Source organism: Mumia flava (genome assembly GCF_002797495.1).
Lineage (GTDB): Bacteria > Actinomycetota > Actinomycetes > Propionibacteriales > Nocardioidaceae > Mumia > Mumia flava.
Map to the genome: position 1 here is coordinate 565791 of NZ_PGEZ01000002.1, position 57671 is coordinate 623461.

Annotated in this window: 44 protein-coding genes (2 of these 44 cut by a window edge); 12 read left to right on the forward strand and 32 right to left on the reverse strand. The window is 72.1% G+C overall.

What is annotated here, in order from left to right:
* Positions 1 to 1923, reverse strand: the 5' portion of a protein-coding gene (locus tag CLV56_RS16785) for an Ig-like domain repeat protein (RefSeq protein WP_157805203.1). 1170 nt of this gene lie to the left of the window's left edge; 1923 of the gene's 3093 nt are visible here — the first part of the coding sequence; it begins with the start codon at positions 1921 to 1923; its stop codon lies off the left edge, out of view.
* A gap of 132 nt (positions 1924 to 2055) precedes the next feature.
* Positions 2056 to 3768 (reverse strand): 2-isopropylmalate synthase, encoded by a 1713-nt coding sequence (gene leuA / locus CLV56_RS16790; protein WP_039359512.1) that lies wholly within the window; start codon positions 3766 to 3768, stop codon positions 2056 to 2058.
* Positions 3769 to 3969: 201 nt separating this feature from the next.
* Here leuA and CLV56_RS16795 point away from each other — a divergent pair, with 201 nt between their 5' ends.
* From CLV56_RS16795 to CLV56_RS16805, 3 genes are all read left to right on the forward strand, one after another.
* Complete coding sequence (locus CLV56_RS16795; RefSeq protein ID WP_039359515.1) at positions 3970 to 4455, forward strand: flavodoxin family protein; 486 nt, start codon at positions 3970 to 3972, stop codon at positions 4453 to 4455.
* 82 nt (positions 4456 to 4537) lie between these two features.
* The gene (locus CLV56_RS16800; RefSeq protein WP_039359518.1) at positions 4538 to 5431 is read left to right on the forward strand and encodes a septum formation family protein; all 894 of its coding nucleotides are present in this window, start codon (positions 4538 to 4540) and stop codon (positions 5429 to 5431) included.
* 51 nt (positions 5432 to 5482) lie between these two features.
* Entirely contained in the window at positions 5483 to 6403 is a 921-nt protein-coding gene (locus CLV56_RS16805) for a septum formation family protein (RefSeq protein ID WP_100415319.1), read from the forward strand.
* A 126-nt stretch (positions 6404 to 6529) separates the two neighbouring features.
* On the opposite strand, the gene era is transcribed toward CLV56_RS16805, so the two are convergent.
* The 7 genes from era to hrcA all read right to left on the reverse strand — a co-directional run bounded on the left by era (position 6530) and on the right by hrcA (position 12949).
* Positions 6530 to 7447, reverse strand: coding sequence for a GTPase Era (gene era / locus CLV56_RS16810; protein ID WP_039359524.1), 918 nt, complete (start codon positions 7445 to 7447; stop codon positions 6530 to 6532).
* Positions 7444 to 7806 carry a cytidine deaminase gene (locus CLV56_RS16815; protein WP_039359527.1) on the reverse strand — a complete coding sequence of 121 codons (363 nt, stop codon included), beginning with the start codon at positions 7804 to 7806 and terminating at the stop codon, positions 7444 to 7446. The genes era and CLV56_RS16815 overlap by 4 nt, the downstream gene beginning before the upstream one ends.
* A 19-nt stretch (positions 7807 to 7825) precedes the next feature.
* Positions 7826 to 9133: a hemolysin family protein gene (locus CLV56_RS16820; protein ID WP_039359530.1), complete on the reverse strand. Its 1308-nt coding sequence runs from the start codon at positions 9131 to 9133 to the stop codon at positions 7826 to 7828.
* The gene (gene ybeY, locus CLV56_RS16825; RefSeq protein ID WP_039359740.1) at positions 9130 to 9612 is read right to left on the reverse strand and encodes an rRNA maturation RNase YbeY; all 483 of its coding nucleotides are present in this window, start codon (positions 9610 to 9612) and stop codon (positions 9130 to 9132) included. Before ybeY ends, CLV56_RS16820 begins: the two co-directional genes overlap by 4 nt.
* Positions 9590 to 10579, reverse strand: a complete 990-nt coding sequence (locus CLV56_RS16830; RefSeq protein ID WP_039359533.1) for a PhoH family protein — start codon at positions 10577 to 10579, stop codon at positions 9590 to 9592. The genes ybeY and CLV56_RS16830 overlap by 23 nt, the downstream gene beginning before the upstream one ends.
* Before the next feature lie 165 nt (positions 10580 to 10744).
* Positions 10745 to 11890: a molecular chaperone DnaJ gene (dnaJ, locus tag CLV56_RS16835; RefSeq protein WP_039359536.1), complete on the reverse strand. Its 1146-nt coding sequence runs from the start codon at positions 11888 to 11890 to the stop codon at positions 10745 to 10747.
* A gap of 39 nt (positions 11891 to 11929) precedes the next feature.
* A complete protein-coding gene (gene hrcA, locus CLV56_RS16840; protein WP_039359742.1) occupies positions 11930 to 12949 on the reverse strand; it encodes a heat-inducible transcriptional repressor HrcA in 1020 nt (339 codons plus the stop codon).
* A gap of 218 nt (positions 12950 to 13167) precedes the next feature.
* Here hrcA and CLV56_RS16845 point away from each other — a divergent pair, with 218 nt between their 5' ends.
* Entirely contained in the window at positions 13168 to 14010 is an 843-nt protein-coding gene (locus CLV56_RS16845) for a DUF3097 domain-containing protein (protein ID WP_039359745.1), read from the forward strand.
* On the opposite strand, the gene CLV56_RS16850 is transcribed toward CLV56_RS16845, so the two are convergent.
* The 3 genes from CLV56_RS16850 to CLV56_RS16860 all read right to left on the reverse strand — a co-directional run bounded on the left by CLV56_RS16850 (position 14000) and on the right by CLV56_RS16860 (position 23006).
* On the reverse strand, positions 14000 to 18760 hold the full coding sequence (locus CLV56_RS16850) for a hypothetical protein (protein WP_039359539.1): 4761 nt from the start codon (positions 18758 to 18760) through the stop codon (positions 14000 to 14002). The two genes, CLV56_RS16845 and CLV56_RS16850, sit on opposite strands and share 11 nt — an antisense overlap.
* A 32-nt stretch (positions 18761 to 18792) precedes the next feature.
* Positions 18793 to 20025, reverse strand: coding sequence for an NHL repeat-containing protein (locus tag CLV56_RS16855; RefSeq protein ID WP_039359542.1), 1233 nt, complete (start codon positions 20023 to 20025; stop codon positions 18793 to 18795).
* A 122-nt stretch (positions 20026 to 20147) separates the two neighbouring features.
* Positions 20148 to 23006, reverse strand: a complete 2859-nt coding sequence (locus CLV56_RS16860; RefSeq protein ID WP_100415320.1) for an ATP-binding protein — start codon at positions 23004 to 23006, stop codon at positions 20148 to 20150.
* Between CLV56_RS16860 and hemW the strand changes: the two genes are divergently transcribed.
* Positions 23005 to 24225 (forward strand): radical SAM family heme chaperone HemW, encoded by a 1221-nt coding sequence (hemW, locus tag CLV56_RS16865; RefSeq protein WP_039359747.1) that lies wholly within the window; start codon positions 23005 to 23007, stop codon positions 24223 to 24225. The two genes, CLV56_RS16860 and hemW, sit on opposite strands and share 2 nt — an antisense overlap.
* A 69-nt stretch (positions 24226 to 24294) precedes the next feature.
* Here the strand turns inward: hemW and CLV56_RS16870 are convergent, their stop codons facing one another.
* The 3 genes from CLV56_RS16870 to CLV56_RS16880 all read right to left on the reverse strand — a co-directional run bounded on the left by CLV56_RS16870 (position 24295) and on the right by CLV56_RS16880 (position 29525).
* A complete protein-coding gene (locus CLV56_RS16870; protein WP_039359548.1) occupies positions 24295 to 26127 on the reverse strand; it encodes an AMP-dependent synthetase/ligase in 1833 nt (610 codons plus the stop codon).
* 123 nt (positions 26128 to 26250) lie between these two features.
* Positions 26251 to 28386, reverse strand: coding sequence for an alpha/beta hydrolase (locus CLV56_RS16875; RefSeq protein WP_100415321.1), 2136 nt, complete (start codon positions 28384 to 28386; stop codon positions 26251 to 26253).
* Between the two features lie 59 nt (positions 28387 to 28445).
* Positions 28446 to 29525, reverse strand: coding sequence for a class I SAM-dependent methyltransferase (locus CLV56_RS16880; RefSeq protein WP_039359552.1), 1080 nt, complete (start codon positions 29523 to 29525; stop codon positions 28446 to 28448).
* A 179-nt stretch (positions 29526 to 29704) separates the two neighbouring features.
* Here CLV56_RS16880 and CLV56_RS16885 point away from each other — a divergent pair, with 179 nt between their 5' ends.
* Positions 29705 to 32428, forward strand: a complete 2724-nt coding sequence (locus CLV56_RS16885; RefSeq protein ID WP_039359553.1) for an AAA family ATPase — start codon at positions 29705 to 29707, stop codon at positions 32426 to 32428.
* 39 nt (positions 32429 to 32467) lie between these two features.
* Here the strand turns inward: CLV56_RS16885 and CLV56_RS16890 are convergent, their stop codons facing one another.
* The 3 genes from CLV56_RS16890 to CLV56_RS16900 all read right to left on the reverse strand — a co-directional run bounded on the left by CLV56_RS16890 (position 32468) and on the right by CLV56_RS16900 (position 34806).
* Positions 32468 to 33100 carry an MOSC domain-containing protein gene (locus CLV56_RS16890; protein ID WP_039359556.1) on the reverse strand — a complete coding sequence of 211 codons (633 nt, stop codon included), beginning with the start codon at positions 33098 to 33100 and terminating at the stop codon, positions 32468 to 32470.
* A gap of 102 nt (positions 33101 to 33202) precedes the next feature.
* Positions 33203 to 34132 (reverse strand): TIGR01777 family oxidoreductase, encoded by a 930-nt coding sequence (locus tag CLV56_RS16895; RefSeq protein ID WP_039359559.1) that lies wholly within the window; start codon positions 34130 to 34132, stop codon positions 33203 to 33205.
* Positions 34129 to 34806, reverse strand: a complete 678-nt coding sequence (locus CLV56_RS16900; RefSeq protein ID WP_100415516.1) for a TetR/AcrR family transcriptional regulator — start codon at positions 34804 to 34806, stop codon at positions 34129 to 34131. The genes CLV56_RS16895 and CLV56_RS16900 overlap by 4 nt, the downstream gene beginning before the upstream one ends.
* A gap of 54 nt (positions 34807 to 34860) precedes the next feature.
* Here CLV56_RS16900 and CLV56_RS16905 point away from each other — a divergent pair, with 54 nt between their 5' ends.
* A complete protein-coding gene (locus tag CLV56_RS16905) occupies positions 34861 to 35214 on the forward strand; it encodes a hypothetical protein (protein ID WP_039359562.1) in 354 nt (117 codons plus the stop codon).
* A gap of 164 nt (positions 35215 to 35378) precedes the next feature.
* On the opposite strand, the gene lepA is transcribed toward CLV56_RS16905, so the two are convergent.
* On the reverse strand, positions 35379 to 37244 hold the full coding sequence (gene lepA, locus CLV56_RS16910; protein WP_039359565.1) for a translation elongation factor 4: 1866 nt from the start codon (positions 37242 to 37244) through the stop codon (positions 35379 to 35381).
* A 60-nt stretch (positions 37245 to 37304) separates the two neighbouring features.
* On the opposite strand from lepA, the gene CLV56_RS16915 reads away from it, so the two are divergent.
* Positions 37305 to 37682: a YccF domain-containing protein gene (locus CLV56_RS16915; RefSeq protein WP_039359568.1), complete on the forward strand. Its 378-nt coding sequence runs from the start codon at positions 37305 to 37307 to the stop codon at positions 37680 to 37682.
* A 6-nt stretch (positions 37683 to 37688) separates the two neighbouring features.
* Here CLV56_RS16915 and CLV56_RS16920 read toward each other — a convergent pair whose 3' ends face one another.
* Genes CLV56_RS16920 through CLV56_RS16940 form a run of 5 tightly spaced genes read right to left on the reverse strand, consistent with a single transcriptional unit; the run spans position 37689 to position 43840 of the window.
* Complete coding sequence (locus CLV56_RS16920; protein WP_100415322.1) at positions 37689 to 39725, reverse strand: permuted SH3 domain-containing protein; 2037 nt, start codon at positions 39723 to 39725, stop codon at positions 37689 to 37691.
* Positions 39722 to 40651, reverse strand: a complete 930-nt coding sequence (locus tag CLV56_RS16925) for a hypothetical protein (RefSeq protein WP_100415323.1) — start codon at positions 40649 to 40651, stop codon at positions 39722 to 39724. The genes CLV56_RS16920 and CLV56_RS16925 overlap by 4 nt, the downstream gene beginning before the upstream one ends.
* 26 nt (positions 40652 to 40677) lie before the next feature.
* Positions 40678 to 41904 (reverse strand): ABC transporter permease, encoded by a 1227-nt coding sequence (locus tag CLV56_RS16930; protein WP_039359570.1) that lies wholly within the window; start codon positions 41902 to 41904, stop codon positions 40678 to 40680.
* On the reverse strand, positions 41901 to 42620 hold the full coding sequence (locus tag CLV56_RS16935; RefSeq protein ID WP_100415324.1) for an ABC transporter ATP-binding protein: 720 nt from the start codon (positions 42618 to 42620) through the stop codon (positions 41901 to 41903). Before CLV56_RS16935 ends, CLV56_RS16930 begins: the two co-directional genes overlap by 4 nt.
* Positions 42617 to 43840 (reverse strand): efflux RND transporter periplasmic adaptor subunit, encoded by a 1224-nt coding sequence (locus CLV56_RS16940; protein WP_039359761.1) that lies wholly within the window; start codon positions 43838 to 43840, stop codon positions 42617 to 42619. The genes CLV56_RS16935 and CLV56_RS16940 overlap by 4 nt, the downstream gene beginning before the upstream one ends.
* 265 nt (positions 43841 to 44105) lie before the next feature.
* Between CLV56_RS16940 and rpsT the strand changes: the two genes are divergently transcribed.
* Positions 44106 to 44366, forward strand: coding sequence for a 30S ribosomal protein S20 (gene rpsT / locus CLV56_RS16945; protein WP_039359573.1), 261 nt, complete (start codon positions 44106 to 44108; stop codon positions 44364 to 44366).
* A 106-nt stretch (positions 44367 to 44472) separates the two neighbouring features.
* On the opposite strand, the gene holA is transcribed toward rpsT, so the two are convergent.
* The 5 genes from holA to CLV56_RS16970 all read right to left on the reverse strand — a co-directional run bounded on the left by holA (position 44473) and on the right by CLV56_RS16970 (position 50266).
* The gene (holA, locus tag CLV56_RS16950; protein ID WP_039359576.1) at positions 44473 to 45453 is read right to left on the reverse strand and encodes a DNA polymerase III subunit delta; all 981 of its coding nucleotides are present in this window, start codon (positions 45451 to 45453) and stop codon (positions 44473 to 44475) included.
* A 6-nt stretch (positions 45454 to 45459) separates the two neighbouring features.
* Positions 45460 to 47793 (reverse strand): ComEC/Rec2 family competence protein, encoded by a 2334-nt coding sequence (locus CLV56_RS16955; protein WP_039359577.1) that lies wholly within the window; start codon positions 47791 to 47793, stop codon positions 45460 to 45462.
* A 1-nt stretch (position 47794) separates the two neighbouring features.
* Positions 47795 to 48703 carry a ComEA family DNA-binding protein gene (locus CLV56_RS21270; protein ID WP_245857972.1) on the reverse strand — a complete coding sequence of 303 codons (909 nt, stop codon included), beginning with the start codon at positions 48701 to 48703 and terminating at the stop codon, positions 47795 to 47797.
* 64 nt (positions 48704 to 48767) lie between these two features.
* Positions 48768 to 49616 (reverse strand): DegV family protein, encoded by an 849-nt coding sequence (locus CLV56_RS16965; RefSeq protein ID WP_039359579.1) that lies wholly within the window; start codon positions 49614 to 49616, stop codon positions 48768 to 48770.
* Positions 49613 to 50266, reverse strand: a complete 654-nt coding sequence (locus CLV56_RS16970) for a MerR family transcriptional regulator (protein ID WP_039359582.1) — start codon at positions 50264 to 50266, stop codon at positions 49613 to 49615. The genes CLV56_RS16965 and CLV56_RS16970 overlap by 4 nt, the downstream gene beginning before the upstream one ends.
* 85 nt (positions 50267 to 50351) lie before the next feature.
* Here CLV56_RS16970 and CLV56_RS16975 point away from each other — a divergent pair, with 85 nt between their 5' ends.
* Positions 50352 to 50765, forward strand: coding sequence for a hypothetical protein (locus CLV56_RS16975; protein WP_039359585.1), 414 nt, complete (start codon positions 50352 to 50354; stop codon positions 50763 to 50765).
* A 99-nt stretch (positions 50766 to 50864) separates the two neighbouring features.
* Here CLV56_RS16975 and leuS read toward each other — a convergent pair whose 3' ends face one another.
* The 3 genes from leuS to CLV56_RS16990 form a co-directional block, all read right to left on the reverse strand.
* Positions 50865 to 53357 (reverse strand): leucine--tRNA ligase, encoded by a 2493-nt coding sequence (leuS, locus tag CLV56_RS16980; RefSeq protein WP_039359588.1) that lies wholly within the window; start codon positions 53355 to 53357, stop codon positions 50865 to 50867.
* Between the two features lie 181 nt (positions 53358 to 53538).
* Complete coding sequence (locus tag CLV56_RS16985) at positions 53539 to 53820, reverse strand: hypothetical protein (RefSeq protein ID WP_039359591.1); 282 nt, start codon at positions 53818 to 53820, stop codon at positions 53539 to 53541.
* Positions 53821 to 53830: 10 nt separating this feature from the next.
* The gene (locus tag CLV56_RS16990) at positions 53831 to 55552 is read right to left on the reverse strand and encodes a sodium:solute symporter family protein (protein WP_039359766.1); all 1722 of its coding nucleotides are present in this window, start codon (positions 55550 to 55552) and stop codon (positions 53831 to 53833) included.
* Between the two features lie 199 nt (positions 55553 to 55751).
* Between CLV56_RS16990 and CLV56_RS16995 the strand changes: the two genes are divergently transcribed.
* Both CLV56_RS16995 and galE read left to right on the forward strand, forming a co-directional pair.
* On the forward strand, positions 55752 to 56918 hold the full coding sequence (locus CLV56_RS16995; RefSeq protein ID WP_039359594.1) for a PQQ-dependent sugar dehydrogenase: 1167 nt from the start codon (positions 55752 to 55754) through the stop codon (positions 56916 to 56918).
* 42 nt (positions 56919 to 56960) lie between these two features.
* Positions 56961 to 57671, forward strand: the 5' portion of a protein-coding gene (galE, locus tag CLV56_RS17000; protein WP_039359597.1) for a UDP-glucose 4-epimerase GalE. 267 nt of this gene lie beyond the right edge of the window; the window shows 711 of its 978 coding nt (coding positions 1-711); it begins with the start codon at positions 56961 to 56963; its stop codon lies beyond the right edge, outside the window.

Genomic DNA, 57671 nt, shown 5'->3' on the forward strand with positions numbered 1-57671 from the left:
CTCCGCCCGCCGCACGGTCGTGCGCACCCGCGTGCTGACCGCGGCGCCCGCGCTGCCGTCACCCAGGTACGTTCCCGCCAGCTCGTGCATCCCGGGGGCCAGGCGGACCCACGCCCTCCCCGTGCCGTCGGCACCCAGCGTGGCGTCGGTGAGCGGCCCGTTGACGTCGTAGATCGTCACCGTCCCCGTCGGGATCGTGGACGCGCTGTCGGTGGTCGCCTCGACGGCGATCTCGGTGTCCTCGGTCGCTGCCGCGCCGGGGTTCTCGACCGTGATCCGCAGCGTCGTCGGCTTCGGTCCTGTGCTGACCGGTCTGCGCTCGGTCCGGGTCGCGTCGGTCGCGACGGCGAACGACTCGAGGCTGTCGAACCGGTTCGCGGTCGCCACGTCGGTCACCCCGACGTACAGGTGGTACGGGCCGACCCACTCGAGGATCTCGTCGTCGGTGATGTCGTCGCCGGTCACGGTGTAGTTCTTCTTCGTCGCACCGGGGATCGCGGTCGGCGCCTCACTGCCCCGCTGGCGGTACCACTGGTAGATCAGGTTCACGCCTGGTGCCGGCGTCCCCGCCGACCGAGGCTCCTCCCACCACGACGGATCCGCGTTCGCGGTGAGGACGTCACCGGGGATCGGTCCGCCCGTCGGCGCCGTCGTGTTCGTCACCGAGACCTGCTTGCCGTCGCCGAGCACCGCCGACGGGTCCGCGTCGCACGCCTTCTGCCCCCAGCTGTTCTGCACCGCCAGCGTCGTGTCGGGCGCGGAGGCCGCCGAGCTGAACGCGTACGGGATCGCCAGATCGACGACGTCGCGCGTCTCCCAGGGATGGGACGAGCCCAGGTTGAACCGCCAGGACCCGGATCCTTGGATCGCGGCGGTCGAGAGGGTGGCGGTGGCGAACCGCCGCGGGGGGATCGTCCACTGCACGTCCTGCTCGACCGTCTTGCTCTCGGTCCAGGTTCGGCCGTAGGACGCGGTCGCGGTGACCTTCAGCTCGTACTTGAAGAAGGCCGAGTCCTTCCCGAAGCTGAAGCTGTTCTCGACCGAGAGGCTCGTGCTGACCGAGTGGCTGTACTCGTTGGTGGCACTGGCCCCGATCGTCGTCGACATGGGCTCGGTCCCGCCGTTGTAGATCGACTGCGGACCCCCGCCGCTGGCGCAGCCGGCTGCTCGGACCACCGGGTTCGGCCGAGCGTCGATGGTGACCTGGTCGATGCGGTCCCAGTCCGAGAGAACGGTCCCGTTCGTGCGGTCGCGGAGCTGGGTCGCGCAGAGAGCCGTGTTCCCGCGGCAACGGTCGAGCGCGAACTCCATCGCGGATCCGATCACCCGTGCCGTGACCTCGGCCCGCTCGAGCCCCTCGAACCGCAGCTTCAGCTCAGGAGCATCACCGCAGTCAACGCCGATGGCGAGGATGCCGGTGGAGAGGAAGACGCAGCTCTCAGGCCCCACCGCCGGACGAAGGTGGAAGTACGCAGACCCGGCGTTCGACGTCCACGGTGACCACGACTCCGTGTCGATGACGTCAGTTCCTGTCCACGCGTTCCCCGACACCGGCTCGAAGGCGAACGCCTGCGTGATGTCGTTCGCCTCGCACGACCGGATGAAGTTGACCGGATCGACGCTCATGCAGTAGGTCTCGCCGGACTCTTCGCGAAGCCTGAGCTGGAACGTCCCCTCCCACGGCTGATCCCCGGCGCGACTGGGCTCACTGCGCACCGGGACCAGATCCACGGGATAGTCGCCGAGCAAGACCTCACCCTTGCCGTTCACCAGATCGATGCACTCGAAGTCACCGACGCAGTTCTCGGACGGCGCCGCCGACGCCGGTGGCGGGGACACCCCGACGAGGGCCGCAGCCGCCATCGCGGCCCCCACCACCAACCTGACGAACCGTCCACGAGGTCCTCGTGCCCGCACAGCCATGACGTCCCCTCTCGCCTGTGTGGCAGACCTCTGCCACGGCGAGCCGAACGTAACGACGCTGCGTTCTGTCAGCGTTCTGTCTGCACGACGCCGGCAGGACCCCGTCCCGGCCCGGGTACGGCGGGGTGGTCGTCAGCGCGACGCGGACGCGCGGTTCGCGGCGGAGACGACGGCCTTGAGCGAGGCGGTCACGATGTTCGCGTCCACCCCGACGCCCCAGACGATCCGGTCGCCGAGCTCGCACTCGACGTACGCCGCGGCGACCGCGTCGCCGCCGGCCGACAGCGCGTGCTCGGCGTAGTCGAGGACGCGGATGTCGCCGTTGACCGAGCGGATCGCATCCACGAACGCCGCCACCGGACCGTTGCCCTCACCCTTGAGCGAGTGCACCTGGTCGTCGACCCGGACGTCGACGACGAGCTCGTCGAGCCCGTCGTGCAGCGTCGAGGACCGGAACGCCTCCAGCGCGTACGGCGTGGTCCGCTCGAGGTACTCCGCGGAGAAGGCCGCCCAGATCTGCTCCGGAGACAGCTCCCCCGCCTCGCCCTCGGTCATCGTCTGGACGACACGGCTGAACTCGATCTGGAGCCGGCGCGGCAGGTCCATCTGGTGCTCGGACTTCATGATGTACGCGACGCCGCCCTTGCCGGACTGGCTGTTCACGCGGATCACGGCCTCGTACGAGCGGCCCACGTCGTGCGGGTCGATCGGCAGGTACGGAGCCTCCCAGTCGATCGCGGAGACGTCGATGCCCTGCTCGGCGGCGCGGCGGTCGAGGTCCTCCAGGCCCTTCTTGATCGCGTCCTGGTGCGAGCCGGAGAACGCCGTGTAGACCAGGTCCCCGGCGTACGGGTGACGCGGATGGACCGGCAGGTTCGTGCAGTACTCCACGGTCCGGCGGATCTCGTCGATGTCGGAGAAGTCGATCTGCGGGTCGATCCCCTGGCTGAACAGGTTCATGCCCAGCGTCACCAGGTCGACGTTGCCGGTGCGCTCCCCGTGCCCGAACAAGCACCCCTCGACCCGGTCGGCGCCGGCCATCATCGCCAGCTCGGTCGCGGCCACCGCGGTGCCGCGGTCGTTGTGCGGGTGCAGCGAGATCGCGACGTGCTCGCGGCGGGTGATCGCGCGGGAGAACCACTCGATCTGGTCGGCGTAGACGTTCGGCGTCGCCATCTCGACGGTCGCCGGCAGGTTGAGGATGATCTCGCGATCGGGTCCCGGCTGCCACACGTCCATCACCGCCTCGCAGACGTCGACGGAGAAGTCGAGCTCGGCGCCGGTGAAGATCTCCGGCGAGTACTGGTAGCCGAAGTCGGTGCCGGGGAGGTGCTGCTCGGCGAACTTCATCACCATCTCGGTCCCGCGGACCGCGATGGTGCGGCACTCGGCCCGGTCGACGCCGAAGACGACCCGGCGGAACAGCGGAGCGACTGCGTTGTAGAGGTGGATGTTGGCCCGGTCCGCACCGACCAGCGACTGCGCGGTGCGCTCGATCAGATCCTCGCGGGCCTGGGTGAGAACCGAGATCGTCACGTCGTCGGGAATCAGGTCGTCCTCGATCAGGTGCCGCACGAACGCGAAGTCGGTCTCGCTCGCGCTCGGGAACCCGACCTCGATCTCCTTGTAGCCCATCCGTACGAGCGTGTCGAACATCCGGCGCTTGCGTGCGGGCGTCATTGGGTCGATCAGCGCCTGGTTCCCGTCGCGGAGATCGGTCGACAACCAGCGCGGGGCCTCCGTCACCGTCCTGGTGGGCCAGGTACGGTCCGGGATGTCGATCGGCTCGAACGCGCGGTAGCGCTGGTGCGGCATGCCGCTGGGCTGCTGGGGAGAGATGGCCATGAGAATCCTCGTCTCACTCGGAGTGGCGCGCCGCTGTGGTGCGGCTGGCGGCCGGCCAGGACAAACTCCGCGACGAGGGGGTCCGACCTAGAGCGAACCCTCGCCGCGGCACCGAAGGAGGAGGCGCACGCGATCCATGGCGCATCCACGATAGCCCACGCTCGCCGGTACGCGCGAGGGCGGGCCGTTAGCCTCGGGCCCATGAGCACCTTGCTGGTCGTCCACCACGCACCGACCCCGGCCGTACGGGAGCTCGCGGAGGCTGCCGTCGACGGCGCACGGCACCCCGACGTCAGCGGCGTCGACGTCGTCGTCCGGCCCGCGCTCGAGGCGGACGCCTCCGATGTGCTCGGCGCGGACGGCTACCTGCTCGGGACGACCGCGAACTTCGGCTACATGAGTGGTGCCCTCAAGCACTTCTTCGACACGATCTTCCTCCAGGCCGGCGGTCAGCTGGCCGACGACGGCTCCGCCGGCACCGCGGAGACGCCGAAGAAGCCGTTCGGCCTGTGGGTGCACGGCCGCTACGACACCACCGGCGCGGTCCGCTCGGTCGAGTCGATCGTCGGCGCCCTCGGCTGGCGGCAGAGCGCCGAGGTCCTGTCGGTCCTGGGCGCCGTCGGCGAGGAGCAGCGCGCCGCGGCGTACGAGCTCGGGGCGACGCTGGCCGCGACGCTGATGGACTGAGCCCGCCGACGTCGTGGCGCCCGCCGACGTGCGGGGCGCCCGCCGACGTGCGGGGCTGGGCCGCGCTCCTACGCTGGCTGGCATGAGGCATCACCGGCAGCACCGCGCGGTCCGTGGGGCGTTCGCGGCGACGGCGACGCTCGCGCTGCTCGCCCTCGGCGCCTGCACCGGGTCGGACGACGAGCCGGGCGCAGAGACCTCCGCGGACGCGACGTCCGAGGAGGCGGACCCGGACGACGGCGGCACTGCGTCCGAGCAAGCCACGGCCTCCGCGACCCCCACCGTCGCCCCGCCCCCGGCGGACGCCGCGTGCTACCGGGTCACGTTCGCCGAGACCCAGGAGGCCCAGAACGACGCGGCCGGCGTCGCGTGCGGGCAGCGCCACAACGCGCAGACGTTCCACGTCGGCCGGCTCAGCGCCACGGCGCCACCGGCCGCCGTGGTCTCGGAGGCGCGCGACACCTGTCGCCGGCAGCTCCGGCGGCACGTCGGTGCGACGACCGAGCGGCTCGCTCTCTCCCGGGTCGAGTCGACCTTCTACGTCCCGTCCGACGAGGATCTCGCCGCGGGAGCCCGGTGGCTGCGGTGCGACGTGGTGGTCAAGCGCACCGCCGACACCCTCGCGCGGCTGCCGCGCCGATCGGCCGGGATGCTGAGCGACGACGAGGCGCTCGACCGCTGGGGAGCCTGCGCGAAGACGGGGGAATCGGGCCTGAACGAAGGCCGTGGCCAGCGGATCTGTGATCTCGACCACACGTGGCGGGCGATCGACGCGCAGCGGCTCGGCAGCGGCGACGACCCGTACCCGGGGCGGTCGGAGGTCCGCGGCGACGTCCTGGAGCGGTGCGAGGACCCCGCCCGCGCCTGGACCGGCAACGAGACCGGCGACATCGCCGTCGGCTGGCGTCCACCGACGCGTGCTGCGTGGGCGGCCGGGGAGCGGTTCGGGCTGTGCTGGACCCGGACCGACCAATAGGGTCACCCGTACACTGGCACGCGTCGAACCGCCGACCCCCGGAGGAGCCCCGTGCCGGACCCCGTCCAGGACCCGACCCGCCCGCGCCGACGCGTGCTCGCTGCCATGGCCGCCGCCGGCGCCCTGCTGCTGTCAGCGTGCGGATCGGCCGGCGACACCGTGGACTCGGCCGACCCGACCAGCGACCCGTCGGCCAGCACTCCGCCGGTCCGGACCCTCCCACCGACCGAGGGATCGGAGCCGACCGAGTCGGCCACACCCGAGCAGGCCGCCGCACCCCGCCCTTCGGTCGGTGAGTGCCACAAGCCGCAACCCACCGACGTGGCGCTCCAGGTGTCCGACGACGACACCGCGGCCGTCGCGTGCAAGGGCGCGACCGCGCAGACCTACCTGGTCCGCCCGATGCCCAAGCAGGTGCGCGCGGCCGTGACCGACTACGACACCTCCGAGATCCTGCGCACGGCGCGCAAGCGTTGCGAGCCGGCGCTGGCCGACTGGCTCGGCGTCAACGTCGCGGCGCTCAAGACCTCGCAGTTCGGGTTCGTCGTCGGGGTGCCCAGCGCGGCGCAGTCCGCCGACGGCGCGTCGTGGATGCGCTGCGACGTCACGCTCGACGCCGGCAACCGCCTGACCGCGCTCCCGAAGAAGACCAAGAACGCCCTGGACGGCTCGAAGAAGGCGAAGAAGTACGGTTCGTGCGTCCGCGGCGACATCCGGACGGCGGCAGGGACGGTGCTGTGCACGAAGAAGCACCGGTGGCGTGCGGTGGACGCGATCAAGCTCGGCTCCGGCAAGGCGAAGTTCCCCGGGCGCAAGGACATCCAAGGCACCATGCGCGACAAGTGCGGCGGCGCCGTACGGTCGTGGCTCGGCACCCGCGAGGCGTTCGAGTACGGCTACGTCTCCCCCAGCAAGTACTCCTGGGGCAAGGGCGAGCGCTGGGGCACGTGCTTCGCGAAGACGAAGGACTGACGCCCTTCCGTTGGTCGAGGCGAGGGTGAGGAACGAACCCTCGATCGAGACCCGCACCACCAGGCCCCCCGGGGGGTCTCGATCACTCGCTGCGCTCGCGCCTCGACCAGCGGGAGCCGCGTACGCCTAGAAGCCCAGGCGGCGCAGCTGCTTGGGGTCGCGCTGCCAGTCCTTGGCCACCTTGACGTGCAGATCCAGATAGACCGGGGTCCCGAGGATCCGCTCGATCTGGGACCGTGAGTCGCTGCCGATCTGGCGCAACCGGGCACCCTTGCGGCCGATCACGATGCCCTTCTGGCTCTCCCGCTCGACGAAGATGTTGGCGCGCACATCGACCAGGGGCCGGTCCTCGGGACGATCCTCACGAGCGACCATCTCCTCGATGACCACCGCGATCGAGTGCGGAAGCTCGTCGCGCACCCCTTCGAGCGCGGCCTCCCGGATCACCTCGGCGACCAGCGTCTCCTCGGGCTCGTCGGTCAGCTGGCCCTCCGGGTACAGCGGCATCCCCTCGGGCAGCTCGGCGACGAGCAGGTCCCGGAGGTGCTCGACCTGGTATCCGGACACGGCCGAGACCGGCACCACGTGGCGCCACGTCACCCCGAGCTCGTCGGCGAGCGCACCGATGGCCGCGAGGTGCTCGAGCAGGCGGTCCGGCGACACGGTGTCGGACTTGGTGGCGATCGCCACCATGGGCGTACGGCGGACCTTCGCCAGCTGCCCGACGATGTAGCGGTCCCCCGGACCGATCCGCTGGTCGGCCGGCAGGCACACTCCGATCGCGTCGACCTCCGCCCACGTGGTGCGCACGAGGTCGTTGAGCCGCTCACCCAGCAGGGTGCGCGGCCGGTGCAGCCCAGGGGTGTCGACGAGGATCAGCTGTGCGTCGGCCGTCGTGACCAGTCCGCGGATCACGTGACGGGTGGTCTGCGGCCGCGACGAGGTGATCGCGACCTTCTCCCCCACCAGGGCATTCGTCAGCGTCGACTTCCCGGCGTTCGGGCGGCCGACGAAGCACGCGAATCCGGACCGGAAGGCGGTCACGACCGCGCGACCTCGTGGACCGCGCCGTGCGGGTCGGCCCGCAGCACAGCGATCCCGTCGCCGGCGAGGTCGCGGACCGCCGTGAGGTCGTCGGCGTCGACGCGGTCCGAGCCCGTGCTCACTGCTGCGGCCTCGAGACTCTTCGCTCCGGAGCTGACCGCCATCGCGACGGCCAGGCGCAGCGCCGAGACCTGCAGCGACGGGAGCGCGACGGTCGCGGCGGCGTACGTGCGACCGTCGGAGTCGCGGACCGCGGCCCCCTCGGCCGCGCCGGTGCGGGCACGCGACGCGCGTGCGAGCGTGACGATCTTGCGGTCCTCGGGGTCGTCGACGGCGAGGGGCTCGGACGGGTCAGCCATGGCGGACACGATAGACGCCTCAGCCGGACGCGACCGAGCCGAGTGACGTCTCGCGCTCGGTCTGCTCGGTGACGCGGCTGACGACGACGGTGCCGATCCGGTTGCGGCGGCCCGTCGGGCCCTCGGCCACGAAACGCAGACCCTCCATCTCGATCTCGCTGCCGGCGATCGGCACCTTGCCGAGGTGCTTGGCCATGAGACCACCGACGGAGTCGACGTCGTCGTCGTCGATCGGCACCCCGAACAGATCCCCCAGGTCGTCGACGTCGTAGCGGGAGCTGATCCGGATCGAGCCGTTCGAGAGGTGCTCGACGTCGTCCGGCGGCGCGTCGTACTCGTCGGTGATCTCCCCGACGATCTCCTCGAGGATGTCCTCGATGGTGACCATCCCCGCCGTGCCGCCGTACTCGTCGATCACGATCGCGACATGGGTGCGCTGCGCCTGCATCTCGCGGAGCAGGTCGGCCGCGGGCTTGGAGTCCGGGACGTAGGTGCACTCCCGCATCACCGACTCCACCCGTTCGGTGGTCTCGGCCTCGCGGCTGTCGAAGACGCGCTTGGTGATGTCCTTGAGGTAGGCCATCCCGACGACGTCGTCCAGGCTCTCACCGGTCACCGGGATCCGCGAGTAGCCGGACCGCAGCGCGAGCGACATCGCCTGGCGCAGCTTCTTGGACCGCTCGATGAACACCACGTCGGTCCGCGGCACCATCACCTCGCGGACGACCGTGTCGCCGAGCTCGAAGACCGAGTGGATCATCTGGCGCTCCCCCGACTCGATCAGGGCGCTCTGCTCGGCCAGGTCCACCATCTCGCGCAGCTCGGCCTCCGAGGAGAACGGTCCCTCGCGGAAGCCCTTGCCGGGCGTCAGCGCGTTGCCGATCACGATCAGCAACCGCGGAACGGGGCCGAGGATCCGGGTGACGAGCGCGAGCGGGCCCGCGGACAGCAGCGCGACGCGCTCCGACTTCTGCCGGCCGAGCGTGCGCGGCCCCACGCCGATCGCCACGAACGACACCGCCGAGAGCGCCAGCGCGGTCAGCAGGACCGGGAGCCAGCCGTCGTCGGTGGCGTGCACGACGACGACCGCGACCAGCACGACGGCGGCCGTCTCGGCGATGATCCGCAGCAGCAGGGCGGTGTTGATGAAGGGGGCGGGGTCGTGGACGATCCGGCGGAGGGCCGCGGCGCCCGAGCGTCCTTCCTCGGCCAGCTCGTCGGCGCGAGCGCGCGAGAACGTCGACAGCGCGGCGTCGATGCTGGCCAGCAGCCCCGCCATCAGCACGAGGGCGATCGCCGTGCCCAGGGCCCACCAGTCGGCGTTCATGCGTCCTCCCGATCGCCGTCACGCCACAGCGCGAGCAGCCGGTCCTGCAGACCGAACATCTCACGGTGCTCGTCCGGCTCGGCATGGTCGTAGCCCAGCAGGTGCAGCACCCCGTGAACGGTCAGCAGCTCGAGGTGGGACCCGAGCTCCAGCCCCTCCGCCGCAGCGTCCTTCGCTGCGACCTCCGGGCAGAGCAGCATGTCCCCGAGGTAGCCCTCCTCGGCCTCGATGTCGTCGCTGCCGGGACGCAGCTCGTCGATCGGGAAGGACAGCACGTCGGTGGGCCCGTCCTTGTGCATCCACTTCTCGTTGTACTGCGTCATGGTGTCGGGGTCCACGACGATCATCGTCACCTCGGTGCCGGGCGCGAGCCGCATCCGGCTCATCGTGAAGCGGACCAGCCTGGTCAGCGTGTCGACGTCGACCGGATCCCCGTCGGCGTCGCGCCAGCTCGACTCATCGAGAACGTCGACGTTCACCGGCCGCACCCTCGTACTCGTCGTAGGCCGCGACGATCCGCCCGACCAGCTTGTGCCGGACGACGTCGGCCCCGGTGAGACGCGGGAACGCGACGTCGCGCACCCCGCTGAGGATCTCCTGGACCACCCGCAGCCCGCTGCGCTGGCCGGTCGGCAGGTCGATCTGCGTGACGTCGCCCGTGACCACCATCCTGGAGCCGAAGCCGAGGCGCGTCAGGAACATCTTCATCTGCTCGGGCGAGGTGTTCTGGGCCTCGTCGAGGATGATGAAGGCGTCGTTGAGCGTCCGGCCGCGCATGTAGGCCAACGGTGCGACCTCGATCGTCCCCGCGGCCATGAGCTTCGGGATCGACTCGGGGTCGAGCATGTCGTGCAGCGCGTCGTAGAGCGGCCGCAGGTACGGGTCGATCTTCTCGCTCAGGGTGCCCGGAAGGTAGCCGAGGTTCTCGCCCGCCTCCACCGCCGGTCGCGTCAGGATGATCCGGTTGACCTCCTTGGCCTGGAGCGCCTGCACGGCCTTGGCCATCGCGAGGTAGGTCTTGCCGGTGCCCGCCGGCCCGATCCCGAAGACGACCGTGTGCTTGTCGATCGCGTCGACGTAGCGCTTCTGGTTCAGGGTCTTCGGGCGGATCGTGCGCCCACGGTTGGACAGGATGTTGAGGCTGAGGACGTCGGCCGGACGCTCCTCGGTCTCGGTGCGCAGGATCGCGATGCTGCGCTCGATCGTCTCGCGGGTCAGGCCCTGGCCGGTCCGGATCATCGTGACCAGCTCGCCGAGCAGCCGCTCGATCAGCGCCGACTCGGCGGCGGTCCCCCGGATCGCGATCTCGTTGCCACGCACGTGCACGTCGGCATCGAAGGAGGCCTCGATCAGCCGCAGGAACTCGTCGGCGGGTCCGAGCAGGGCCACCATCGGGATGCTCGCGGGGATCGTGACCGTGTGCTGGAGAGGCTCAGGCGTAGTCATCGGCGCCCCCTCGGGGGCAGAACTCCTTCATCGACCGGACGGGACCCCTCCATGGTAGGCGGCGCCTCCGACGTTGCGCGAGCACGATTCGGACGCTCCGCTCCCGGCGCCGCACCTCGGCCGTCCACGTGACGAGGGCGTACGTACGAACGCACCGGGCCGAGATCAGCGGAACGCGTCGCGCAGGCGCGTGAACACGCCGCGGTGCGGCGCCGCGAACTCGGCCTCGACCCGCTCCTCCCCGCGCGCCTGGGCGAGCTGGGTCAGCAGGTCGCGCTGCGCCTCGTCGAGCTTCGTCGGCGTCTCGACCACCACCCGCACGACCAGGTCGCCGCGACCCACGCCGCGCAGGTGCGGGACACCGCGGCCCCGCAGCGTGATCGACTCCCCCGACTGGGTGCCGGCCGCGATGTCGAACGTGAGCGAGGCGTCGTCGCCCTCGACGCCGGTGTCCGCCTCGAGGGTCGGCAGCACGACCTGGGTCCCGAGCGCCGCAGCCGTCATCGGCACCCGGACGTCGCAGTGCAGATCGTCCTTGCGCCGCGTGAAGACCTGGTGCGGCTCGACCTCGACCTCGACGTAGAGGTCGGCGGCCGGCCCGCCGCCGGGTCCGACCTCGCCCTCACCCGCCAGCTGGATCCGGGTGCCGCTGTCGACGCCGTGCGGGACCTTGATGGTCAGGGTCCGGCGCGAACGGACCCGTCCGTCACCGCCGCACTCCTCGCACGGGTTCGTGATCACCGTGCCGTAGCCCGCGCAGGTGGGGCACGGCCGTGCCGTGCGGATGTCGCCGAGGAACGAGCGCTGGACGTGCTGGACCTCACCGCTGCCGCGGCACGTGTGGCACGCGACCGGCTCGGCGCCGTCGGCCGACCCCTGCCCGTGGCAGCGCTCGCAGACCACGGCGGTGTCGACCTTGAGCTCGCGGGTCGTCCCGAACGCGGCCTCGGCGAGGTCGACGGAGATCCGGATCAACGCGTCGTTGCCGCGCCGCGCACGCCCGCGCGGACCGCGCTGGGTGCCCTGTCCGCCGAAGAACGCGTCCATGATGTCGCTGAACGTGAACCCCGAGCCGAACCCGCCACCGCCGGCGTGGCCCATCGGGTCGCCGCCGCGGTCGTACAGCGAACGCTTCTCGGGGTCGGACAGCACCTCGTAGGCCACCGTCACGCTCTTGAAGCGCTCCTGCGCGTCCGGGTCGGGATTGACGTCGGGGTGCAGGCTGCGCGCCAGCTTGCGGTAGGCCTTCTTGATCTCCTCCGGCGTCGCCTGGCGGCTCACCCCGAGGGTCTCGTAGTAGTCCTGGCTCATCGTGTCCTAGTCGTCGTCTCGTCCGGTGCCCTGCGGGCCTCAGTCGCTCAAGGTCTGGCCGACGTAGCGCGCCACCGCGCGTACCGCCGCCATCGTGCCTGGGTAGTCCATCCGGGTCGGGCCGACCACGCCGAGGGTGGCGAGCGGCTCGATCTCCGTGCCGTAGGTGGTCGCGACCACCGAGGTCGTCGCGAGCTCCTCGTAGGGACCCTCCGCGCCGATGCGGACGGTCAGGGTGCTCGGCGACGTCGCCTCGCCGAGCAGCTTCAGCAGCACCACGTGCTCCTCCAGCGCCTCCAGCACCGGCTTCACCGACGTCTCGAAGTCCGTGCCGAAGCGCGCGAGGTTGGCCGCGCCCCCGACCGCGACCCGCTCGTCGGCGCGCTCGTCGGAGAACGCACGCGTCAAGGTCGTGACGATCGCCGTGACCAGCGGCCGCTCGGACGGGCGGAAGGTCTCGATCAGGTCGGCCACCGACGTCGAGGCGTCGGAGAGCCGCTGGCCGAGCGCGGCGCCGAGGAGCCGGGCACGCAGGTCGGTGAGCAGCTCCTCCCCCAGGACCTCGGGAAGCTCGACGATCCGCTGGTCGACCCGGCCGGAGCTGGTGATCAGCACCACGAGCACGCGGGTCCCGTCGAGCGGGACGACCTCGACGTGCCGCACGGTCGAGCGGGTGAGCGTCGGGTACTGGACGAGCGCCACCTGATGGGTCAGCTGCGCGAGCAGCCGCACGCTCCGCTGGACCACGTCGTCGACGTCGACGGCGCCCTCGAGGAACGACTCGATCGCCCGGCGCTCCGGGCCGCTGAGCCGCTGCACGGTCGCGAGCCGGTCGACGAACAGCCGGTATCCCTTGTCGGTCGGGATGCGCCCGGCGCTGGTGTGCGGCTGGGCGATGAAGCCCTCCTCCTCCAGCACGGCCATGTCGTTGCGCACGGTCGCCGGCGATACGCCCAGACCGTGCCGGTCGACCAGCGCGCGGGAACCCACCGGCTCCTGCGTCGCGACGTAGTCCTCCACGATCGCGCGGAGGACAGCGAGCTTGCGCTCGTCCAGCACGGTGCTCACCACCCTCCGGTCGTCCTGCTGATTCTCGTACGGCACGGGCCGCACGGCTGGTCGCCGCGCGGCGCGGTCCCGCGGCGCTCGTGCGGCGCGGGCCGTACCGCTTGGCACTCTCGCATCCTGAGTGCCAGTCTAGCGAGCCGGACCAGCACTCGGGCACACCCCGTGTGTCGCGGCCCGGTACGGCCGACGCGCTCGGCTACGGTGCCCGGGTGAGTCACGACCGCTACGGATCCGACGTCCTCTCCGGCGACTGGCGCAAGCCCCCGCGCGGACGCTCGGTCGACGCGGTCGCCGAGGTCGGCCTGGTGGTCGAGGAGGTCCAGACCGACTTCTGCGGCGCCGTGGTCCGGACCGACCGCGACCTGCACACCGTGGAGCTGGAGGACCGGCACGGCCGGCGGCGCACCTTCCCGCTCGGACCGGGATTCCTGCTCGAGGGCCGCCCGGTCGTCCTGAGCGCGCCGGCCCGCACGGCCCCGCAGCGCGCCACCCGGACAGCCTCGGGCTCGACCGTCGTCCGTGACGCCCGGGCCCGGGTCGCCCGCGAGAGCCGGATCTACGTCGAGGGCCGGCACGACGCCGAGCTGGTCGAGAAGGTCTGGGGCGACGACCTGCGGGTCGAGGGCGTCGCGGTCGAGTATCTCGAGGGCGTCGACGACCTCCCCAGCGTCGTCGCGGACTTCCGGCCCGGCCCCGGACGCAGCCTCGGCGTGCTCGTCGACCACCTCGTCCCCGGGTCGAAGGAGGCGCGAATCGCGTCCACGGTGACCCGCGGCCCGCACCGCGAGCACGTGCTCGTCGTCGGGCACCCGTACGTCGACGTCTGGCAGGCGGTCAAGCCCGAGCGGCTCGGGCTCGAGGCCTGGCCCACCGTCCCGCGCTCGATCCCGTGGAAGCACGGGATCTGCCAGAGCCTCGGCTGGCCGCACCGCAACCACGCCGACATCGCGCAGGCGTGGAAACGGATCCTCGGCTCCGTACGCAGCTACACCGACCTCGACCCGGCCCTGCTCGGCCGGGTCGAGGAGCTGATCGACTTCGTCACCCGCTGACCCGAGCGGACGAGGACAGGTCCTGCGGCTCGACCTGGATCTCCACGTCGTCGAGGAGCAGCAGGCTGTAGAAGCCCTGCGGGTGGGCCGTCCCGGCATCGACGTCGACACGGCCCTGCTCGTTGTCGAACGACACCGCCAGCGCGGGGAACTGGGACCGCCGGCCCCGCACCGCGAGCTCCCAGCCCGGCGTCCCGGTGCTGCGGTACGACAGCTCGGCCGCGAGCGAGAGCGTGCTCTCGACCCGGATCTCGCCGACCACCAGCGTCTGCGGAAGGAAGATCAGGCTCATCAGGTCGAAGCCCACGGTCGCCATCAGGGTCTGCAGATCGAGCACGCCGCTGACGACGAACTCGACGAGATCGACGAGCCACCCGTCGCCCACGAGGTCCTTGACCGCCTCGCCGAGCGCCTCGGTCGCCGCCTCGCTGCGTGCCTCCATGTGGTCGACGATCCGCTGTCGTGCGTACGCCCTCATCGCCGACAGCAGCGAGCTCGGGTCGATCATCACGCTCTGCGTGCTCTCGATGTCGATGACAACCCGGTCGGAGAAGTCCAGCAGCACCCAGGTGAAGTCGCTGGCAGGCTTCTCCTCCGACCAGACCTGCACGGCGCCGCGCAGGTCCTCCGCGGCCCACGACGGAGGGTTCGGCTCGACGTTGACGACGTCTCCGCCCAGCAGGTAGGACGTGGTGCAGTACGGGTACTGGGTGCGTCGGACGACCGTGGGAGCCTCGCCGCGCCGCTTGCGGACGTCGAACTCCACCTGCGTCCAGGTCCCCCGCTCGCCGCCCAGCTCGAACCCGACGTGCGGGAACGCCAGCGTGTGCACCAGGTCGTAGAGCAGCACGAGGATGTCCTCGAGCAGCGAGACCGTCGCGTCGGACGTCGCGAGGTCGGCGATCAGTCCCACGACGGTGCCGGCGCCCGCCCCCTTCGCCTTCGAGAGCACCGCGGCCGCGGCGGCGGCCTTCTCGTCGTCCGACGCGTCCTCGTCGACCACCAGGTCCCGGATCGTCTCGTACAGGTCCCGAACGTCCTCGCCGACCGAGTCCGGGATCGCATCCTCGACGACCTGGAGGACGTCGGCACGCGCGAACGCGTAGGGCGACGGGAGCGCGGACGTGATCCGCAGGGTGCCGTCGAGCAGCTCCGGATCGCCGTCACCACCGTCACCCGCGCCCCCGCCGTCAGTCCCGTCGCCGTCGCCGTCACCACCACCGCCGGTCCCGTCACCACCGTCGGTCCCGTCACCACCGCCGGTCCCACCGCCGCCGCCGTCGGTGTGGTCGCCGCAGTCCAGCGGCGTGCCCATCGCGTCCCCCTTCGCCGAGTCGACCGTCGAGACCGGACCCTCCGGGGTCGGCCGTGCCCCGATGGCGTCGAGCTCGTTGAGCGCCGCGGCCTTCTGGGTCGGCGTCTCCGGAGGCGATGCGAGGTGGTCGTCGAGTGCACCGCCGGTCAGCGAGGCGACCTGCTGGCCGAGCGCGACTGCGGCGTCGAGCGCGTCCGCGGCCGCCTGACCGGACAGCTGGCCGGCCAGCTGGGCCGTCTGGCTCGCGACCTGCGACAGGTTCCCGAGCACCGAGGTGAGCTGGTCCTGCCCTGACAGGTTGGCGAACATCGAGCCGTCGCGAACTGCGTCGAGCGCGGACGTGAGCCCGGTCGGCATCGGGAACAGCAGCGGCCTCGCCACCTCGAGGGTGCTCTCGGGCATCGTCGGATCCAGGTCGCCGGCGACCTCGCCGGCACGGTCGACGTTGAGGTCGACCGGCAGGATCTGCGGCGCCTGGTGCGGGATCGGCGAGTCCTGCCAGTGGTAGAAGCGACGCGGGTCGACGTACTCCGAGGCGTTCGAGCGGCCGAGGATCGCCTCGGCGAAGACTCCGGCCGTCGGCAGGTGGACCACCTGCTTCCGCGGGTTCTCGCGCACCCGGGACTCGAGCGCGTCGATCTGCTCGAGATACTGGCCGACCTCCTGATCGAGGCCGAGGTCGGGGACCGGCTCGAGGTCGCGATCGACCACGACGACGAGGTCGTCCAGCACGTCGCGGTCGTCCAGGCTCGCGGTGCGCACCTGCAGCTCCAGGCGGGCCGCATCGGGCGACGCCGCGGTCCCCGCCAGGTCGCGCTGCACCGTCGTCACCCGGCGACCGACGGTCTCCTGCGTGGTGAGCCGCCCCGTGACAGGGAACCGTCCGTCGGCGAGCGGGGTCAACCCGACCTCTACCTCGAGCCCGACCTCGGCTCCCAGGTCCAGCGTGGCACCGGCCGCACGTTGTCCGCTCAGCGAGTGCAGCTGGACCGTACGCCCGCCCCGCACCGACTCACGGCTGCTGCCGCTTCCTCGGACCTCGAAGACGGGCAGGTCGTCGCCCGACCGGCCGACGAGGATGCTGTGGTTGAACACGCTCTCGGCCAGCCCCCGAGAACTCTCGATCGGCTCCAGAAGTCGGAAGATCAGCTGGTTGTCGACCATCGCGAGGGGGCTCGGGTCGATCAGCTGCGTCAGCGGCTGGGACGACGCGCCGCTCTGGACCCGCAGGTGCTCGACCACGTCGATGAGCTGTTCCTTCTCCAGCGAGGCGAGCAGGAACTTGGTGTAGCCGTACTTGTAGAACCGGAAGTGCTCCTCGATGTCCTCGATCTCGGCGAACGGGTTGACGTCCGCGATCGTCGCCAGATCGGTCATGATCGCCTCGGAGACGTCGAGGAGCGTCCGGTCGATCTCGCCCTCGAGCTGCGAGAACGTCAGCGTGGTGGTCACCGAGCGCCGGACGACCTGCTCGTTGCCGTGCTGGTCGGAGACGACGAACTCGATCTCGAGCTCCAGGTCGACACCTTCGTTCGGGTTGAGCAGGCGGTACTGACCGGCATCGACGTCCCGCTTGATCTTCGTCCGGTTGCTGCCGGCGCCGATCTCGTCGAACTCGAGGCCGTCCACCTCGACGGTGACCCGGTTCGCGCGGTCGATCGCGGACTTCAGCGCGTCCCGGAAGCGCTCCCGCATCTGCGGCGTGACGATCCGCAGCGCGACGTCCTCGTCCAACGGGACCGAGGAGACCGAGCCGAAGGCGCTGGCGCTCTGGTGGGACTGCAGCAGCACCGGGTACGACAGGTAGGTCAGCCGTCCGTCGAGCTCGAGGTCGACCATCGGCTCGAGGTCGACCATCGGCACGGTGAACTTCACGTCCGGGTTCGTCTCGGTCATCTCGACCTCGATCCGCCCGTCCACCCGGTCGACGGCATCGATCGTCACCTGGTCGATGCTCAGCTCGCCCGTGAGGTCGAAGGCCGCATCGGTCGGCGAGAAGCTCTTCACGACGTCGTCCCACTGCGCGAATCGCGCCGGCGCCGTCTCCCGAACCCCTCGGCGCAGCAGAGGCCAGTACTCGGCGACCACGTCGATCGTGAAGTCGAGCGGTCGGAAGGGCAGGTACAGGACCGGGGTCAGGCGGGTCGCCCGGGTGTCGACCAGGTAGCGCTGCAGAACCTCGAAGTAGTGCACGGTCAGCGCGTGCGAGTGGTTGTAGTTGGTGACGTTGCGCGTACGGGCGCGCTGTCGGCCGCGCTGGTCGTCCTCGACGACCACGGTCGACATCAGCGATCTGACGTTCGACGAGTTCTGCGCCGTGGCGTCGGAGATGTTCTGCACGAGGTCGCCGAGCACCTCGCGCTCACCGCGGGTCTCCGACTGGATCACGCCCTGGACGGTCCCCTGCGCGTGTACGAGGCTGCCGCCCAGCGCGTGGGCCGATGACAGCACGTTGCCCCCTGCCGCGGAACCCGAGGCGCCCAGCGGAAGGCCGAACGAGGAGAGGTCGGCAGCGATCCCGCCTGCGGCCGTCCCCGACCGTGCAGCCCCGCCACCCGTACCCCCGGTCAGACCCTGGCCGCTGACCCTGGTGGTCGCGTCGATCTCCGTCGAGCCGACCAGATGCTCCTGCGCCGTCGCTCGGACGACCTCGCTGATCGCACGCGTCTGCAGGATCTCGCTCTCGAGCCGCTCCTCTGCAGTGGTGGTCTCGTCACGGCGGCTGGTCTGCCTCTGGAACCAGTCCACGAACGCGATGTTGCGCGACTCCCCAGGAGCCAGCGCGAGACTGTGCAGCACGTCGCCGAGGTGGGTGCCCGCGGTGAGCCAGCGCTGCTTCAGCAGGGCCAGGTAGCCGAAGCTGACCTCGAGGCGGGCTCGCACGAACGCGTCGAGCAGCTGCTCGGGGGGCATCGGCTCGTCCGGGTCGGCGCGGTAGACGAGCTCGTGGTCGGCGAACTCGCGCCGGACCTCGCGCACGTAGTTGCTCAGCCGGATCGCCGTGTGCGTGCTCCCGGCCGGCTGCGGGATCAGCCCCGGCGGAGCGGACGGTCGTTCGAAGAAGACCGCCTCGGACGTCGGTGCGGGATCGGTGGTCACGGCGACGAACGGAGGCCAGGCGGCGAGCTCAGCCACCGTCGTCAGCCCGAACGCGTCGGCGAGCACCTCGGCGGTGCCCGCCGAGACGGCACGCAGCGCACGCGCCGGCATGCTGCCCAGGCCGTCCGCGGGCACGGTCGCATCGGCTCGCACGTAGCACCGCAGCACCCCCGGGTCCAGCGCGTCCTGGGACTCCGCCGCCATCAGGGTGGTGGCGTGCCGGGCTGGCGGGTACGCCGCCAGGTCGGCCAGGGTGCAGATCCCCAGCCGGCGCAGCGCGGCACGTTGCTCCGGCGGCACCGCGTCCGGCAGCCCTTCGGCGAGCTCGATGGTCATGTCTGGTCCCCCCGTTTCGTCAGCGACCGTCGTCAGCGGCGCTGGACGCGGAACGTCTTGGTCGTGGCGGGCCCCCAGCCCTTGATGTTGCGTGCCTGCACGGTCACCTTGTAGCGACCGAGGCGCAGTCGTCCGCCTCGGCGGAGCTCCCCGCGGGTCAGGCGGGCCGCCGAGGTGCGCCGAGTCTCCTTGTGCACGGTCAGGCCACGCTTCCTGACCACGACCGAGTAGCGGTCGATGCGGGCGTGGCCGGTCCTGGACGGCTTCGTCCAGTCGACCTTCCACTTCCTGGCCCGCGGCGAGCCCTTGACCTTGAGCCTGCCGACCTTGCCCGGTCGGGCGGCTCTGCGAAAGAGCGGCGGGAACGTCGCGACGTGGTTCCCCACGAAGCTGCCGACGACCACCCGGTTGTGCGGGTCGACGAGGAGGCCGTGGGGTCCGTCGAGCTGAGTCGCGGGCCCGCGCAGACGAGCCAGAGGCCGCGCATTGCCGCTGCTCCGGGGGTCGAAGACGGCGACGGTGTCGTGGGAGTAGTTCGCGACGTAGAGCCGGTGCTGGTCATCGGTCGCGAGACCCTTCGGCGCGTCGATGGTGGTGCGGCTGCCGCGGAGCCTGCGAGTCGGAGCGACGTTGCCGTCGTCGCTCTTGCCGTACTGGTTGATCGAGTCGTTGCCCGTGTTGGAGACGTAGAGGCGTTCACGGGCGAGCAGGATTCCCGACGGGTAGTCCATGCGGGTCCGTCCGCCGGCGATGCGACGCGCCGGCCGCGCGTTTCCGTCGGCGCCCGCGCGGTACACCGTCACCGAGTCGTCGAGCGAGTTCACCACGTAGATCCAGCCGGACGGACCCACCGCGACTGCAACGGGGCGGTCGAGGAGCGTGTCGGGGCCGGAGATCGTGCGGACCGGCGTCGGGTTGTTGCCGCCGCCGGGCGCGTACACCCGGACCTCGTTACTGCCGGCGACGTAGAGGTACCCGTCGGCGTCGAAGGCCACGCCCGCGCCCCAGCCGGCGATCGTCCGCACCGGCGCGACGTCACCGGACACATGAGGTGGAAAGACCGCGGTGCGGCCGATGGTGCCGACGAACAGGCGACCCGCCGTGTCGCGGGCGATCCCCTCGGGGTTGTACACCAGCGTGCTGGGGCCGCTGATCGTGCGCAGCGGTGGTCGGTTGACGTCGGCGGCGGTGGCAGGGGCTGCGACGACGAGGGTCGTGGCGAGCAGTCCTGCGGTGGCGGTGAGGATGGGCAGAGCGTTGCGCACGGTGATGCATCCGTTCGTGTGTGGACGGTGGTCGCGGATCAGGGGCGCTCGACGCGACGTCCCTGCTGCGGTCGGTCGTCTCAACCTAGGAACGGCGGGCCGGGCGAACCAGAGGGTTTTCCCTAGACCTTCCCCGCCGCGCCGTCCTCGGGAACGGGCTCGACCTCGACCTCGCCGTCCGCGACCAGGCGGGTCAGCTCGCTGCGTGACCGGATCTGCAGCTTGCGATACATCCGCGTGAGGTGCGCCTCGACGGTCGCCACGCTCACGAACATCGCCTCGGCGATCTCCCGGTTACGACGTCCCTCGGCGACGAGCCGTCCCACCGCCCGCTCGGTCGCGGTGAGCTCGCCGCGCCGGCGGCCCGGTGCGACCCGTTCGAGCTCGGCGGCCGCCCGGGCCGCCCACCGCACTGCACCGAGCTCCGTGAAGCGCTGCTCGGCGCTGGCCAGGACCTCGGCGGCCGCGGTCCGGCGGCCCCGTCGCAGCAGCGCACAGCCTTCGCCGAGCAGCGCTCGGGTCGCGTCGGGACGGTATCCGAGCTCGTCCAGCGTGCAGGCGGCGCCACTCATCGCCTCCGCGGCCGCATCCGGGTCTCCGTCGGCCAGCAGGACCCAGCCCTCGGCGCGCCGGCCCACAGCGCGGACCCACGGGTTGTCGAGCCCGGCGCCCTGGTCGGCGAGCGTCTGCAACGCCGAACGTGCACGGTCGAGGTCGCCGGTCACCGCACGGGCCTCGACCAGGTCCGGCAGGATCCCGTACACGCCAGGGTGGGCGGCGCCCATCTCCTCCAGGCAGTCGGCCGCACGGGACAGGTGCACGGCTGACGTCACCGCGTCGGACTCGACGAGCGCGACGATCCCGAGCACGCCGAGCGCCCGCGTCATCGCCGGACGGTGGCGCCCCTCCTCAGCGCGCGCCAGCATGCGTTCAGCCGACTCACGCGCGCCGTCCTCGTGTCCGGTCCAGGCGTCGACGAGCGCGCGGGGGTGCAGGAGCACCCGCGCGGCCCACGAGTTCTGCGCGTCGTCCGCCGCCTGCCGACCCTGCTCGACCAGCTCGTCAGCGCGCGCGAACTCACCGGCCGCGCACTCCAGCAGCGCGAGGTCGTGCAGCCGGTACGCACGCTGGAGCTCGAGATCACCCCGCCGCGCCGCGAGGCACTGGGCCTCGGCCAGCCTTCGCGCCGTCGTCAGATCGCCTGACCAGGCAACCTGACGGGCGACGAGCGTGGTGGGGCCGGCGCGGAGCACAGGGACGCCCTCCGCCGGCTCGGTCTCCAACGCCTCGGTCGCGCGCAGGTCCGGCCGCGGCCGGCCGCGCATGGTCTCGACGTGCACCAGCCTCGCCGCCGCGTCCTCGCGCACGTCGTCCGCGCCCGCCTCCCCTGCGAGGTCGCACGCCTCGCGCAGTCGATCCGCAGCGAGGCTCAGCTCCCCGTACTTGATCGCCCCCGACCACGCCAGGGCCACGAGCACGCGGGACCGCAGCACACGGTCGGGGCCCGCGTCGTCGAGCGCCTCGACCAGCCGGTCGCGCGCAGCGTCCGATCTCCCGTCCTCGATCTCGGCCCACTGGACGAGGACCTTCGCGCGGTCGGGTCCCCGCGGGAGCGCCTCGACGAGGCGCTCGGCGTGCTCGAGCGCCGCGCCCACCTCGCCCAGGGCGGCGAGATGAACGATCTCGGCAACGGCGCGGCGGCGCCACGCGCCGACGTCTCCGGCAGGCGTCAGCCGAACAGCGTGCCGAGCGAACTCCGCCGCGACGTCCGCCGCGCCTCGCGCGGCAGCGCGACGCGCCGACTCCTCGAGGAGGGCGGCGGTCGACGCGTCGGGGCCGGTGCTCGAGAGCGCGCGATGCCGGGCGCGGACGTCCGGCGCGTCGGACAGACCTGCGAGCAGCCCGTGGACGGCATGCCGGTCCAGCGTGGTCATCCGGGCGTACACCACCGACGCGATCAGGGGATGGGCGAACCGCACCCGGAGGTCGTCGTCGACCACGAGCAGCCCCACGCGCTCACCGACGGTGACCTGCTCGTCGGTGTCGGGCCGGCCGACGGCCCGGCGAACACCAGCGATCGGGATCGGGGTCCCAGCCGCGGCGACGACGTGGAGGATCCGGGTGAGGTCCGCCGGCATGGTCTCCAGTCGCGCCTCGATCGCGTTCTCCAACGACGGCGGGAGCCGGCGGTCGGCCGGGGAGGTCACCTCGACGCCGCTCACGAACGCACGCGCGAGCTCGAGCGCGTACAGCGGGTTCCCGCCCGACGTCGCATGGATCTGCCGGAGCGTGGGGCGCGAGATCGCCGCGACGGTGCCGGCGAGCAGCGCTCGAGTGCCGGCGAGATCGAGCGACCCCGGGACGACCGCCTCGTAACGGTCCGCAGGAACCAGGCGCGCCACCGCGAACCGGTCCGGCGCGCCCGCTCGTCGCGTCGCCAGGACGCCCAACGCGACCCCGTCCAGGCGCCGCAGCGCGAACTGCAGGGCTCGGACCGAGATCCAGTCCATCCACTGCGCATCGTCGATCGCGATCAGGACCGGCCGCTCCGCGGCGAGACGTTCGATCGTCCGGACGACGACCCGCCCCCGCTCCAGGGGATCGTTCACCTCGCGCAGGGCGAGCACCTGCGGCTCGTGGTCGGCCAGCAGGTCCACGAGCCCGACCATCCCCAAGCCCATCTCCTCCGGCGTCGCGCGGGTACGGAGGACCTGCGGGCGACCGTCCCCGCAGCGTTGGAGGGCATGGCGCCACAACGCCGTCTTGCCGATCCCCGGAGGCCCGACGATCTCGAGCGCCCGAGGTCCGTCCCGCACGTTCGCGACGAACGCATCGAGCACACGACACTCGCCCGCCCGCCCGACCAGCGCGGGCGCTGACGGCGTGACAGACATCAGCGACGCCCCCTCGGCTCGCCCGCGACCCTCGTCCGCCAGGCTACGCGTCCGGCGGGTCAGCGCCTCACGCACAATGGAGGTCATGCCCTCCACGCTGCCCGAAGGCGAGTCCGTCCCCGCCGACGGCGCGCTGCCCCGGACGAGTCTCGAGGCGCTGGGTCGGGCTCCGTTCGGTGCGTACGTCCACGTGCCGTTCTGCACGGTGCGGTGCGGCTACTGCGACTTCAACACCTACACCGCGCTCGAGCTGGGCGAGGGCGCGTCGCGCACGACGTACGCCGACACGGTGCTCACCGAGATCGCGCTCGCGCAGCAGGTCCTGGGCGACGGCGGACCGGCGCTCGAGACGGTGTTCGTCGGCGGCGGCACCCCGACGCTGCTGCCGGCCGACGACCTGGGCCGGGTGCTCGACGCGCTGGGGTCGACGTTCGGGCTGGCCGACGGCTACGAGGCGACCACGGAGGCCAACCCCGACAGCGTCACCCCTCAGTCGCTGCGCCGGCTGCGGGAACGCGGCTTCACCCGGATCTCGTTCGGGATGCAGTCAGCCGTCCCGCACGTCCTCGCGACGCTCGACCGCACCCACGACCCGGACCGTGTCCCGGACGTCGTCGGCTGGGCCCGCGACGCCGGGTTCGACCAGGTCAGCCTCGACCTGATCTACGGCACGCCCGGTGAGTCGCTGACCGACTGGGCGACGTCGCTCGACGCGGCGCTCGCCTGCGCCCCCGACCACGTCAGCGCGTACGCCCTGATCGTCGAGCAGGGCACCGCGCTGGCCCGGCAGGTCGCGCGCGGAGAGGTCGCCACGCCGGACGACGACCTGATGGCCGACATGTACACGCTGGCCGACGAGCGGCTCGGCGCCGCCGGTCTCGCGTGGTACGAGCTGTCGAACTGGGCGCGCGACGACTCCGCCCGCTGCCGCCACAACGAGCTGTACTGGACCGGCGCGGACTGGTGGGGATTCGGCCCCGGGGCCCACAGCCACGTCGCCGGCACCCGCTGGTGGAACGTCAAGCACCCGGCCGCGTACGCCGACCGGCTGGCCTCCGGGCACTCCCCCGGGCACGGTCGGGAGGTGCTCGACGACGAGACGCGGCGGGTCGAGCAGGTGCTGCTCGAGTCGCGCCTGCACGACGGGATGCTGCTCGAGCGCCTCGACGCCGACGGACGCGGCGCCGTCGACGCTCTCGTGGCCGACGGACTCGTCCTGCCCGCCCCGCTCGACGGCGGACGACTGGTCCTCAGCCGGTCCGGGCGCCTGCTCGCCGACGCGGTCGTCCGTCGGCTGCTGCCGTAGACCACCCGGACGCGACGAGGGGCCGCACCCGGCGCGGGTGCGGCCCCTCGTCCTGCGCGGCGCGAGCGATCAGGCCTCGCTGTAGAAGCCGTCCAGGACCGACTGGTACTTGTCCTCGACGACCCGGCGCTTCAGCTTCAGGCTCGGCGTCAGGTCACCCTCCTCGACGGAGAGGTCGTGGTCGAGGACCTTCCACCTCTTGATCGTCTCCCAGCGGTTCAGCTTGGAGTTCAGCTCGTCGACGTACGCCGCCATCGCCTTCTCCATCTGCGGGGAGGTGACGATCTCGGCGTACGACGTGCCTTCCAGCCCGTGGCCGGCGGCGAACACCTCGGCGGCCTCGGGGTCGACCGTGATCAGCGCGGACACGAAGTTGCGGTTGTTGCCGTGCACGATCATCTGGCTGGCGAGCGGGCAGACCCCCTTGAAGATGCCCTCGATGTGCGACGGCGCGATGTACTTGCCGCCCGAGGTCTTGAAGAGGTCCTTCTTGCGGTCGGTGATCGACAGGAAGCCGTCCTCGTCGACGTGACCGATGTCGCCGGTCGCGAGCCACCCACCGTCCAGGAGCGTGGCCGCGGTGGCCTCGTCGAGGTTGTGGTAGCCCTGCATCACGCCCGGGCCCTTGATGAGGACCTCGCCGTCCTCGGCGATCTTCACCTCGGTGCCCGGCATCGGGACGCCGACCGTACCGAACTTGTAGTTGTCCGGGTGGTTCACGAACGACCCGGCCGCGGTCTCGGTCAGGCCGTAGCCCTCGAGGATCAGGATGCCGGCGGCGTCGAACCACTCGGCGACCTCCCGCGACAGCGCCGCCGAGCCCGAGATGAAGAACCGGATCCGACCGCCGAAGCGCTCCCGGATCTTCGACAGCACGATCTTGTCGGCCAGCTTGTACTGGGCGTTCAGCGTCGCCGGGACCGGCTTGCCCTCGCGCTCCAGGCTCTTCACCTCGCCGGCGACCTTCGTCGCCCAGCGGAAGAGCTTGAGCTTGACGCCGCCCTCCTCCTCCATCATCGCGACGATCCGGCCGTAGGCCTTCTCGAAGATCCGCGGCGCCGCGCCCATCCAGGTCGGCTTCACGACGGCGAGGTTCTCGACGATCTTCGGGATCCGGCCGTCGACCGCGGTCGCGAAGCCCACGTGGAGCTGGTTCGAGAGCAGCACCTTGCCGAACGAGTGGGCCATCGGCAGCCACAGGTACTGGAGGTCGTCGACGGTCAGGAAGCCGCCCGCGGCGACCGCCGCGCCCTCGTACGCCCAGGAGTCGTGGGTCAGCCGGACGCCCTTGGGGCGGCCGGTCGTGCCCGAGGTGTAGATCAGGGTCGCGAGGTGGTCGGGCTGCGTGGCCTCGACCCGCTCGTCGACCGCCGACGGGTGGTCGGAGAGGTACTTCTCGCCCAGCTCCTCGAGGGACGCCAGCGAGATCACCCAGTCCCCGTCGCCCTCGCCGTCGAACAGCACGACCTTGAAGACGTCGGGGAGCTCGCTGCGCTTCGCGCTGAGCTTCTCGAGCTGCTCGGCGTCCTCGGCGAAGACGATCCTGCTGCCGGAGTCGGCCAGGATGTAGGCCACGTCGTCGGCCACCGAGGTCGGGTAGACCGTCGTGGTCGCGGCGCCGGCCGCCATGATGGCGAGGTCGGCGAGGATCCATTCGTAGCGGGTGCCGGAGGCGATCGCGACGCGTTCCTCCGGCTCGATGCCGAGCGAGATCAGGCCGGCGGCGATCTTGGAGACGTAGTCGCCGGTCTCGGCCCAGGTCAGGGAGCGCCAGTTCTCGCCGACCGGGTAGCGGTAGGCCTCACGGTTCGGAGTTTCCCGGACACGGTCGTAGAACAGGCGGCCGACACTGCGGGCGCGGTTCTCGATGATCTGGAGCTGCTCGGGCGTGGGGGTTGCCATGGTGGGTGCACCTCATCGCGGGAGTCGTAGGTGATGGGCATCACGAGTTGACCGAATGCTACGCGAGAGTAGGTGACCTGTGGCACCCCGTGTACCGAATCGAGACCCAACGGGGACCTGGTCTCAGAGCAGGTCACCCAGCAGGGCCGCCGCACGGGCCGCACCGTCGGTCGCGACACGCCGCGGTCGGGGGGTCGAGGCCAGCGCACCGAGCAGCTCGGCGGCGAGCCGATCGGCGTCCACGGCGTCCTCGTACGCGAGGTGACGACCGGCACGGTAGCGCTCCAGCCGGTGGCGGACGTGCAGGTTCTGCTCGAAGTGGTGGCGCAGCGGCACGTACACGAACGGCGTGCGCGCCGCGGCGAGCTCCATGCACGTCGTGAGACCGCCCTGCACCACCGCGACGTCGCACGCCGCCAGGTGCTCGCGCAGCCGCGGCACGTAGCCGCGGATCCGCACACCCCGGCGACGCGGCAACGACGCAGGATCGATCCGAGGGCCGCAGACGACCAGGAAGCGCAGCTCGGGAACCTCGCGGCGGGCGATCGGGACGGCGTCCAGCACGCGTTCCAGCAGCGCCGTCCCGACCCCCGAGCCGCCCACCGTCACCACGCAGACCCGATGCTCGGGCCGGTATCCGAGCGAGCGCCGCAGCGCCGCCCGGGCGGCGGAGTCCGGGACGTCGAAGCCGCTCACGTACCCGGCGAAGTCGAACTCCTCCTCGACCCAGGACCTGATGCTCGGCAGACCGTCGCCGAAGGACGCGTCGACGACGTCCTCGGGGTCGCCGACGAAGATCGAGCGGTCCCGCAGGTGCGGGTAGCGAGCCCGCTGCTCGATCATCTCCGCGTTGTAGTCGCGGGTCAGCGCCTCCTCGTAGGCTCCGCCGTCCGGCATCGGCAACCAGCCGACGAAGTCGGTGAACCACGCGAACGGCGCGCGCTTGCGCTCCGGGTTCTCGTGCAGGAAGTGGTCGACGTCCCACGCCTCGTCGCCGACCACCAGGTCGTACGGCCGCTCGCGGACGACCTCGTCGAAGACCAGGTAGTTCGCGACGAGGATCTCGTCCATCCTGCGGACCGCCTGGAACGCGTGCAGGTCGTGCTCCCCCGCCTCGGCGTCGATGTGAGCGGACTCGCTGGCGAGCCAGGCCGACGCAGGATGCACCTTCTCCCCCGCCTCCGTCAGCACGCCGGTGACGGGCGGCTGGGTCAGCCAGTCGATCTCGACCTCCGGATGGAGCCGCCGCAGCTCGCGCGCGATCGCGAGGTCGCGGCAGGCGTGCCCCAGCCCGATCGGCGAGGACAGGTAGAGCACGCGGCGGGGACGCCGGGAGGCGCGTGCCCAGGTCCCGTGCGCGGCCGGCGGGCGGACCCGGTCGACGAACGCCCGCAGGCGGGTGTTGACGAGCACCGGGTCGCGGCCCGGCAGGCCGTGCCCGCTGCCCTCGACCCGCAGCAGCGTTCCGCCGGTGAGCTCGGCGAACCGCTGCCCGACGGCGAACGGGACGATCCGGTCGCGGGTGCCGTGCAGCACCTCGACCGGGCACCGTACGGCGGTGGCGAGCTCGTCCTGGGGAGCGGCCTCACCGCCGCGCAGGCCCCGTGGGCCGTCGACCGTCGCGGCGAGCACCTCCGGCGTGACCGCCGAGGACCAGAGCATCGCGTCCTCGATCTGCTTGGTGGAGTGCGGTTCCACGAACATCTCGGCGAAGAAGTTCTCCCGGAAGCGATCGATCCCGCCCGCCATCCACGCTGCACGGTTGTACGTCTGCCATCCCTGCGGCCGCTGCGGCGCCGGGCCGTCCCAGTCGGGCGTGGCACGGCCCGGCCCGTCGACGATCAGCCGGCCCGCGGGTGCGATCGCGAACAGGCCCTCGACCCGCTCGGGATGCTGCGCCGCCACGGTCAGGGCCCACGCGGCCCCGGCCGAGAAGCCCACGAAGACCGCCGAGGTGGTCTGCGTGGCCTCCATCACCGCGAGGGTGTCCGCGACGTAGGCGGCGTCGGTGTACGCCGCCGCCCCGGCCGGCCTGCCCGACGCCCCGGATCCGCGGCCGTCGAACGTGACGACCCGGTAGTGCCGCGCCAGGTAGGCGATCTGCGCCTTCCACACCCGCGACCCGACGATCGCCCAGCACGGCATCAGGACCACCGTGACCGCGCCGGACCCGTACCGCTCCCACGCGATCGGGACCCCGCCGGACTCGACGCTGCCGTGCTCGTCCGGCGGTCGGCAGCGGGGGTCGGCGGACGCCATGGCTTCCATCGTCGCCGCGACCCGACCCCCGCGGAAGGGGCTTGCCCCTTCCCGTGCTCTCACGGGCGAACCTCGTAGACGTTGTTGAACGGCGTCTGCGCGACCAGCGCGAACCGGGTGAATCCCGCCGTCGTGACCACGTCGCGGAGCCGGGCCGGGCCGGCCTGCGTCCCCATCGCCAGCCCCACGTCCTGCGACAGCGACGCGGGCGTGCACAGCAGCGTGGAGAAGCCGTAGTAGGCGCGGCCGATCGGGTTCAGGTTGTCCTCGACGTGGTCGCCCGCGGCCGGCTCCACCACCATCCAGGTGCCGTCGGAGGCGAGGATGTCGCGGATGTGTCGCGCCGCTCCGACCGGGTCGCCCATGTCGTGAACGCAGTCGAACGTCGTCACGAGGTCGAACCCGGTGCCGTCGACGGCATCGGCGAGCTCGACGACGAACGTCGTACGGTCCCCGACCCCGGCCTCGGCGGCGCGTGAACGGGCCGTCTCGATCGACGGCGCGTGGTAGTCGGCACCGACGAACGTCGAGGCGTCGTACTCCTGGGCCATCAGGACGGTCGAGGCGCCGTACCCGCAGCCGACGTCCGCGACTCGCGCGCCGCTGGTGAGCTTGTCGACCACGCCGTCGAGCGCGGGCAGCCACTCGGCGACCAGGTGCGCCTGGTAGCTCGGCCGGAAGAACCGCTCGCAGCCCTCGTGCACGTCGTGGTTGTGCTCGTGCCAGCCGACGCCGTCGCCGCGACGCGCCGCCGCCAGCACGGACGGCGTGTCACGGATGGTCCCGTGCGCGATCTGGAAGAGGCCGACGAGGTACGCGGGGCTGTCGGGATCCGTGAACGCGACCGCCTGCTCGGGCGGCAGCGTGTACCGGCCGGTCCGGGGGTCGTAAGCGACGTACGAGCCGGCAGCCTGGGCGTTCAGCCACTCCCGGGCGATGTGCTCCTCGGTGGAGGTGCGCTCGGCGAGCTCGGCCGGGGTGCTCGGACCCTCGTCGGCCAGGCTGCGGTAGTAGCCGAGCTCGTCGCCCATCACGACGAGAGCGGCGTTCAGCGCGCCGCCGACCTCGGTCACGGCGGTCATCACGAAGCCCATCAGCTTGTCCGGATCGACCTCTCGTGGTGCGTCGATGGTGGTCATGGCGGTCCCTTCGTCGGGTGTCAGGTTGCTGTGGCTCGACGCTCGCAGCCGTGCGCCTGCGGCCGCATCAGGTGCCCCACCTAGTCCTCCGCAGCCCGCAGGCAGTCCTCCGCGGTCGCCGGCCAGAGGCGGGGCGCACGATCCGGCTCCCGGACGCCCGCGGACCCTACGATCGAGAGATGCTGATCGGCCGCGACCGCGAGCTCGCCGCCCTCGACCGGGTGCTGAGCGGCGCCCGCGTCGCTCAGAGCGGTGCGCTGGCTCTGGTGGGCGAGGCCGGGATCGGCAAGAGCACGCTGCTCGACGAGGCGGTGCGCAGCGCCGGCGACGGGCTCCTGGTGCTGCGAGCGACCGGCAGCCCCCTGGAGCGGGACCTGGCCTTCGCGGTGCTGCACCAGCTGCTCGGACCGGTCCTCGATCATCGGATGGCGCTGCCGGGTCCGCAGGTCGAGGCGCTCGAGGTGGCGCTCGCGCTGCGGGGCGGTGGGGAGCGGGTGGACCGGTTCGCGGTGGGCGCCGCCACGCTGTCGCTGCTGAGCCGGGTGGCGAAGGAGAAGCCGGTCCTCGCGGTCGTCGACGATGCCCACGAGGTCGACCGGTCCTCCGCCGAAGCGCTCGCGTTCGCGGTGCGCCGGCTGGTCGCCGACCCGGTCGCCGTCCTGGCGGCCGGCCGACCGACCGAGGGCTCCCCCCTCCTCACGAGCCTGCCGCGGCTCGAGCTCGGCGGTCTGGACACCCATGCGGTCGCCCGGCTCCTCACCGAACGGGCCGGCCGCCGCGCCGGCGACGAGGTCGCCGAGCGCGTCCGCGCCTCCACCGGCGGCAATCCGCTGGCGGTCGTCGAGCTCGCCGCCGAGCTCGAGACAGTCGAGCGGACCCCGCCCACCCGTCCGCCCGACATCCCCGCCCGGGTGCTCGCGGCGTACGGCCGGCGGGCCGCCGGACTCGCGCCGGAAGCCCGGACGGCCCTCCTCGTCGCGGCGCTCGGTGACGGCGACGTGGCGCGGACCGCCGCTGCTGCCGCCGCGCTCGACGTCGACCTGGCCGTCCTCGCCGACGCCGAGGCGGTCGGTCTCGTCCGCATCGACGGTGCCGCCCTCACGTTCCCGCACCCGCTGGCGCGAGCGAGCGCGTACGCCGTCGCTCCCCCGCAGCAGCGGCGCGACGCCCACCGCGCGCTGGCAGCGGTGCTTCCGGACGCGGACCGCCGCGCCTGGCACCTCGCCGAGGCGACGATCGGCCCAGACGCCGTGGCCGCCGACGCCCTGGCGGATGCGGCGCGGCGGGCCGACGAGCGCGGCGCGCACGCGGTCGCCGTCGCCGGGTACGAACGCGCGGCCGACCTGACCCCGGAACCGGCCGTACGCAGCCGCCGTCTCGCCGCGGCGGGCGAGTCCGCCTGGGAGGCGGGAGACGCGTCCCGGGCGACCGACCTGCTGGAACGCGCCGAGCACACCGCTGCGGACCCCGTCGCCGCGGCGCGGGCTGCGGCGCGGCGCGGCGCCGTCGAGATGCGAGGCGGCTCGCTGACCGCGGCGAGCGACCTGCTCGCCGAGGCGCTGCGCCGCCTCGACCCGGATGATCCGGACGCAGCGGCACTGGCGGCGTGCGACCTCGTCGGCGCCTCCTTCTTCCTCGCCGACACCACGGGGGTCCGCGACGCGACCCGTCGCCTCCGGTCGCTCGTTCCCCGCCTGAGCGACCCGACGGCGCGGACCCGAGCACGGTTGGCGGCCGGGATCGGCCTGATCACGACCGGCGAGGACGGCATCGCGCTGGTCCGCCAGTCGGTGGGCGAGATGGTCGATCGCGGGTCCGCCGACGATCCGCTCCGCCCCGGGTGGGGCGTGCTCGGTCCGTTGTTCCTGCGGGAGTCCAGCACCGGCCGGGACCTCGTCGACCACGCGGTCGAGCGGATCCGAGCACGCAACGCCCTCGGCTCGCTCCCGTACGTGCTGTTCCTGGTCTCGCGGGATGCCGCCGCGTCCGACCGGTGGGGCGACGCGCGGTCCGGGTACGAGGAGGGGATCGCGCTCGCCCGCGAGACGGGCCAGACCAACGACCTCGCGATGCTGCTCGCCGGGCTCGCCTGGCTGGAGAGCCGGGTGGGATCGGCGGACGCGTGCGAGGAGCACGCCGTCGAGGCGACGGAGCTGCACGCCCGCAACCACGTCCACCTCGCCCGTGCCTGGGCGGCGTGGGCGCGCGGCGACCTCGCGCTCGGTCAGGGCGACACCACCGCCGCGCTCGACCACTACCGCGGGCTCGTGGCGATGCTCGACGAGATCGGGCTCCTCGACGTCGACCTGCGACCGACCCCGGAGATCGTCGAGTGCCTCCTGCGTGCGGGACGTTCGGAGGAGGCGGCCGCCTGCGCGCGCGACTACGCCGACCGGGCCGAGGCCAAGGGACAACCCTGGGCCCGGGCACGTGCCGCGCGGACGGCGGCGCTCCTCCTCGGCCCCGGGGACGCAGCGGAGGCCGCGCTCGCCCAGGCGCTCGCTCTGCAGCGGGAGACGCCGGACACCTTCGAGGAGGCGCGCACCCTGCTCGCGACCGGCTCGATGCGGCGCCGCGACCGCCGTCGGGCGGAGGCGCGCGCACCGCTGCGCGACGCGGTGGCGGTGTTCGACCGGCTCGGGGCCCGACCGTGGGCCGACGCCGCGGCGGCCGAGCTGGCCGCGACCGGCGAGCATCCCCGTCGCCGCAACGACCGCAGCATCGACGCCCTCACCCCGCAGGAGCTCCAGATCGCGCGGATGCTCGGCTCGGGCCGTACGACCAAGCAGGCGGCCGCGGCGCTCTTCCTGAGCCCGAAGACGGTCGAGTACCACCTGCGCCACGTCTACACGAAGCTCGGGATCAACGACCGTGACGCCCTGGCGCGAGCGCTGGAGCAGTGATCGGGCGGCAACCGGTGCGCCCGTCGGCGGTGCGCGTGGTCAGCGGTGCGCGTCCACGTAGGCCTGGGCCTTCCGGCGCGCCTCGTACTCGATCCGCGGCGCATCCAGCAACCGCGGCAGGAGCGTCCGGTCGGTCGTCAGCGCGCGGAACATCAGCGCCACCGTGACGTCGTGATCGGGCCGCTCGACGACCTCGATCTCCTGTCCGGCGCTGATCTCTCCGGCCTCGAAGACGCGGAGGTACGCTCCGGGGACCCCGTGCTCGGTGAAGCGGCGGACCCACTTGTCCTCCTCGAGGAACCCGGCGAACGTCGCGCACGGGATCCGGACGGAGCACACCTCGAAGGTGGCCTCCCCGACCCTCCACCGCTCGCCGATCAGCGCACCGTTGACGTCGAGGCCGCGGGTCGTGAGATTCTCGCCGAACTCGCCGGGGCGCAGCTCGCGACCGAGGATGCGCCCCCACTCCTCGAGATCCTCCGCGGCGTAGGCGTAGACGGCCTGGTCGACACCGCCGTGGTGCTTCGCGTCGGCGATCTGGTCGCCGTCGAGGCCGAGCGCGTGCGCGCGGACCGACCCGGTGATCGGGCGCTTGTCGATCGCGGTCCTGCCGATCGAGGCGTACCCGACCGGCTTGATGCGGCCGACATTGATCGACTCGAGGATCGCCATGGACCGAGCCTAGCCGCGCAGCAACCATCCGGACGTACGACTCGGCAGTCAGGCGCGCCCGCAGCGCCACTGCGGCTGAGAATCGTACGTCCGCACGGTCGTTCAGCCGAGCTGGACCGGGAGCAGCCCGCGGGGCGTGCTGCGCGCGATGTCGACGAGCGCCGGACGCAGGCGGGGGTAGGCGAACGCGTACCCCGTGCCGGTCAGCACCCCGGGGTCGACCCAGCGGCTCTTGAGCACCAGCTCCGGCTCGCTGCGCAGGACGCGGGCACCGAGGCCGAGCAGCCACGCCGGTGTCGGGACACCGACCCTGCGGCCGAAGACCTCGCGCACGTGCCGCATGAAGGCGGCGTTCGGCTGCGGATCGGGTGCGGCGACGTTGACCGGCCCTCGGATCGTCGGGTGGTCCACGACGTGGTCGATCACCCGCCCGACGTCGTCGATGTGGACCCAGCTGACGATCTGGCCGCCGTCACCGATCCGCCCACCCAGTCCGAGCCGTGCGAGGTCGATCAGCGGGCACAGCGCTCCCCCGTCCGGGCCGAGCACGAACGCCATCCGCAATGCGACCACCCGGACGTCCGGCGGAGCCTCGGCCGCCTCGGCCTCCCAGGCACGCGCGACCGCGACCGAGAATCCCGAGCCGAGCTCGCCCCTGCACTCGTCCATCGGGCGGTCGCGCGCGTCGCGGTAGATCGTGCCGGTGCTCGCGTTCAGCCAGAGCAGTGGCGGGGAGGCGACCCGGTGCAGGGACCGTGCGAGCTGCGCGGTCGTCTCGGTGCGGGAGCTGAGGATCTCGTCGGCGGTGCGTTTCGTATAGCGGCAGCTCACCGAGCGACCCGCGAGGTTGACCAGCAGGTCGGCGCCGTCGACGGCCCGGTCGATCGAGGCGGTGTCACCCCACCGCCCGTGCGCGGCGGGGCCTCGCCCGATCGTGCGGACCCGCACGCCCTGCTCTGCCCACGCACGCTGCAGGTGGCGGCCGACGAACCCCGTCGCTCCGGCCAGCGCCACCGTCGTGCCGGCCCTCATCGCCCCTCTTCGGTGTCCGGAAGGTCCTCTCCGGCGACGTAGGCGGAGAGGCCGACCACGTCGGTGACGAGTCCGCGAGCGACCGGGAGGCGGGCGAGAGCGACGGCCCGCCCTGCCAGCGTCGCGGCCCGCTCGGCGAGGACGTAGCTCCGCCGCTGGTCGGGCGACGCGTCGGCGACCCAGTGGAGGGTGACGCCGAGGTAGGCGAACCAGAGCAGTCGCGGAAGCTCGGCGCGGAGCCGGCCGCGCACGCTCGTGGACGAGATCGCGATCACCTGGTCCATCAGCGCGACCGCCATCGTCCGGGCACCTGCCGACTCCGGCGAGAACGGGCTGGCGGCGGCCCGCGTCGGAAGCGCGTGGACCAGGAGCGTCCTGCCGAAGCCGTGATAGGGCGCCATCACGTCGAGGCCGCTGCGCAGGACCCTCGCGAGGTTGTCGGCCAGAGGCGCGCCTTCGACCAGCAGCGGCAGCGTGCGATCGCGGTGCTCGACCTGGATCTGGTCGTACAGCTCCTGGACGAGAGCGTCCTTGCCGTCGAAGTAGTAGTACGCGTTCCCGAGCGACACCCCTGCCTCGGACGCGATCCGGCGCATCGTCGTCGCGTCGTAGCCGTCGCTGCGGAACAGGGCCAGCGCCGCCGTCACGAGCGTGTCTCGCGTGCCGGCCGCCATCAGCACGACTTCCGATGTTTGAACATGTTCAGAACTCTACGCTAGGTTTCGAACATGTTCAAAACAGAAGGTCGACCGTGGTCCCGGACGCTGCTCTTCGCCTCGGCGTGGACGCTCGGCTCGACCGTGCTGTACGCGTGGGCGGTGGGGTCGGAGGCGCTGTCGATCGCGCTGCTGTTCGTGGTGGCGAACCCGGTCGGCTACGCCTTGGTGGGGTTCGGTCAGATCCTCGCGCTGCTCGCTGGGACGCTCGCCGACGAGGTCGGGCTGTCCGCCCCTGGCACACTCCCCTGGCCGTGGGGCTACCTGCTCCTCGTCATCGCGCCCGGCATGTTCGTCCAGGGATTGATCTGGGGCGCGGTGATCGAGGGTCTCCGCGGGTGGTGCTGCCGGTCAGCGACGGGTTGACGCGGTCGGCGGCTGCGCCGTCCAGAACGCCGAGTGTGCCGTACCGTCGCTGACCGGCGGTACGGCGCGCAGCCGGCGACGGTTCGTCACCCCGAGCGACGGAACGTCGCGTCGCTCCGCGTCACGGAACGTCGCTCGGTGGCCGCGAGCAGTGACGACGGGCGCTACTTCTTCGCCTTCTCCCCGCCGGAGTCGCCGGTCGAGAGCGCGGCGACGAACGCCTCCTGCGGCACCTCGACGCGGCCGACCATCTTCATCCGCTTCTTGCCTTCCTTCTGCTTCTCGAGCAGCTTGCGCTTGCGGCTGATGTCGCCGCCGTAGCACTTGGCGAGCACGTCCTTGCGGATCGCGCGGATGGTCTCGCGGGCGATCACCCGGGCGCCGATCGCGGCCTGGATCGGGACCTCGAACTGCTGGCGCGGGATCAGCTCCTTGAGCTTCTGCGCCAGCGCCACCCCGTAGGAGTAGGCGTTGTCGCGGTGCACGATCGCGCTGAACGCGTCGACCGGGTCTCCCTGGAGCAGGATGTCGACCTTGACGAGGTCCGCGCTCTGCTCGCCGGTCGCCTCGTAGTCCAGCGACGCGTAGCCCTTCGTCCGGCTCTTCAGGGCGTCAAAGAAGTCGAACACGATCTCGGCCAGCGGCAGCGTGTAGCGGATCTCGACCCGGTCCGAGGACAGGTAGTCCATCCCCAGCAGGGTCCCCCGCCGGGTCTGGCACAGGTCCATCACCGGGCCGATGTAGTCGGTCGGCGTCAGCACGGTCGCCCGTACGACGGGCTCGTGCACGGCTGCGATCTTGCCGGTCGGGTACTCGCTCGGGTTCGTCACGACGTGCTCGGAGCCGTCCTCCATGTCGACCCGGTAGACGACGTTCGGGGTCGTCGAGATCAGGTCGAGGTTGAACTCGCGCTCCAGCCGCTCGCGCACGATCTCCATGTGCAGCAGACCGAGGAAGCCGCAGCGGAAGCCGAAGCCGAGCGCTCCGGAGGTCTCCGGCTCGTACTGCAGCGCGGCGTCGTTGAGCTGGAGCTTGTCGAGCGCCTCGCGCAGCGTCGGGTAGTCGTCGCCGTCCATCGGGTAGAGGCCCGCGAAGACCATCGGGTTCGGGTGGCGGTAGCCGCCGAGCGGGTCGGTCGCGGGCTTGTTCGCCGACGTCACCGTGTCACCGACCCGGGACTGGCGGACCTCCTTGACGCCCGTGATGAGGTACCCCACCTCCCCCACGCCGATCCGGTCCGCCTTCTTCGGCTCCGGCGAGATCACCCCGACCTCGAGCATCTCGTGCACGGCACCGGTCGACATCATCTTGATCTTGTCGCGGTGCGAGAGGTGGCCGTCGACCACCCGGACGTACGTCACGACACCGCGGTAGGTGTCGTAGACCGAGTCGAAGATCATCGCCCGCGCCGAGGTGTCGGCGACCCCGACGGGCGGATCGACCTGCTCGACCACGGCATCGAGGACGGCCTCGACGCCCTCGCCGGTCTTGGCCGAGACCCGCAGGACGTCCTCGGGCTCGCACCCGACCAGGTGCGCGAGCTCCTCGGCGAACTTGTCCGGCTGGGCGCTCGGCAGGTCGATCTTGTTGAGCACCGGGATGACGTGCAGGTCGGCCTCGAGCGCGAGGTAGAGGTTCGCGAGCGTCTGCGCCTCGATCCCCTGCGCCGCGTCGACCAGCAGGATCGCGCCCTCGCACGCCGCCAGGCTGCGGCTCACCTCGTAGGTGAAGTCGACGTGGCCAGGGGTGTCGATGAGGTTCAGGATGTACGTGGTGCCGGCGTCGTCGCCGTTCTGCTTCGTGAACGGGACGCGGACCGCCTGGCTCTTGATCGTGATGCCGCGCTCGCGCTCGATGTCCATCCGGTCGAGGTACTGCGCCCGCATCGCCCGGTCGTCGACCACCCCGGTGTGCTGCAGCATCCGGTCGGCCAACGTCGACTTGCCGTGGTCGATGTGGGCGATGATGCAGAAGTTGCGGATCAGCGTGGGATCGGTCGCCCCGGGCTGGGGAGCTGCAGGAGAGGCCATGGTGCTGCCATCCTCCCATGCCGTGCCAGCCGGCTGACCGCCCCGCCGTACGCTCGGGGCGTGAACGTGATCCTCAATGTGATCTGGTTGGTGCTGAGCGGGATCTGGCTCGCGATCGGGTACGCGGTGGCGGGTCTGATCCTGTGCATCACGATCATCGGGATCCCCTGGGGGCTCGCGTCGTTCCGGATCGCGAACTACGCGCTGTGGCCGTTCGGGCGCACGATCGAGCCCCGCCCCGGCGCCGGGGTCCCGTCGATGATCGGCAACGTGATCTGGATCGTCCTGGCCGGGGTCTGGCTCGCGATCGCCCACATCGTCTCCGGGATCGCGCTCTGCATCACGATCATCGGGATCCCGCTCGGGCTGGCGAACTTCAAGATGATCCCGGTGTCGCTGATGCCGCTCGGCTACCGGATCGTGCCCGTGCGCCGCTGACAGCGGTCAGCCGCGACCGCGGCCGCCCGCGCCGCCGGGAAACCCTCCGCCGCCGGAAAGCCCGCCCGCGCCGGGGAACCCGCCGCCTGCGCCGCCGAAGCCACCACCGCCGAAGCCACCATCCTGCGACCCTTGATCGTCGCTCGACGGCAGCACGGCGTCGAGATCGGCGATCGCCACGTCCTGGCCCACCTCGAGGCCGTCGGTGACGGCGATCCGCGAGCCGCCCACCGCGCCCAGCGTGACCGGGGTCCGGGTCACCTCACCGTCGTCGACGACGAGCACGGTGCCCTCGGAGTCGGTCATGCGGGTCACGGCCGTGCTCGGAACGGTCACGACGTCGGCGCTGGTGGCCGTCACGAGCGCCACGCTCACGGTGGACCCTTCGGGCGACGACAGGGTGCCGTCGACCCGCAGTGTCACCTGATACGTGGTGTTGGACGAGGTGTCCGACGCCTCCGGGACGAGCCCGATCTTCGTCACCTCGGCGGCGACCGGATCACCCACGCTCGGCGTCACGGTGGCGCTCTGCCCGACCTGGACGGCGGACAGGTCGTCGACCGGCACGCTCAGGTTCACCGTCGTGTCGCCCTCCCCGATCAGCACGAAGGCCCGGTCGGAGGTGGAGACGGCGTCACCGGCGGCCACGTCGACGGCCATCACGGTCCCGGCGTACGGGGCGGTGAGGGTGGCCGCCTTGCGGTCCGCCTTCGCCTCGGCCAGCGCCGCCTTCTGGGAGTCGACGTCGGCCTGGGCGGACGCGAGATCGGCGGCGGTCGCCTCCGTCGACGTCGGCTCACCCGTGCCGCCGGACATGCTGCCGGAGCCGGCCGAACCGTCAGGCGCGGCCTGCTGCCCCGAGGAGCCGTCGGGCGCCGTGCCCTGGGACGGGGCACCCCCCTGGTCCTGACCGTCAGGCTGGCCGTTCCCGTCGGGCTGGCCATCGCCGGACTCGGTGTCGGGTTGGTTGCCGCCGGGTTGGTTGCCCCCGGAGCCGTTGCCAGAACCGCCGTTGCCCGAGCCGCCGTTGCCAGAGCCGCCGTTGCCGGAGCTCGCGTCCTCGCCGAGCTGCGCGACGGCGTCGTCGAGCGTGCCGCCGAGTGCCTCCAGCGCCGACTGGAGCTCGTCCTGCCGGTCGGCGACGACGTCCTGGGCGTCCTGGACGTCCTGGAGCGCCTGCTGGCAGGCCGGCGAGAGGCCGGCGGACGCGTCCGAGGCGGTGCCCGCGTCACCGGATCCGTCCCCGTCCGATCCGTCGCCGCCGTCGCCGCCGTCACCGGAGCCGCTCGGTGTGCTCTCGTCCGCGCAGGTGCTCTTCTGCTGCTCGAGCGCCGCCTTGGACGCCGCGATCGCTTCGGTGGCTGCGCTCTGCGCGGTCGTGACGGCCTCCTGCTCCTCCTTCAGCTCGGCCAGCTTCGCCGCAAGCCCAGGACTCGTGGACGCAGCACTCGCCGACGCAGCGCTCGTGGCCGCGGCACTCGCCGACGCAGCGCTCGTGGCCGCGGCGCGCGCCAGCGTGGTGGTGGCCGACGTCGAGGCCGGGGTCGAGGCCGGGGCCGAGGCCGCCACGGTGTACGCCGCGAGCCGGACCGCCGAGCCGCCGGACTCCGAAGTGGACGCCGAGGCGGTCGAGACGCCGGTGACCGCGCGGGTGACCGTGTCGATCTGCCCGTCCTCCACGTCGTCGAGGTAGGCCTTCGCGTCGGCGAGATCGGCCCGGGCCTTGATCACCGCGGTCGTGAGCTCGCGGGTCTCGAGGGTCCCCAGGGTCTGCCCCGCCCGTACCTCGTCGCCGACGCCGACCTTGACCTTCTTCACCGAACCGTCGGTCGCGAACACCAGGTCGGAGCGGTTCGCCGCCGCCACCGTCCCGTCGTACGACACGGTCTGCTCGACGCTGCCGATCGCGACCTGCGCGGTCCGGTACCGGGCACCGGAGGCACTCGAGGAGGCGACGACGAGGCCGACCGCGGCAGCCGTCACCGCGGCGACGCCGACGGCGACGGTCCGCTTGCCGACGGGCCGCCTGCGGATGCGGATCACTGGTCGTCCCCTCCCCGGCCGAAGCGCGCGCCGAAGCCGCCGCCGCACTCGCCGTCGTTCGGCTGGCTGATCGCGATCGCGGTGGCCGTGACGGCCCCGGTGGAGTCGGTGTCGCCCCGGCTCACGACGCAGACGCCGACCTTGACGTCGCCCGCGGTCGCGTCCCCGTTGGTGGTGTACGTGGTGTCGCCGCCGACCGTCACCTGGACGCTCCGGGTGTCGTCCGAGCCGCGGGCGACCGACTCGACGGTGAAGCCGTCGGACGTGGTCGCCGTCACGGTCCCGACGGCGAACCCGCCGCCGCCGAACCCGCCGGGTCCGCCCTCTCCACCGTCGGGCGCACCGTCAGGCATGTCGGTGGGCATGTCGCTCGGCATGTCGGTGGGCATGCCGTCGGGCATCTCGCCGTCACCCGGGGCGCCGTCTCCCGGAGCGCCGCCGCCGCGCGGCCCGCCACCGAAGCCACCGCCGAAGCCGCCGCTGCACTCGCCGTCGGTCGGCTCGCTGATCCGCACGCTGGACGCCGTCACGGCGTCGCTCGCGCTGTCACCCGAGTCGCCACCCGAGTCGCCACCCGAGTCGCCACCCGAGTCGTCGCTCGCGCCGTCGCCCATCACGACGACGCACGATCCTTCGGTGACGTCGGACAGCGACCCCGCGACCTCCTGCGTGAACGTCGTGCTGGTCGTCCACGACACGGCGGTCTGGCTGTCGGTCGACTGCACCTGCGCGGTCGACCCGTCGACCGCGGCGACCGTGCCCGACCCGGGTAGGCTCCCCGGGCCCTGGCCGCCGCCCCGAGGCTGCTGATCGGACGACTGTCCGGACGGCGCTGCGGCGTCGCTCTGCTCCGACGCGCTGCCGCACGCGCTCAGCGCGAGCACGGCGGTCAGCCCGAGCGCCGACAGGGTGATGATGCGATTCATGGATGCTCCCGTCATGGGTGTGAGGTTCATTCGTTCCGCAGCGCTTCGATCGGCGTGAGCCGCGCGGCCCGGCTGGCGGGGTACACCCCGAAGCCGATCCCCAGCGCGAGCGAGGTCGCGAGGGCGGCCAGCGTGGCGAGCACCGACAGCGAGACCGCCTGGTCGATCAACGACGGCAGGACCCACGCGCCGACCATGCCGATCACGACGCCGACCACGCCGCCGGTCAGCCCGAGGATCGACGCCTCGACGAGGAACTGCCGCCCGATCACCGCCGGGGTCGCGCCGAGCGCCTTGCGCAGACCGATCTCGCGGATCCGCTCCGTGACCGAGACGAGCATGATGTTCATGACGCCGATGCCGCCGACGAGCAGCGAGATCGCCGCGACGCCGCCGAGCAGCACGGTGAGGGTCTTGTTCGTCGAGTTCGCGGTCTCGAGGAGCGACTCCTGCGTCGTGATCGTGAAGTCGGCGTCGTCCGCGGCGGTGATCCCGTGCAGGTTGCTCAGCAGGGCCTCGACCTCCTGGTACGCGGCGGAGAGCCGGTCGGCCGACGCGGCCTGCACGTAGATCGACGACAGGGTCGTGCCGGTGGATCCGGTGACGGCCGCGGCCGCCGACATCGGCACCACGGCCGTGTCGTCCTGGCTCGCCTCCGACGACGAACCGCCCGACGAGCCCAGCACGCCGATGACCGTGAAGGACGTGCCGTCGACCGTCACCGTCTGTCCGACCGGCGACCCGACCGTGAAGAGCTCGCCGGCCGTGTCGGACCCGATCACCATCACGTTCGCGCCCGACTCGGCCTCGGCGGAGGTGAAGAACCGCCCTTCCTCGACCGTCCGGTTGCGCACGTCCAGCCACGCCGTCGCGGTGCCGACCAGCGACGTCGTCCAGTTCGTGGTCCCGTTGACCAGCGAGACCGAGCTCGACGTCGTCGGCGCGACCGCCGACACGTCCGGAACCACGTCCTGGTCGGTCATCGCCTGGGCGTCGGTGAGCGTCAGCGTCGTCGCCGATCCGAACCCGCCGCGCTGCCCGTCGGTCGTCGAGCTGCCCGGCGAGACGATCAGCAGGTTGCTGCCCAGGGCGTCGATCTGCTCCGCGACCTCGTCCTGGGCGCCCTGTCCGAGCCCCACGGTGAGGATCACCGACGAGACGCCGATGATGATGCCGAGCATCGTGAGCGCGGAGCGCAGTGCGTGGTGCCGGATCGCTTCGAGTCCGGTCCTCAGTGTCTCGGCCCAGTTCATGCGAGGCTCCGGGACGAGTCCGCACTGTTCCCAGGACCGCCGTTCCCTTCGACGACGCGACCGTCGCGGACGACGATCCGGCGGTGGGCGCGTTCCGCGACCTCGTGCTCGTGGGTGATGAGCACGATCGTGCGGCCCATCGCCGACAGCTCGTCGAACAGCGCCAGCACGTCGGCGGTCGAGCGCGAGTCGAGGTTGCCGGTCGGCTCGTCGGCCAGCACCATCGCCGGGTCGGTGACGAGGGCGCGGGCGACGGCGACGCGCTGCTGCTGCCCCCCGGACAGCTCCGACGGCCGGTGCTCGGCCCGGTCCCCCAGCCCGACCCGCTCCAGCGCGGCGACCGCACGAGCCCGACGCTCGTCGCGCGAGACCCCGGCGTACACCAGAGGCAGCTCGACGTTGCGCCACGCCGAGAGGCTCGGCAGCAGGTTGAACTGCTGGAACACGAACCCGATCAACCGGTTGCGCACGTCGGCGAGCCGCGCCTCGTCGAGCGTCGACACGTCCTCGCCGGCGAGCCGGTAGGTCCCGTCGGTCGGGACGTCGAGGCAGCCGACGATGTTCATCAGCGTGGACTTGCCCGACCCCGACGGACCGATCACCGCGACGTACTCGCCCTCGTGGACCTGCAGGTCGACCCCGGCCAGCGCGGCGACCTCGACGGAGCCGGTCGTGTAGATCTTGCGGACCTCGTCCAGCTCCAGCAGCGCGCTCACCGGCCACCACCGGGGAAGCTGCCGCCGGGTACGCCGCCGCTGCCCCCGGGAATGTCGGGCAGCTCACCACCACCGGGGAAGCCCCCACCGCCCGGGAAGCCGCCCTGCTCGCCGCCGCTGGTGGCACCGCGACGCACCGTCGTCTGGGTGTACTGGACGGTGTCGCCCTCCGCGAGGCCGGAGACGATCTCGGTCGTCGGACCGAACGTGTCCCCGATCTCGACCTCCGTACGGGTGGTGCCGCCGTCGGTCACCTTCTCGACGTACGCCTGGTCTCCGTCGGTCTCGATCGCGACCGTCGGCACGCTCAGCACGTCGGCGCGCGACTCCACGACGATCGACACGTCGGCGGACGTCCCGGCGTACAGATCCTCCTGAGCGCCCGTCAGGGCGATCGTGACGGGGAACGTCGCGGTGCCGTCGGACGCGGTCTCGGCGACCCGCCCGACCTCGGAGACGGTCCCGAACACCTCGTCGGTCGCACCCGTCGGCGTGACCGTCGCCTGCATCCCGTCCTCGATCCGCTCGACGTCGCTCGCCGACACGTCGGCGGTGACCACGAAGTGCTTCGGTGTGATCACGGTGATCGCGCCGGTCGTGGAGCTCGACGCGCTCGTGCTCGTGGAGCCGAGGGTCGCATCGCCGGTCGCGGTGCTCGACGATCCCGACGAGGTCGAGGCACCGGCCTGGTCACCCTTCTCGATGCCGACGGAGGCGACCATGCCCGCGAACGGAGCCGTCAGCACGGCGTCCTCGACCGCCTGCTCGGCATCGACGACGTCGGCCTCGGCGCTCGCGACGGCCGCGGTGTTCGCGGCCTGCTGGGCCGACGACTCGTCGCCGTCGGAGTCCGCGGCCGTCTCGGCAGCGTCGAGCTGGGCCTCGGCCGAGGCGAGGTTCGCATCGACCTCGTCGGTGTCGATCCGCGCGAGGCGCTGACCCTTCTTCACGGTGTCGCCTTCCTCGACGTACACCCGGACGACGGTCCCCGACGACGAGAACGACAGGTCGGAGGACTTCTCCGACTCGAGCGTGCCCGAGCCCGTCACGGTGTCCTCGACCGTCGAGGTCGTCGCCTCCGCGGTCGCGGTCGACGCCTGCGCCTCGCCGCCGTCGGCCCGTCCGACCAGCCACCACGTCAGGGCCGCCGCGACGACGACGGCGGTCACGACCGTCAGCCGTCGTCGACGGGTCCCGAGCGCGTTCGCGATCCTCACCATCGTGCTGCTGTCCTCCGTACGCGTTGGATTGCCCGGCCCCTGCATCCCGGAGTACATCGGCGCCTGCTCAACAGCGGCTTTGGAGAACCTGTGAGCTTCCTGGCAGTCCTGCTCGACGGCCCGGGACCCGGCTGCACGAGGCCGACGGGCGTCCCGGACGCCGGTTTGGACCGCAACACGCGCACTGCTAGAGTTGTGTGTTGCGTGTCCGTGTCCGCGCGCCCTGACTTCATCCACCCACGAAAGAAACGACGAGGCTTGCCCCGTGGCGAACATCAAGTCGCAGATCAAGCGCAACCGGCAGAACGAGCGTCGGCGTGAGCGCAACAAGGCTGTGCGCTCCGAGCTGAAGACGGCCGTCCGCCGGTTCAACGAGGCCGTCGAGGCCGGTAACCTCGACGACGCCCAGGACCTGGCGAAGTCGGCGAACCGCAAGCTGGACAAGGCGGCGTCGAAGGGCGTCATCCACAAGAACCAGGCGGCCAACCGCAAGTCGTCCATCGCGAAGAAGGCCGCCGCGCTCTGACGCGTCGCCTTCCCACGAACGGCACCACCCCGTACGGGGAGGTGCCGTTTCTGCTTGTCCGCGAGCCGTCGGCGGCCGCTGCGCCCAGGGGACGACCCCGCCACCGTCAGCGCGAACGGGCTCCGGCGACGTCGAGCACCATCCGCTCCAGAGCGAACAGCGGGTCGGCGGCGCCCTTGACGTCGAGGTCGGCCCGGGCGACCACACCGACCGCGGTCGCGATGCCGGCGGCGTCCCACCCGCGCAGCTGGGTCCGGAGCTTCTTCAGGCGGAACGGGGGCGCACCCACCGCACGCGCGAGCTCGGCCTCCTGCAGCCCCTGGCTCGAGGCCACGCCGTAGCGCGCGAGCGAGCGCAGGCCGGAGGCGAACGCCGAGGTGATCAGCACCGGGGCCACGTTGTTGCCGATCGCCCAGCGCAGCTGCTCGAGGGCGTCGGCGAGCTGACCGTCGATGGCGGCGTCGGCGATGTCGAACCCGCGCACCTCGGCACGACCGCCGAAGTACTGGCGGGTCAGCGTGACGTCGATCGGCCGACGCTTGCCGTCGGCGCCCGTGGACGCGTCGACCAGCTGGTCCGCGGCGGCGGCGAGTGACCGCAGGTCGTGCCCGACGGCCGCGACCAGCAGGTCCGCAGCATCGGACGAGATCGAACCGCCGAGGTGCCGGACCTCCGCGGAGACCCATCGGCCCGCCTCCCACGGCTTCGGAGCCGCGACCTTGACCTCCTCGACCGCCGAGCAGCGGCGCAGCTTGTCGAGGACGCCCTTGCCCTTCTGGCCGCCCCCGTGGGAGAGCAGCAGCGCGACGTCGGCGTCGGGCGCCGCGGCGTACGCGAGCAGCTCCTCGGCCGCGGCGGCGGGCAGGCTCTCGATCCCCCGCACGACGACCACGCTGCGCGCGGAGAACAGGGACGGCCCGGTCATCACGGTGAGCTCGCCCGGCCCGACGCGCGCCCCGTCCACCTCGGACACGCTCGCCTCGGGGTCCGCCTCGCGTGCCTGCTCGAGGGCGCGCCGGACAGCCCGCTCGGTGAGGAACTCGACCCCGCCGGAGACCAGGAGCACGGAGCTGTAGAGGGACGCCATCGCCGATCAGGATGCCACGTCCCACCGACGGCGACGCCGCCGCACCACCGCGGACAGGCCGGCCGGTCCCACGACGAGGGCCACGTCGCCGTCGCGGTCGGTGCGCAGGACGGTGCCGCCGGCGTCCTCGAGGGCGTCGAGCGTCGCCGACGCGGGGTGTCCGTACGTGTTGTCGGCGCCGACGCCGATCACCGCCCACCGTGCGCCGAGCGAGCGCAGCAGCGCAGGGTCCTGGGCAGCGCTCCCGTGGTGCGCGACCTTGAGCACGTCGACCCGCAACCCGGGATGGGCGAGCCTGAGCCGGCGCTGCGCGTCCGGCTCGATGTCCCCGGTCAACAGCACGCTGACCCCGCGCGTGCGCGCCAGGAGCACGACGGAGGTGTCGTTCACGGCGGTCCCGTCGGCGTCGTCACCAGGGTCCTGGGTGCCGATGTCGGGGGCCAGCACGTCGATCCGTACCTCGCCGACGGTCCAGGTCTGGCCCCGGTGCAGCGAGCGGACCGGGGGCCGTCCTCCGTCCGCGACCTCGCTCGGCCCGGTCGCGCCCCCGCTGGGCCCGACGCCGAGCCACCCGACGTCCCTCCCGTCGAGAACACCGTCGAGCCCGCCGGTGTGGTCGTCGTGGTCGTGGGTCAGGACGACCGCCGGGACCGTCCGGACCCCCAGCTCGTCGAGGCAGCGCCGCGCGGCGAGCGGGTCCGGTCCCGTGTCGACGACCACCGCCGCCTCGGCCCCGGCCCGCACGACCGTGGCGTCCCCCTGTCCGACGTCGCAGGCAGCCACCACCCACCCGGCCGGCGGCCAGCCGGGGGTAGGGGCGACCAGCACCGCGACCGTCGTGGTGACCGTCACGGCGAGCACCGCGACGCGACGCCGCAGCAGCCGCTCACCGACGACCGCGACCAGGCCGCTGACCAGTCCGAGCACGGCCACGACCGCGACCGAGTCACCGACGTCCGCGGCGGCACCCGGCGCCGTCGCCGCCGTACGGCCCACGGTGACGATCCAGCCCGCCGGAACAGCCGTCGCTCGTCCGACCAGCGCGCCGGCGTCGGCCCAGACCACGCCGGCCAGTCCCCCGCACAGGCCGAGCAACGTCGCCGGACCGACAGCCGGCGCGGCCGCGAGGTTCGCTGCGACGGCGACCAACGACACCTGACCGGACAGCGCAGCCACGGGCGCGGTGCAGGCCAGCTGCGCCGCAGCCGGCACCGCGACCGCCTCGGCGCACCACCGCGGCATCCAGGTCGCGAGCGCGTCCCGCCACCGGGGTGCGAGCAGGAGGATCCCGGCGGTCGCCAGCACCGAGAGCACGAATCCGGCCGAGGTGGCGTACCAGGGATCGAGCAGGACGAGGACGACGATCGCCCACGCGAGGCAGCGCACTCCCCCGGCGGCGCCGCCCACGCTGAGGCCGACGACCCCGACGACCCCCATCGCGGCGGCCCGGGCGACCGACGGCTCGGGCCGGGCGAGCAGGAGGAAGGCGAGGACCGTCACCATCGCGAGCGCGACACGGGTCCGTGGCCCGGCGCGCAGCGGTCGCGCCGCAGCGAGCACGAACCCGAGGAGCAGCGTCAGGTTGGTGCCCGACACCGCCAGCAGGTGCGTCAGCCCGCTGGTCCGGAAGGCCTCCGCGAGATCGTCGGTCAATCCGCTGTCATCGCCGTGGACCAGGGCCGGGACCAAGGCGGCGACGTCGTCGTCACGCCCGCGTACGGAGTCGCCGACCGAGGCGCGCAGCCCGGCGGCCAGGTCCCACCACGCCGCGGGTCCGCCCACCGCACGCAGATCCGTGAGCCAGATCGTGGCCGCGGTGTCGGTGCCGTCCGCCGGACCCAGCCTGCCCGCGACCACGACCCGTTCGCCCAGCACCGGTGTCGCCAGGTCGGTCGAGCGGGACCAGGCCCGGACCGGCACCCGCACCCGCCAGCGCCGGTCAGCGGACGCGAGGTCGGTGACGCGCAGGGTCATCACGCGCGCGGTCCCGTTCGACGTCCGGACCTCGCGCGCGTCCGAGGACACGGTCGCGAGCGCCCGTACCTGCTGCCGGTCGGACGCGGCGTCGGCGACCGGGCTGTGCGCATGCTGGGAGACCCGCAGCGCCGCGAGCAGCGCCGACGTCCCCGCGACCAGGACGACGAGCCCGATCCAGGCGACCCGCACAGCCGAAGCGCGGCTCCGCAGCGCGAGCACGCCGACGGCGGCCAGGATCAGCCACGCCGAAGCGACCCACCCGACGGGGGCCGACACGGCGAGCGCGGCCCCGCCCCACGCGGCGAGCGCGGGCGCCGCGACCCGCAGATCGACCGGCGCGTGCGACCCGCCCGGCACCGGCACGTCACACGGTGACCAGGTCGCGCAGCTCGTCGAGCGTCGCCTCGCCGATCCCGCTGACGTCCAGCAGCTGCTCGACCGAGGAGAACGAGCCGTTCTCGGAGCGCCAGTCCAGGATCGCCTGCGCGGTGACCGGGCCGACCCCAGGAAGCGTGTCGAGATCCTCGGCGGTCGCGGTGTTGAGGTTGACGGGTGCCGGCGCCGTGCCTGCGCCCGACGCACCGCCGACCGGTGCTGCGACCGCCTCGAGCCCCACCACGACCTGCTCGCCGTCCACCAGCACCCGCGCCAGGTTCAGGGAGGACAGGTCGGCCCCGCGGCGCGCACCACCGGCCGCCTCGACGGCGTCCATCACCCGCGAGCCCGTCGGCAGGGAGACGACCTGGGGTCGACGGACCTTGCCGGTGACGTCGACGACCACGGTCGCGGCGTCCGCGGCGCCCCCGGCCGCCGGGGCCGTGCCCGCGACCGCAGCGGCGGAGGCGGCCGGGGATGACGGGCCGTCGACGGCGTGGTCGTCGAGCACGGCGTAGGAGTCGCTCGGCGGCACCTCCTGCGGTCGGGCCGACGCCACCCACATCCCGATCCCACCGGCGAGGACCGCCAGCACGATCGCGACGGCGACCAGGTGGCGGACCTCGACGCCGGCACCGAGCAGGCTCGCCACGGCTGAGCCGCGGCGCTCGGACCGCCCAGCCCCAGCCCCAGCCCGATCGTGGGCGTACGAGGCCGCGCGGGCCGCACGCCCGGACGGGACACCGTCGTGGGGGTCGAGGCGGTCGGGCTCGTCGTCGGGCTCGTCGTCGGGCTCGAAACCGGTCCAGGTCGCGTCGGAGCCGGCCAGCTCGCGGGCCAGCAGCTCGAGGCGTCGCCGAGCCGCCTCGGCACCTCGGTCGGATGAACGTCGCTCCACCGGCGCCACGCTACGAGCCCTGGACCTCGCCGTGGGCCGCCTCGGCTTCGCCTGTGGAGAACCCTCAGCGCGACACGGGGGCGACGGTGACGGCAAGGAGACCCGGCCCCACGTGCGCCCCGACGACCGCGCTGACCTCGACGACCGGCACGGAGTCCAGGCCGAGCTGCTCCGCAAGCCGGTCGGCGAGCGCCTGTGCGGCCTCGGGAGCGTCGAGATGCTGGACCGCGACGGCCACCCCGTCCGCCTGCAGCGTCGCCGCCTGGAGGGCGAGCTCCTCCAGACGGGCGATGGCGCGGCTCGCGGTCCGGACCTTCTCCACCGGCCGCACCTGCCCCTCCCGGACCGACAGCAGCGGCTTGACCGCGAGCGCCGACCCGACGAGGGCCGAGGCCGCTCCGATCCGGCCACCACGGCGCAGGTGCTCGAGCGTCGCGACGTAGAACAGCGTGGTCGCGCGCTCGGCGCACTCGGTCGCGGCCTTCGCCGCGTCCTCCGCGCTCGCGCCGGCCTCGCGTGCACGCGCGGCAGCGACCGCCGCGTACCCCGAGGCCATCCCGACCTCCAGCGTGTCCACGCACAGCACCGGGACCGGGGCGTCCTGGGCGGCGATCTGGGCCGACTCGAACGTCGCCGAGACCGCCGAGCTCAGGTGCACCGACACGATCGCCTCGGCTCCCTGTGCTGCGAGCGTCTCGTAGCACCGTGCGAGCGCCTCCGGCGAGGGGCGTGAGGTGCTGACGGTCGCGCCGGAGCGCAGGGCCTGGGCGACCTCGTCAGCGGTGATGTCCTCGCCCTCGACGAAGACCCGGTCGCCGACGACGACCTCGAGCGGCACCACGGTGAGGTCGTACCTCCGGACCAGATCGGCCGGCAGCGAGGCCGTCGAGTCGGTCACGATCGCGAAGGTCATGGGCTGAGAGTATCGGCCTCGTGGCCGGGGCGGGACCTCTCGGTCCGCTCGCGGTACAGGGCCTGGTGCATGACGCGCCGCATCGCGAGGATCACGGGCTCGATCAGCGTGGTCCCGAGGACGACGTCCTCGACCACGCCCGGCAACGACGCCCCCGGATCGCGGCCGACCGACGCCACCTCGCGCTCGGCCATCGAACGGATGTCGGCCAGGTAGCGTCCTGCCGCCTCGGGATCGAGCGGACGTCCTGCTGCCTCCAGCCCGCGGAGCGCGACCTCCAGCTGGGTCAGCGCCGTGCTGCCGACCCCGACGTCGAGGCCGTGCTGCTCCAGCAGCGCGGTCGCACGAGGGCACGCCGGGTCGGCCGGCTCCGCGTACGGCGGAAGGGCTTCGACGGCCCGCGCCACCGCGGCGTACGGGTCCGGGCCGGGCTCGTCGACCGCGGCGAGCACCTGCTTCGCCCGTGCCAGTGGCAGCCCTGCGACCTCGACGAGTGCGCGGATCACCCGCAGACGATGCAGGTGCCGGTCGTCGTAGCGCGCCTGCGTGGCACTGGTCGCCTCACCCGCGGGGAGCAGACCCTCGCGCAGGTAGTACTTGACCGTCGCCACCGGCAGACCGGCCTCGTGTGCCAGCGCGGAGATCTTCATCGGCACCCCCTGGAAATCCTGGTTGACACATTGGAGAGTAACACTCTCTAATATTGGATAGTTCCACTACCCAAAAGGAGTCCTCATGGATGCCGCCACCACCATCACCGCGGGCGTCGTCGTCCTCACGGTCGTCACGATCGAGACCGGAGGCATGTTCGTGCTCCGCGTCGTCACCGGGCATCAGCCGGTCAACGACCTCCAGCGGTCCTTCTTCCGCGCCGGGCACGCGCACGCGGGCGTGCTCGTGATCCTCGGGCTGGTCACGCTGCTGCTGACCTCGGCAGCCGAGGTGGCCGACCCGTGGGGTTGGCTCGGACCGGTCGGCGTGCTGGTCGCCGCGATCGTGATGCCGGCCGGGTTCTTCCTGTCCGTGCTCGGCACCGACCCCGAGCGACCCGGCCGCCTCGTCGCCCTGCTGTGGGCAGGCGCGGTCCTGCTCGCCGCCGGGCTCGTGTCGACGGGCGTCAGCCTGGTCGTGACGGGTGCGAACGGGTAGCGGGCACGGGGTCTCGATCACTCGCTGCGCTCGCGCCTCGACCGACGGTCCTGGCACCGCTGGTCGAGGCGGGCGAGGAACGAGCCCGATCGAGACCCCTCAGATCACGACGTTGACGAGCTTCGGTGCACGGACGATCACCTTGCGGATCTCGGCACCCTCGAGGTGCCGAGCGACGTTCGGCTCGGCCAGGGCGATCGCCTGCAGGTCCTCGTCGGAGATCGACGGCGGGACCTCGACCTTGCCGCGGACCTTGCCCTTGACCTGGACGACGCACGTCACCGTGTCCTCGACCAGCAGCGCCTCGTCGACCGTCGGCCACGGCTGCTGCGAGACCGAGGGAGCGTGCCCCAGCTCGGACCACATCTCCTCGGCGACGTACGGCGCGATCGTCGACAGCAGCACGGAGATCACCTCGGCCGCCTCACGCACCGCCGGGTCGGCCGCGCCGGGGCCGGCGTCGATTGCCTTGCGGGTCGCGTTCACCAGCTCCATCAGGCGCGCCACGACGACGTTGAACCGCCGGGACTCGTACAGCTGCTCGCAGTCGTGCACGGTGCGGTGGGTGGTCCGACGCAGCGCCTGGTCCCCGTCGGCCGGATCGGCACCCGGCTCGCTGGAGACCTCGTGCGCGACCCGCCAGGCCCGCTGGAGGAACTTCGAGGACCCCGACGGCGACACGTCGGCCCAGTCGATGTCGTCCTCCGGCGGGCTCGCGAACACGATCGTCAGCCGCACCGCGTCGACGCCGAACTCCTCCAGCTGCTCACCCAGGTCGACCCCGTTGCCGAGGGACTTGCTCATCGCCTTGCCCTCGTTGATGACCTGGCCCTGGTTCATCAGCGAGGTGAACGGCTCGACGAAGTCGACCATGCCCATGTCGTGCAGCACCTTGGTGAAGAACCGGCTGTAGAGCAGGTGCAGGATCGCGTGCTCGACGCCACCGACGTACTGGTCGACCGGCATCCAGCGCCGGGCCTCGGCCGGGTCGAACGGGCCGTCGGTGCTCTGCGGAGAGCAGTAGCGCAGGTAGTACCACGACGAGTCGACGAACGTGTCCATCGTGTCGGTGTCACGCTGGGCCGGCCCGCCGCACTGCGGGCAGGCGGTCGAGACCCAGTCGGTCGCGGCCGCCAGCGGCGACGTGCCCTTCGGGGCCAGGTCGGAGCCGGTCAGGTACGGCAGCTCCACCGGCAGCTGGTCGTCCGGGACCGCGACCTCGCCGCAGTCCGGGCAGTGCACGATCGGGATCGGGCAACCCCAGTAGCGCTGGCGGCTCAGCAGCCAGTCGCGCAGCCGGAAGTTGATCGTCCCCTCCCCCGCACCGTCGGCCTCGAGCCGCGCGATGATCGTCGCGATCCCGTCGGCCTTGGTCTCGATGCCCTCGAGCGCCGGCGAGCTGACGTACGCACCGTCGCCCGGGGTCGCGATCCCGGAGACGGCCGGGTCCTCGGCGCCCTCGACGTCGATCACGGCGCGGACCGGCAGGTCGTACGTCCGGGCGAAGTCGAGGTCGCGCTGGTCGTGCGCGGGCACGGCCATGACGGCACCCGTGCCGTAGTCGGCCAGCACGTAGTCGGCGGCCCAGACCGGCATCTTCTCGCCGGTCACCGGGTTGACGGCGTGCACGCCCAGCGGGACGCCGGTCTTCGGGCGCTCGGTGGACTGCCGCTCGATCTCGGTGGCCTGCTTGGTGCGCTCGAGGTAGGCCTCGAACTGCGCGCGGTGGTCGTCGGCGACCAGCTCTGCAGCGAGCTTCGCGTCCGGCGCCACCACCATGAACGTCGCGCCGTACAGCGTGTCCGGACGGGTGGTGAACACCCGCACGGGCTCGTCGCGCTTCACACCGTCCTCGGCGCTGATCGCGAAGTCGACCCACGCTCCCTCGGAGCGCCCGATCCAGTTGCGCTGCATCGTCAGGACGCGCTCGGGCCACTTCCCCTCGAGCTGCTCCATGTCGTCGAGCAGCCGTTGGGCGTAGTCCGTGATCTTGAAGTACCACTGCGTCAGCTCGCGCTTGGTGACCACCGCACCGCAGCGCTCGCACAGGCCCTGGACGACCTGCTCGTTGGCCAGCACGGTCTGGTCGTTCGGGCACCAGTTGACGAACGACGCCTTGCGGTAGGCCAGGCCCCGCTCGAAGAACCGCAGGAACAGCCACTGCGTCCACCGGTAGTACTCCGGGTCCGAGGTGTGCAGACGGCGGGTCCAGTCGAAGCTCAGGCCGTAGCGCCGGATCGACTCCGCCTGGGTCTCGATGTTGTCGTAGGTGAAGGTCGCCGGGTTCTCGTCGCGCTTGATCGCGGCGTTCTCCGCCGGCAGGCCGAACGAGTCCCAGCCGATCGGGTTCAGGACGTCGTACCCGCGCAGCCGCCAGTAGCGCGCCAGCATGTCGTGGAGCGCGAAGACCTCGCCGTGGCCCATGTGGAGGTCGCCGGAGGGGTACGGGAACATCGTGAGGGCGTACCGCCGCTCCCGGCTCTGGTCCGTACCGTCGGCGTCGAACGGCCGCAGGTCGTCCCAGACCGCGCGCCACCGGTCCTGGACCGCGCGGACGTCGTACGACGCCGCCTCACCGTGCTGGGTGCTCACTCTCGTCTCCTCCACGTGCCTCTGGGAGTCGTGCACGCTCGCTGCTGCATGAAAAAGCCCCTCGCAGGGAGGGGCGGCCGCACTGACCGGTCGAGCTGTCGTCGACCCTCAGCGCGGCACGTCGAGAAGCAGCATCAGCGCGCGCACGTCTCTCATCGTAGCCCGCGCAGCCCGGGCGGCGTCACGGCGTGTCGTCGTGCGCCTCGGCGGGCGCATCCTCCACCACGATCGGACGCAGCCGCGCCCACACGAAGAAGAACGCCGACACCACGATCAGGGCGATCCCGATCACCAGGTTGATGTTGAAGCCGTCGGACTTGTCGAGCTCCGTGTCGGAGACGAAGAAGAGTCCGATCACCGTGAGGATCACCCCGTAGATCCCGAGCAGCAGCCCGATGATCCGCCGGATGTCGAACGCACCCGCGGTGTGCTTCTCGGTCGTCGGCTGGTCGCCTGTCGCCACGTCGTCCCCCTCACCTGAAGATGATGTTGAGCGCGATCACCATGATCAGCGAGATCGTCGCCAGCTTGAGCGGCTGCTGGTACCACGGGAGCGTCGGCGCGAGCGGGTCGCGCAGGTTCTCCTTCGGCGTCAGCGAGTACACGAAGCCGACCAGCGACTCCTCCGGCTTCGGCTTGCTCATGTAGGTCACCACCACACTCACCACGATGTCGACGACGAACGCCGCGCTCGCCGCGACGAAGCTCGCGCCCTGGCCGCTCAGCCCGATCACGCCCTGGCTCAGCCCGCCCAGCGCGTCCTCGCTCAGGATGGCCACGAAGATCGCGGCACCGGTCCCGCTGACCAGGCCCACCCAGCCGGCCGTCGCCGACATCCTCTTCCAGAACATACCGAGGATGAACGTGGCGAACAGCGGCGCGTTGAAGAACCCGAACAACGTCTGCAGGTAGTCCATCAGGTTGCCGTAGCCCGACGCGATCAGCGCCGTGAAGATCGCGACCAGCGTCGCCGCGACCGTGGCCCAGCGGCCGACCCGGGTGTAGTAGTCGTCCGGCTTGTCCTTGACGGCGTACTGCTCCCACAGGTCGACGCTGAAGACGGTGTTGAACGCCGAGATGTTGGCCGCCATCCCCGCCATGAACGACGCGAGCAGACCGGCGATGGCGACGCCGAGCATGCCGTTGGGCAGCAGGTCGCGCATCAGCAGCAGGATCGCGTCGTTGTACGTCACGTCGGAGTCGGGCGGGAGCTCGCCGTTGCGCAGCTGGATGATCTCGGTGACCAGCACCGCGGCGATCATGCCGGGCACGACCACGATGAACGGCACGAACATCTTCGGGAAAGACCCGATGATCGGCGCGTTGCGCGCGGCCGACATCGACTTCGACGCCATCGCGCGCTGCACCTCGACGAAGTTCGTCGTCCAGTAGCCGAACGACAGCACGAAACCGAGGCCGAACACGATCCCGACCACCGACCAGAACGGGTCCTCGATCCCGGTGAGGTTCGTGCCCGGCCAGCTGGAGAGCATCGCGTCGCCGTCGGGCTCGGCCTGAAGCTTGTCGACCAGGCCGTCGATGCCGCCGACCTTGTGCAGCGCGACGAGCGTCAGCGGGAGCAGCGCGGCCACGATCACGAAGAACTGGAGCACCTCGTTGTAGATCGCCGCCGACAGTCCGCCGAGCGTCGTGTACGTCAGGACGACGGCGGCCGCGGCGATCAGCGAGACCCACAGCGGCCAGCCCAGGATCGCCTCGACGATCGACGCGAGCAGGAAGAGGTTGACGCCGGCGATCAGCAGCTGCGCGATCGCGAAGCTCAGCGCGTTGACCAGGTGCGCACCGGTGCCGAAGCGCATCCGCATGAACTCCGGGACGCTGCGGACCTTCGAGCCGTAGTAGAACGGCATCATCACGACACCGAGGAACAGCATCGCCGGGACGGCGCCGATCCAGAAGTAGTGCATCGTCGGCAGGCCGTACTGCGCGCCGTTGGCCGACATGCCCATGATCTCGACGGCGCCGAGGTTGGCCGAGATGAAGGCGAGGCCGGTCACCCACGCCGGCAGGGAGCGGCCCGACAGGAAGAAGTCGATGCTCGAGGAGACCTGCCGCTTGGCGAACCAGCCGATGCCGAGCACGAACCCGAAGTAGATCGCGATGATCAGGTAGTCCGAGAAGTCCGCATCGAGGCGGAGCTCCTCCTGCGCCAGGAGCACGCTGTCCAGGTGCATCGCGTTCATCCGTCCCCCTCCACCGGCTGTCGGCCCCCTCGGGCGGGTCGTCCGAACCGCACCCTACTCCCGAGCGACCCACGTCGCTCGGTGACGCGACGCGTGTCGCGACCGGTGTCCCGGCCGGTGCCGCGACACCGGCTGCGAGGCTGGTCGCGGACCTCTCGCGGTGCCTTGGCCGGGCGACCATACTGGCGGCATGTCGTGGACGCGCCGCCGCCTGCTCGCCACCGCCGCGGTCGCCGGCGCCGGAGTGCTCGTCGGGTGCGACGGGTCCTCACCGGAGGTCGGGCCGACCGACCCGACGACGACCGAGGGTCCGTCCGACGACCCGACGAGCGACGCGACCACGGGCGACGCGACCACCGAGCCGTCGCCGACCGCGCCTGCGGAGCCCACCCGGCTGCGCGTCGTCGGGACCGTGGCAGAGGGGCTGACGGTCCCATGGGGCATCGCGTTCCTGCCCGGCGGCGGCGCCCTGGTCTCCGAGCGCGACACCGGCCGGATCGTACGCGTCGGCGCCGCCGGCTCCGTCCGTACGGTCACGGAGGTGGCCGAGGCTGCAGCCGCTCCCGGCACGGGTGAGGGCGGGCTGCTCGGGCTCGCCCTGAGCCCCGACGGTCGCGGGCTGTACGCGTACCACTCGACCGACGACGACAACCGGATCGTGCGGATGAGCTGGAACGGTCGCGCGCTCGGTCGACCCCGCGTGGTGCTCGACGGGATCCCTCGCGCCACGATCCACAACGGGGGCGCGCTCGCGATCGGCCCCGACGGGCTGCTGTACGCCAGCACGGGCGACGCCGGCGACGGCTCGAACGCACCGGACGTCGACTCGCTCGGCGGCAAGGTGCTGCGGATGCGCCTCGACGGCTCGCCCGCACCCGGCAACCCGTACGACAACCAGGTCTTCAGCTCCGGCCACCGCAACGTCGAAGGACTCGCGTTCGACGGCGCCGGACGGCTGTGGGCCAGCGAGTTCGGCAACGACGCGTACGACGAGCTCAACCTCATCGAGGCCGGCCAGGACTACGGGTGGCCGCGCACCGAGGGTCCGACCGATGCCGGCGGCATCACCGGGCCGCAGGCCTGGTGGCCGACGGACGCCGCCTCACCGGCCGGGCTCGCGGTCGCCCACTCCACCGCGTACCTCGGGGCGCTGCGCGGCCAGTGCGTGTGGGCGGTCCCGCTGGCCGGGCGCCGCGCGCGGGAGCCACGCCGCCGGCTCGGGGGCGAGGACCTCGGCCGGATCCGTGCGGTCGCGCTCGCGCCGGACGGGCTGCTGTGGGTCGCGACGAGCAACACCGACGGGCGCGGCGACCCGCGCGACGGCGACGACCGGATCGTGCGCGTACGCATCGGCTGAGCGCCTCCCCGAACGCCCGGCACGACCCGTAGGATCGGCGCCATGACGTGGATGGTCACCGGCGGCGCCGGTTACATCGGTTCGCACGTGGTCCGGGCCTTCGCGCAGGCCGGGATCGACGTCGTCGTCCTCGACTCGCTGGAGTCCGGCCACCGGGAGTTCGTGCCCCCGGACGTCCCGTTCGTGCACGCGAACGTGACCGACACCGACGTCGTGCGCGCGACGCTGCGCGAGCACCAGGTCCGGGGCGTCGTGCACGTCGCGGGGTTCAAGTACGCCGGGGTGTCGGTCCAGCGCCCGCTGCACACCTACGAGCAGAACGTCACCGGCACCGTGCACCTCCTCGCGGCGATGGCCGACGCCGGCGTGGACTCGGTCGTGTTCTCCTCCTCGGCGGCCGTGTACGGGACGCCCGACGGTGACCTGGTGACGGAGGCGACTCCCACGGCACCCGAGTCGCCGTACGGCGAGTCGAAGCTCGTCGACGAGTGGGTCCTGCGGGCGCAGTCCCGCGCGACCGGCCTGCGGCAGACGTCGCTGCGCTACTTCAACGTGGTCGGCTCCGGCACCCCCGAGCTGTACGACACGAGCCCGCACAACCTGTTCCCGAAGGTGTTCAAGACGCTCACCGACGGCGGGGTGCCGCAGATCAACGGCGACGACTACGCGACGCCGGACGGCACGCCCCTGCGCGACTACGTTCACGTCGCCGACCTCGCACACTCCCACGTCGTGGCGGCGCGGACCTTCGCC

Coding starts and splice junctions, on each gene's coding strand:
- leuA (WP_039359512.1), bottom strand. CDS start 3,768: ATGGCCATCTCTCCCCAGCAGCCCAGCGGCATGCCGCACCAGCGCTAC.
- CLV56_RS16795 (WP_039359515.1), top strand. CDS start 3,970: ATGAGCACCTTGCTGGTCGTCCACCACGCACCGACCCCGGCCGTACGG.
- CLV56_RS16800 (WP_039359518.1), top strand. CDS start 4,538: ATGAGGCATCACCGGCAGCACCGCGCGGTCCGTGGGGCGTTCGCGGCG.
- CLV56_RS16815 (WP_039359527.1), bottom strand. CDS start 7,806: ATGGCTGACCCGTCCGAGCCCCTCGCCGTCGACGACCCCGAGGACCGC.
- CLV56_RS16820 (WP_039359530.1), bottom strand. CDS start 9,133: ATGAACGCCGACTGGTGGGCCCTGGGCACGGCGATCGCCCTCGTGCTG.
- CLV56_RS16830 (WP_039359533.1), bottom strand. CDS start 10,579: ATGACTACGCCTGAGCCTCTCCAGCACACGGTCACGATCCCCGCGAGC.
- dnaJ (WP_039359536.1), bottom strand. CDS start 11,890: ATGAGCCAGGACTACTACGAGACCCTCGGGGTGAGCCGCCAGGCGACG.
- CLV56_RS16850 (WP_039359539.1), bottom strand. CDS start 18,760: ATGACCATCGAGCTCGCCGAAGGGCTGCCGGACGCGGTGCCGCCGGAG.
- hemW (WP_039359747.1), top strand. CDS start 23,005: ATGCCCTCCACGCTGCCCGAAGGCGAGTCCGTCCCCGCCGACGGCGCG.
- CLV56_RS16860 (WP_100415320.1), bottom strand. CDS start 23,006: ATGACCTCCATTGTGCGTGAGGCGCTGACCCGCCGGACGCGTAGCCTG.
- CLV56_RS16870 (WP_039359548.1), bottom strand. CDS start 26,127: ATGGCAACCCCCACGCCCGAGCAGCTCCAGATCATCGAGAACCGCGCC.
- CLV56_RS16875 (WP_100415321.1), bottom strand. CDS start 28,386: ATGGCGTCCGCCGACCCCCGCTGCCGACCGCCGGACGAGCACGGCAGC.
- CLV56_RS16880 (WP_039359552.1), bottom strand. CDS start 29,525: ATGACCACCATCGACGCACCACGAGAGGTCGATCCGGACAAGCTGATG.
- CLV56_RS16885 (WP_039359553.1), top strand. CDS start 29,705: ATGCTGATCGGCCGCGACCGCGAGCTCGCCGCCCTCGACCGGGTGCTG.
- CLV56_RS16890 (WP_039359556.1), bottom strand. CDS start 33,100: ATGGCGATCCTCGAGTCGATCAATGTCGGCCGCATCAAGCCGGTCGGG.
- CLV56_RS16895 (WP_039359559.1), bottom strand. CDS start 34,132: ATGAGGGCCGGCACGACGGTGGCGCTGGCCGGAGCGACGGGGTTCGTC.
- CLV56_RS16900 (WP_100415516.1), bottom strand. CDS start 34,806: ATGGCGGCCGGCACGCGAGACACGCTCGTGACGGCGGCGCTGGCCCTG.
- CLV56_RS16905 (WP_039359562.1), top strand. CDS start 34,861: ATGTTCAAAACAGAAGGTCGACCGTGGTCCCGGACGCTGCTCTTCGCC.
- lepA (WP_039359565.1), bottom strand. CDS start 37,244: ATGGCCTCTCCTGCAGCTCCCCAGCCCGGGGCGACCGATCCCACGCTG.
- CLV56_RS16925 (WP_100415323.1), bottom strand. CDS start 40,651: ATGAATCGCATCATCACCCTGTCGGCGCTCGGGCTGACCGCCGTGCTC.
- CLV56_RS16930 (WP_039359570.1), bottom strand. CDS start 41,904: ATGAACTGGGCCGAGACACTGAGGACCGGACTCGAAGCGATCCGGCAC.
- CLV56_RS16940 (WP_039359761.1), bottom strand. CDS start 43,840: ATGGTGAGGATCGCGAACGCGCTCGGGACCCGTCGACGACGGCTGACG.
- holA (WP_039359576.1), bottom strand. CDS start 45,453: ATGGCGTCCCTCTACAGCTCCGTGCTCCTGGTCTCCGGCGGGGTCGAG.
- CLV56_RS16965 (WP_039359579.1), bottom strand. CDS start 49,616: ATGACCTTCGCGATCGTGACCGACTCGACGGCCTCGCTGCCGGCCGAT.
- CLV56_RS16970 (WP_039359582.1), bottom strand. CDS start 50,266: ATGAAGATCTCCGCGCTGGCACACGAGGCCGGTCTGCCGGTGGCGACG.
- CLV56_RS16975 (WP_039359585.1), top strand. CDS start 50,352: ATGGATGCCGCCACCACCATCACCGCGGGCGTCGTCGTCCTCACGGTC.
- CLV56_RS16990 (WP_039359766.1), bottom strand. CDS start 55,552: ATGCACCTGGACAGCGTGCTCCTGGCGCAGGAGGAGCTCCGCCTCGAT.
- CLV56_RS16995 (WP_039359594.1), top strand. CDS start 55,752: ATGTCGTGGACGCGCCGCCGCCTGCTCGCCACCGCCGCGGTCGCCGGC.